Annotated in this window: 59 protein-coding genes (1 of these 59 cut by a window edge); 1 reads left to right on the top strand and 58 read right to left on the bottom strand. The window is 38.1% G+C overall.

All coding sequences use genetic code 11. The annotated features are described in order from the left end of the window. The 42 genes from fliJ to V7112_RS01795 all read right to left on the bottom strand — a co-directional run. Positions 1 to 302 carry the 5' portion of a flagellar export protein FliJ gene (gene fliJ, locus V7112_RS02000; RefSeq protein ID WP_335414620.1) on the bottom strand. The gene continues 142 nt to the left of window position 1, outside the view, so only the first 302 of its 444 coding nucleotides appear in the window; the start codon lies at positions 300 to 302; the stop codon falls past the left edge of the window. A 5-nt stretch (positions 303 to 307) separates the two neighbouring features. Beyond that, the gene (gene fliI / locus V7112_RS01995; RefSeq protein ID WP_335414615.1) at positions 308 to 1,624 is read right to left on the bottom strand and encodes a flagellar protein export ATPase FliI; all 1,317 of its coding nucleotides are present in this window, start codon (positions 1,622 to 1,624) and stop codon (positions 308 to 310) included. A 3-nt stretch (positions 1,625 to 1,627) separates the two neighbouring features. Beyond that, complete coding sequence (gene fliH, locus V7112_RS01990; protein WP_335414612.1) at positions 1,628 to 2,389, bottom strand: flagellar assembly protein FliH; 762 nt, start codon at positions 2,387 to 2,389, stop codon at positions 1,628 to 1,630. Continuing rightward, positions 2,382 to 3,401 carry a flagellar motor switch protein FliG gene (gene fliG / locus V7112_RS01985; protein WP_335414609.1) on the bottom strand — a complete coding sequence of 340 codons (1,020 nt, stop codon included), beginning with the start codon at positions 3,399 to 3,401 and terminating at the stop codon, positions 2,382 to 2,384. Before fliG ends, fliH begins: the two co-directional genes overlap by 8 nt. Positions 3,402 to 3,412: 11 nt before the next feature. Further along, a complete protein-coding gene (fliF, locus tag V7112_RS01980) occupies positions 3,413 to 5,008 on the bottom strand; it encodes a flagellar basal-body MS-ring/collar protein FliF (RefSeq protein WP_335414606.1) in 1,596 nt (531 codons plus the stop codon). Between the two features lie 33 nt (positions 5,009 to 5,041). Continuing rightward, the gene (gene fliE, locus V7112_RS01975; RefSeq protein ID WP_438823850.1) at positions 5,042 to 5,341 is read right to left on the bottom strand and encodes a flagellar hook-basal body complex protein FliE; all 300 of its coding nucleotides are present in this window, start codon (positions 5,339 to 5,341) and stop codon (positions 5,042 to 5,044) included. A gap of 10 nt (positions 5,342 to 5,351) precedes the next feature. Continuing rightward, entirely contained in the window at positions 5,352 to 5,801 is a 450-nt protein-coding gene (flgC, locus tag V7112_RS01970) for a flagellar basal body rod protein FlgC (protein WP_438823849.1), read from the bottom strand. 2 nt (positions 5,802 to 5,803) lie between these two features. After that, positions 5,804 to 6,202: a flagellar basal body rod protein FlgB gene (gene flgB, locus V7112_RS01965; protein ID WP_335414603.1), complete on the bottom strand. Its 399-nt coding sequence runs from the start codon at positions 6,200 to 6,202 to the stop codon at positions 5,804 to 5,806. A 347-nt stretch (positions 6,203 to 6,549) separates the two neighbouring features. Beyond that, positions 6,550 to 7,329, bottom strand: a complete 780-nt coding sequence (gene codY / locus V7112_RS01960; RefSeq protein WP_335414600.1) for a GTP-sensing pleiotropic transcriptional regulator CodY — start codon at positions 7,327 to 7,329, stop codon at positions 6,550 to 6,552. A gap of 20 nt (positions 7,330 to 7,349) precedes the next feature. After that, positions 7,350 to 8,747 carry an HslU--HslV peptidase ATPase subunit gene (gene hslU / locus V7112_RS01955; RefSeq protein ID WP_335414597.1) on the bottom strand — a complete coding sequence of 466 codons (1,398 nt, stop codon included), beginning with the start codon at positions 8,745 to 8,747 and terminating at the stop codon, positions 7,350 to 7,352. 13 nt (positions 8,748 to 8,760) lie between these two features. Further along, positions 8,761 to 9,303, bottom strand: coding sequence for an ATP-dependent protease subunit HslV (gene hslV, locus V7112_RS01950; RefSeq protein ID WP_335414594.1), 543 nt, complete (start codon positions 9,301 to 9,303; stop codon positions 8,761 to 8,763). A gap of 17 nt (positions 9,304 to 9,320) precedes the next feature. Beyond that, positions 9,321 to 10,223, bottom strand: coding sequence for a tyrosine recombinase XerC (gene xerC / locus V7112_RS01945; protein WP_335414593.1), 903 nt, complete (start codon positions 10,221 to 10,223; stop codon positions 9,321 to 9,323). 164 nt (positions 10,224 to 10,387) lie between these two features. Then, the gene (gene topA, locus V7112_RS01940) at positions 10,388 to 12,463 is read right to left on the bottom strand and encodes a type I DNA topoisomerase (RefSeq protein ID WP_335414590.1); all 2,076 of its coding nucleotides are present in this window, start codon (positions 12,461 to 12,463) and stop codon (positions 10,388 to 10,390) included. Between the two features lie 137 nt (positions 12,464 to 12,600). Next, positions 12,601 to 13,473, bottom strand: coding sequence for a DNA-processing protein DprA (gene dprA / locus V7112_RS01935; RefSeq protein WP_335414587.1), 873 nt, complete (start codon positions 13,471 to 13,473; stop codon positions 12,601 to 12,603). A 66-nt stretch (positions 13,474 to 13,539) separates the two neighbouring features. Beyond that, positions 13,540 to 14,442 carry a succinate--CoA ligase subunit alpha gene (gene sucD, locus V7112_RS01930; RefSeq protein WP_335414585.1) on the bottom strand — a complete coding sequence of 301 codons (903 nt, stop codon included), beginning with the start codon at positions 14,440 to 14,442 and terminating at the stop codon, positions 13,540 to 13,542. Between the two features lie 18 nt (positions 14,443 to 14,460). Further along, positions 14,461 to 15,621 (bottom strand): ADP-forming succinate--CoA ligase subunit beta, encoded by a 1,161-nt coding sequence (gene sucC / locus V7112_RS01925; RefSeq protein ID WP_335414582.1) that lies wholly within the window; start codon positions 15,619 to 15,621, stop codon positions 14,461 to 14,463. A 291-nt stretch (positions 15,622 to 15,912) separates the two neighbouring features. After that, entirely contained in the window at positions 15,913 to 16,203 is a 291-nt protein-coding gene (locus V7112_RS01920) for an EscU/YscU/HrcU family type III secretion system export apparatus switch protein (protein ID WP_335414579.1), read from the bottom strand. Beyond that, positions 16,200 to 16,796 carry a hypothetical protein gene (locus tag V7112_RS01915; RefSeq protein WP_335414574.1) on the bottom strand — a complete coding sequence of 199 codons (597 nt, stop codon included), beginning with the start codon at positions 16,794 to 16,796 and terminating at the stop codon, positions 16,200 to 16,202. Before V7112_RS01915 ends, V7112_RS01920 begins: the two co-directional genes overlap by 4 nt. After that, entirely contained in the window at positions 16,796 to 17,572 is a 777-nt protein-coding gene (locus tag V7112_RS01910) for a ribonuclease HII (RefSeq protein ID WP_335414570.1), read from the bottom strand. The genes V7112_RS01915 and V7112_RS01910 overlap by 1 nt, the downstream gene beginning before the upstream one ends. 72 nt (positions 17,573 to 17,644) lie before the next feature. Continuing rightward, positions 17,645 to 18,499, bottom strand: a complete 855-nt coding sequence (ylqF, locus tag V7112_RS01905) for a ribosome biogenesis GTPase YlqF (protein WP_335414567.1) — start codon at positions 18,497 to 18,499, stop codon at positions 17,645 to 17,647. A gap of 51 nt (positions 18,500 to 18,550) precedes the next feature. Continuing rightward, positions 18,551 to 19,084, bottom strand: coding sequence for a signal peptidase I (lepB, locus tag V7112_RS01900; RefSeq protein ID WP_335414563.1), 534 nt, complete (start codon positions 19,082 to 19,084; stop codon positions 18,551 to 18,553). 136 nt (positions 19,085 to 19,220) lie between these two features. Then, the gene (gene rplS / locus V7112_RS01895) at positions 19,221 to 19,565 is read right to left on the bottom strand and encodes a 50S ribosomal protein L19 (RefSeq protein WP_057996892.1); all 345 of its coding nucleotides are present in this window, start codon (positions 19,563 to 19,565) and stop codon (positions 19,221 to 19,223) included. Positions 19,566 to 19,700: 135 nt separating this feature from the next. Beyond that, entirely contained in the window at positions 19,701 to 20,438 is a 738-nt protein-coding gene (gene trmD / locus V7112_RS01890; protein ID WP_335414560.1) for a tRNA (guanosine(37)-N1)-methyltransferase TrmD, read from the bottom strand. Between the two features lies 1 nt (position 20,439). Next, a complete protein-coding gene (gene rimM, locus V7112_RS01885; RefSeq protein WP_335414557.1) occupies positions 20,440 to 20,952 on the bottom strand; it encodes a ribosome maturation factor RimM in 513 nt (170 codons plus the stop codon). An 11-nt stretch (positions 20,953 to 20,963) separates the two neighbouring features. Then, entirely contained in the window at positions 20,964 to 21,350 is a 387-nt protein-coding gene (locus V7112_RS01880; RefSeq protein ID WP_335414553.1) for a YlqD family protein, read from the bottom strand. A 283-nt stretch (positions 21,351 to 21,633) separates the two neighbouring features. Then, on the bottom strand, positions 21,634 to 21,864 hold the full coding sequence (locus tag V7112_RS01875) for a KH domain-containing protein (RefSeq protein WP_335414550.1): 231 nt from the start codon (positions 21,862 to 21,864) through the stop codon (positions 21,634 to 21,636). 14 nt (positions 21,865 to 21,878) lie between these two features. Next, on the bottom strand, positions 21,879 to 22,151 hold the full coding sequence (gene rpsP, locus V7112_RS01870; protein ID WP_335368983.1) for a 30S ribosomal protein S16: 273 nt from the start codon (positions 22,149 to 22,151) through the stop codon (positions 21,879 to 21,881). Positions 22,152 to 22,300: 149 nt separating this feature from the next. Then, positions 22,301 to 23,641, bottom strand: a complete 1,341-nt coding sequence (ffh, locus tag V7112_RS01865; protein ID WP_335414547.1) for a signal recognition particle protein — start codon at positions 23,639 to 23,641, stop codon at positions 22,301 to 22,303. Between the two features lie 12 nt (positions 23,642 to 23,653). Further along, positions 23,654 to 23,983, bottom strand: coding sequence for a putative DNA-binding protein (locus V7112_RS01860; RefSeq protein ID WP_335414544.1), 330 nt, complete (start codon positions 23,981 to 23,983; stop codon positions 23,654 to 23,656). A 156-nt stretch (positions 23,984 to 24,139) separates the two neighbouring features. Beyond that, on the bottom strand, positions 24,140 to 25,129 hold the full coding sequence (gene ftsY / locus V7112_RS01855; protein ID WP_335414540.1) for a signal recognition particle-docking protein FtsY: 990 nt from the start codon (positions 25,127 to 25,129) through the stop codon (positions 24,140 to 24,142). Between the two features lie 17 nt (positions 25,130 to 25,146). Continuing rightward, complete coding sequence (gene smc / locus V7112_RS01850) at positions 25,147 to 28,716, bottom strand: chromosome segregation protein SMC (protein WP_335414537.1); 3,570 nt, start codon at positions 28,714 to 28,716, stop codon at positions 25,147 to 25,149. 145 nt (positions 28,717 to 28,861) lie between these two features. After that, positions 28,862 to 29,587 carry a ribonuclease III gene (rnc, locus tag V7112_RS01845; RefSeq protein ID WP_335414534.1) on the bottom strand — a complete coding sequence of 242 codons (726 nt, stop codon included), beginning with the start codon at positions 29,585 to 29,587 and terminating at the stop codon, positions 28,862 to 28,864. A 251-nt stretch (positions 29,588 to 29,838) separates the two neighbouring features. Beyond that, complete coding sequence (locus V7112_RS01840) at positions 29,839 to 30,072, bottom strand: acyl carrier protein (RefSeq protein WP_335414531.1); 234 nt, start codon at positions 30,070 to 30,072, stop codon at positions 29,839 to 29,841. 191 nt (positions 30,073 to 30,263) lie between these two features. Further along, positions 30,264 to 31,004: a 3-oxoacyl-[acyl-carrier-protein] reductase gene (fabG, locus tag V7112_RS01835; RefSeq protein ID WP_335414528.1), complete on the bottom strand. Its 741-nt coding sequence runs from the start codon at positions 31,002 to 31,004 to the stop codon at positions 30,264 to 30,266. 1 nt (position 31,005) lies between these two features. Next, the gene (fabD, locus tag V7112_RS01830) at positions 31,006 to 31,950 is read right to left on the bottom strand and encodes an ACP S-malonyltransferase (RefSeq protein ID WP_335414525.1); all 945 of its coding nucleotides are present in this window, start codon (positions 31,948 to 31,950) and stop codon (positions 31,006 to 31,008) included. Between the two features lie 12 nt (positions 31,951 to 31,962). Next, entirely contained in the window at positions 31,963 to 32,964 is a 1,002-nt protein-coding gene (plsX, locus tag V7112_RS01825) for a phosphate acyltransferase PlsX (RefSeq protein WP_335414522.1), read from the bottom strand. 44 nt (positions 32,965 to 33,008) lie between these two features. Beyond that, positions 33,009 to 33,587: a transcription factor FapR gene (gene fapR, locus V7112_RS01820; RefSeq protein ID WP_335414520.1), complete on the bottom strand. Its 579-nt coding sequence runs from the start codon at positions 33,585 to 33,587 to the stop codon at positions 33,009 to 33,011. Positions 33,588 to 33,700: 113 nt separating this feature from the next. Next, on the bottom strand, positions 33,701 to 35,749 hold the full coding sequence (gene recG, locus V7112_RS01815) for an ATP-dependent DNA helicase RecG (protein ID WP_335414518.1): 2,049 nt from the start codon (positions 35,747 to 35,749) through the stop codon (positions 33,701 to 33,703). After that, a complete protein-coding gene (sdaAA, locus tag V7112_RS01810) occupies positions 35,742 to 36,629 on the bottom strand; it encodes an L-serine ammonia-lyase, iron-sulfur-dependent, subunit alpha (RefSeq protein ID WP_335414515.1) in 888 nt (295 codons plus the stop codon). The genes recG and sdaAA overlap by 8 nt, the downstream gene beginning before the upstream one ends. 171 nt (positions 36,630 to 36,800) lie before the next feature. Next, on the bottom strand, positions 36,801 to 37,463 hold the full coding sequence (sdaAB, locus tag V7112_RS01805; protein ID WP_335414512.1) for an L-serine ammonia-lyase, iron-sulfur-dependent subunit beta: 663 nt from the start codon (positions 37,461 to 37,463) through the stop codon (positions 36,801 to 36,803). A gap of 149 nt (positions 37,464 to 37,612) precedes the next feature. Next, positions 37,613 to 39,295, bottom strand: coding sequence for a DAK2 domain-containing protein (locus V7112_RS01800; protein WP_335414509.1), 1,683 nt, complete (start codon positions 39,293 to 39,295; stop codon positions 37,613 to 37,615). Between the two features lie 16 nt (positions 39,296 to 39,311). Next, entirely contained in the window at positions 39,312 to 39,674 is a 363-nt protein-coding gene (locus tag V7112_RS01795; protein ID WP_335370386.1) for an Asp23/Gls24 family envelope stress response protein, read from the bottom strand. Between the two features lie 272 nt (positions 39,675 to 39,946). Between V7112_RS01795 and rpmB the strand changes: the two genes are divergently transcribed. After that, entirely contained in the window at positions 39,947 to 40,135 is a 189-nt protein-coding gene (gene rpmB, locus V7112_RS01790) for a 50S ribosomal protein L28 (RefSeq protein WP_335414506.1), read from the top strand. A gap of 80 nt (positions 40,136 to 40,215) precedes the next feature. On the opposite strand, the gene spoVM is transcribed toward rpmB, so the two are convergent. The 16 genes from spoVM to V7112_RS01710 form a co-directional block, all read right to left on the bottom strand. After that, positions 40,216 to 40,296 (bottom strand): stage V sporulation protein SpoVM, encoded by an 81-nt coding sequence (spoVM, locus tag V7112_RS01785; RefSeq protein ID WP_057996873.1) that lies wholly within the window; start codon positions 40,294 to 40,296, stop codon positions 40,216 to 40,218. Positions 40,297 to 40,559: 263 nt separating this feature from the next. Continuing rightward, complete coding sequence (gene rpe / locus V7112_RS01780; RefSeq protein WP_335414503.1) at positions 40,560 to 41,207, bottom strand: ribulose-phosphate 3-epimerase; 648 nt, start codon at positions 41,205 to 41,207, stop codon at positions 40,560 to 40,562. A gap of 2 nt (positions 41,208 to 41,209) precedes the next feature. Further along, the gene (rsgA, locus tag V7112_RS01775) at positions 41,210 to 42,094 is read right to left on the bottom strand and encodes a ribosome small subunit-dependent GTPase A (RefSeq protein ID WP_335414500.1); all 885 of its coding nucleotides are present in this window, start codon (positions 42,092 to 42,094) and stop codon (positions 41,210 to 41,212) included. Positions 42,095 to 42,132: 38 nt separating this feature from the next. Then, on the bottom strand, positions 42,133 to 44,094 hold the full coding sequence (gene pknB, locus V7112_RS01770) for a Stk1 family PASTA domain-containing Ser/Thr kinase (RefSeq protein WP_335414497.1): 1,962 nt from the start codon (positions 44,092 to 44,094) through the stop codon (positions 42,133 to 42,135). 4 nt (positions 44,095 to 44,098) lie between these two features. Further along, on the bottom strand, positions 44,099 to 44,848 hold the full coding sequence (locus V7112_RS01765) for a Stp1/IreP family PP2C-type Ser/Thr phosphatase (protein ID WP_335414851.1): 750 nt from the start codon (positions 44,846 to 44,848) through the stop codon (positions 44,099 to 44,101). A gap of 5 nt (positions 44,849 to 44,853) precedes the next feature. Beyond that, the gene (gene rlmN, locus V7112_RS01760; protein WP_335414495.1) at positions 44,854 to 45,948 is read right to left on the bottom strand and encodes a 23S rRNA (adenine(2503)-C(2))-methyltransferase RlmN; all 1,095 of its coding nucleotides are present in this window, start codon (positions 45,946 to 45,948) and stop codon (positions 44,854 to 44,856) included. Between the two features lie 4 nt (positions 45,949 to 45,952). After that, positions 45,953 to 47,296 carry a 16S rRNA (cytosine(967)-C(5))-methyltransferase RsmB gene (gene rsmB, locus V7112_RS01755; RefSeq protein WP_335414493.1) on the bottom strand — a complete coding sequence of 448 codons (1,344 nt, stop codon included), beginning with the start codon at positions 47,294 to 47,296 and terminating at the stop codon, positions 45,953 to 45,955. Then, positions 47,283 to 48,236: a methionyl-tRNA formyltransferase gene (fmt, locus tag V7112_RS01750; protein ID WP_335414490.1), complete on the bottom strand. Its 954-nt coding sequence runs from the start codon at positions 48,234 to 48,236 to the stop codon at positions 47,283 to 47,285. Before fmt ends, rsmB begins: the two co-directional genes overlap by 14 nt. 8 nt (positions 48,237 to 48,244) lie before the next feature. Then, entirely contained in the window at positions 48,245 to 48,718 is a 474-nt protein-coding gene (gene def, locus V7112_RS01745; protein WP_335414487.1) for a peptide deformylase, read from the bottom strand. Between the two features lie 60 nt (positions 48,719 to 48,778). Next, positions 48,779 to 51,193, bottom strand: coding sequence for a primosomal protein N' (priA, locus tag V7112_RS01740; RefSeq protein WP_335414484.1), 2,415 nt, complete (start codon positions 51,191 to 51,193; stop codon positions 48,779 to 48,781). Then, positions 51,190 to 52,392 carry a bifunctional phosphopantothenoylcysteine decarboxylase/phosphopantothenate--cysteine ligase CoaBC gene (coaBC, locus tag V7112_RS01735; RefSeq protein ID WP_335414481.1) on the bottom strand — a complete coding sequence of 401 codons (1,203 nt, stop codon included), beginning with the start codon at positions 52,390 to 52,392 and terminating at the stop codon, positions 51,190 to 51,192. Before coaBC ends, priA begins: the two co-directional genes overlap by 4 nt. Before the next feature lie 255 nt (positions 52,393 to 52,647). Next, positions 52,648 to 52,881 carry a DNA-directed RNA polymerase subunit omega gene (gene rpoZ, locus V7112_RS01730; RefSeq protein ID WP_335414479.1) on the bottom strand — a complete coding sequence of 78 codons (234 nt, stop codon included), beginning with the start codon at positions 52,879 to 52,881 and terminating at the stop codon, positions 52,648 to 52,650. Continuing rightward, on the bottom strand, positions 52,881 to 53,498 hold the full coding sequence (gene gmk, locus V7112_RS01725; protein ID WP_335414476.1) for a guanylate kinase: 618 nt from the start codon (positions 53,496 to 53,498) through the stop codon (positions 52,881 to 52,883). The genes rpoZ and gmk overlap by 1 nt, the downstream gene beginning before the upstream one ends. 12 nt (positions 53,499 to 53,510) lie before the next feature. Continuing rightward, positions 53,511 to 53,774: an extracellular matrix/biofilm regulator RemA gene (gene remA, locus V7112_RS01720; protein WP_010282579.1), complete on the bottom strand. Its 264-nt coding sequence runs from the start codon at positions 53,772 to 53,774 to the stop codon at positions 53,511 to 53,513. 60 nt (positions 53,775 to 53,834) lie between these two features. Further along, the gene (locus V7112_RS01715) at positions 53,835 to 54,710 is read right to left on the bottom strand and encodes a YicC/YloC family endoribonuclease (RefSeq protein WP_335414474.1); all 876 of its coding nucleotides are present in this window, start codon (positions 54,708 to 54,710) and stop codon (positions 53,835 to 53,837) included. A 193-nt stretch (positions 54,711 to 54,903) separates the two neighbouring features. Next, complete coding sequence (locus V7112_RS01710; protein WP_335414471.1) at positions 54,904 to 57,594, bottom strand: calcium-translocating P-type ATPase, SERCA-type; 2,691 nt, start codon at positions 57,592 to 57,594, stop codon at positions 54,904 to 54,906. Positions 57,595 to 57,671: the final 77 nt, after the last annotated feature.

The raw sequence follows: 57,671 nt of genomic DNA, 5'->3' as shown, positions 1-57,671 counted from the left end.
AACAATGCTTGCAGCTGCTGCATTTTATTTCTTGCTTTTATAACAAGATGTTGGTAATACATAATCGTTTTTTCTAGGGCGGTTATGAAAGACTGCTGATGCCGAATATTTTGAATGGATAATCCACCTTGTAATTGTTGTCTTTGGTTTTCTTCTAGTGTTTCTTTCTTCTTTAAGGATTCATATAAAGCTTCTGCCGCTTCTTCAAATTCTTTTACTGATGTTTTATAATCTGCCAGAACCTGATTTTTCTCATTTTCTTTTATCGACATAACTTTTTGAAATTTGAACGTGTAGCTCATTTGTTTTATTCACCTTTTTCAGCCAATTGTGTCAATAATTGTAAACTTTCTTCAAAAGTAAATTTTTCATCAGTTTGCTGTTTTAAAAACGCAATAATCTTTGGATAATACCTGATCGCTTCATCAACTTCAATCGAGGCCCCCCTCTTATAGGCGCCAATATTAATCAAGTCCTCGGAATTAAGGTAGGTTGCCATAATCCCTCTAAGTTTTTCGGCATAGTTCTTATGTTCACTTGTAATAATTTGATTCATAACACGACTAATCGATTTTAATACATTAATGGCTGGATATTGGCCTTTATTGGCAAGACTTCGATCAAGCACGAAATGTCCATCAAGTATCCCTCGAACCGTATCGGCAATCGGCTCATTCATATCGTCACCGTCCACTAGGACCGTATAAAAAGCAGTTATCGAACCCAAATGATTCGTCCCAGTTCTCTCTAACAGTCTCGGAAGTGTTGTAAAAACACTTGGTGTGTATCCCTTTGTCGTAGGTGGTTCACCGATGGCTAGGCCAATTTCGCGGCTTGCCATTGCAACACGAGTGACCGAATCCATCATTAACATGACATTTAGACCCTTGTCTCTGAAATGCTCAGCAATCGCTGTCGCGGTCATTGCTGCTTTGATGCGAAGCAGTGCAGGCTGGTCAGAAGTTGCTACAACTATAATTGATCTTTTCAGACCTTCCTCACCTAAATCTTTTTCAATAAACTCCCGTACCTCACGTCCACGCTCCCCGACTAGGGCAATCACATTAATATCGGCTGTCGTATTACGGGCAATCATTCCTAAGAGAGTACTTTTACCAACACCACTACCTGCAAAAATACCGACACGTTGTCCTTTTCCAACGGTCAACAATGTATCTATCATTTTGACCCCAACCTCGATTGGCTGATCTATAGGGGGACGAGATAGTGGATTTGGAGGATCTTGTTCAGTAGGTGCCGATGATAATCCCCTGGGCAGCCCACTTCCATCAAGCGGATAGCCAAGTGGATCTAAAACCTTTCCTATCAATCCAGCACCAATCTTAATATCAAGTGGTTTGCCGGTGGCCTCCACAATACTTCCTGGTGAAATATCCTTGACATTCGAAAATGGCATAAGGATAACATGTTCTTCACGGAAACCGACAACTTCAGCTTGAATACATCTTTTATGGTTAATTCCAACATATATATGGCATAAGTCTCCAATCGAACATTCCGGTCCGCGCGATTCAATCATTAATCCAACGACTCTAGTTACCTTACCGTACCTTTTATAAGAATCTATTGAATGTATTTCATTAAGAAGCTCGATTGCCTTCACAGCTTATACCTCCAATAGCAAAGAAAGTAATTTTTCTTTAATCTCAGAAAGCTGAGTATCCACACTTGCATTAATCTTTCCAAAGGAAGATTCAATCACACAATCGGTTTCTCCTAGATCTTCATTCGGATAAACAAAAAGATCAGTTTCTCGGTTTAGAATAGCTGTTAGCTCTTCTTTTTGCTCAATCACAAATTGGTAAAATCGTGGATTTACTTGAATCGTAATATCAGAATGCTCTTTTACTTCTTTAAGCGCCTTTTTTACAATGTTAGTAAAGTCTTCAGGTTGCTCAGCTAAATGAATCCCGATAATTTTTTCCGCTACCGTCATTGCAAGCTTTAAAATGACTTCTTCAGAAGAATCAAGATATTGATCGTAATCATGCTTTGATGTATCAATAATTTGGCGAGCCTCAGAAAGTAAATCAGAATATTCTTGATATCCCTGTTCTCTACCTTTAATCAACCCGGCTTGAAAGCCTTCTTCTGAAGTTTTTTCGAAAAGCTCATGTTTCTCTTCTTCCCATTCACTTTTATCTACTAATGCTTGTTGCCTAATTGAATTGGAATATGAAATAGCGTCCTTGACAATTTTATCAGCCTGTCCTTTAGCCTCATCAAGCATTTTTTGAGAAACAGCCTGTAGATTTTGTTCCTCTGGCTCAACTTGATTGAATTCTTGTGTCTGTAACAATTTAAGCCCGATTACTCTTTTTGGAATATCCTTAGACTGATTAGAACTTGACTTAATAATGTTAGACAATAATATCATCTCCTCCGCCACGAGCGATGACGATTTCCCCAGCTTCCTCGAGTCTTCTAATAACAGCTACAATACGTGATTGAGCTTCCTCAACATCCCGTAAGCGAACTGGACCCATATATTCCATTTCCTCTTTAAAGGTTTCAACCATTCGTTTGGACATATTTTTAAAGACAATTTCTTTTACTTCTTCACTTGCAACACGAAGTGAGAGCATAAGGTCCTCATTTTCCACATCACGAATGACGCGCTGAATCGCACGATTATCAAGTGTAACAATGTCTTCAAATACAAACATTCTCTTTTTAATTTCTTCTGCAAGCTCAGGATCTTGAATCTCAAGCGCATCTAAAATCGTTCTTTCCGTAGAACGGTCGACTCCATTTAATACTTCTACAACGGCTTCTATTCCACCGGTTTGAGTATAATCATGTGTCACAGTAGCCGAAAGCTTACGTTCAAGAATTTGCTCAACCTCATTAATAATCTCTGGTGAAGTTCGATCCATAATAGCGATTCTTCTAGCGATATCAGCTTGAACCTCTTGTGGTAGCTCCGATAAGATTTGTGCTGCTTGTCTTGAATCTAAATAAGATAAAATTAAAGCAATTGTCTGTGGATGCTCATTTTGAATAAAGTTCAAAATTTGTCCAGGATCCGCCTTTCTTGCAAAATCAAACGGTTTAACCTGTAAAGAAGAAGTTAGTCGGTTAATGATAACTCCTGCTTGTTCTTCCCCAAGTGCTTTTTCAAGGACTGTCTTTGCATATCCAATTCCACCTTGGGTAATATAATCTTGGGCTATCGCAATTTGGTGGAACTCTTCCATGATTTGTTCCTTTGTATTTGCTTCCACTTTTCGAACGCCAGAAATTTCTAAAGTTAACTTTTCGATTTCTTCCTCTGAGAGATGCTTATACACTGAAGCCGAAACATCTGGACCTAGTGAAATGAGGAGAATGGCTGCTTTTTGTTTGCCGGTAAGACCATTATGAACATCTCGTTTTGCCATTTCTCCACCTCCTACTCATCTGCTAACCATGAACGTAATAATTTCGCAAAATCCTCTGGTTTATCTTTTGCGAGTTTTTCCAATTGTTTTCTTCTGACTGTTGCTTCTGATTCTTTTTCTTCATTAACATCTGGAATATGATCAAAGAACACAGGTTCCGATTGAGGTAGTTCCTCCTCGATTTCTGTATCTTTCTTTTTGCGTAAAAATAAGAATAATAGAATGATAAGCCCAAGTACTAAAAGGCCACTCACAATATATACCCATAGAGGGATATTTGTGATTGCTGGTGTTTCAGTAACTGTTGCTGTTTTTCCATTAAACTCTTGAACTGAAACGACAATTTTATCTTGTATTTCATCTTGTGTTAATTGATTGTTCACGTCTTGATTGATACTAGTACTTACAATCGTACTTAGTATTCTCTCAATATCATCCACACGTTCCTGTGGCATTGATGCAGGGTCTTTAGGATCTGGCGCTTCGACCATCACCTGAATCCCTAAATCTCTTATTTTATAAGGAGCTTCTACAATTTCCTTTGTGATACGATTCACATCTTTATTGACACGCTCTTCAATACGTTCATAATCCCCATTACCAGTTTGTCCATCTGCATTGTAGGTTGGGACATCCGTCTCACCAGTACCAACTACTCCACCTGCTGCTGCACCTTCCCCAGTAAAGGTCTCGGTAATTCTTTCGACACTAATTTCAATACCTTCCATGTTTTCAGGATCAACAGGTGTCACCAGGTTTTCTTGGCGATTTTCTTGTGTAAAATCAATATCAGTTGTAACCGACACAACAACCTTCTCTGGTCCCATCATTGTTCCAAGCATTTGCTGGACCTGTCTTTGAATATCCCTTTCAATTTCACGCTTCAATTCAAGCTGTGAAGCTACATTTCCGGAAACTGTTAAATTATCTTCATTTTCCAAGTCAAAATACTCAAAGTTTTGGTTAGTTATGACGATATTATCAGTAGGTAGGTTAGGAATACTTTTTGAAACCAAGTGATATAAGGATTTTATCTGTTGTTGTTCGAACCTATACCCTGGTTTCGTGTTTAGAACGATTGAAGCGGACGCCTCTGCCTGGCTGTCCTTAACAAAAATTCCCTCGTTCGGCATGCTAATCATAACCTTCGCATCGTTTATTCCATCGATGCCCTTGATTAGGTTTGCTAATTCAGTTTGAGTGGATTCGAGTTTAAGCATATTAAATTCATTATCGGTCATCCCAAAACCCGCATTTTGACCAAAAAACGAATAATCGATATTACCACTGTCTGGTATTCCTTCTGCCGCAAGTTCAACCATTAAGGTTTCTACCACTTCCTCTGGTACCTTAATGGTTGATCCATTATCCGCTATTTCTGATTGAATTCCCCTAGAATCTAAAGTTGCTTTAATTTGCCCTGTTTCCTGTGGTGTAAGATTGCTATACAAAGGAACAAGCGTTGATTTTGTTGTGAAAAACACAGTAAGCGAGATAATCAAAATCAAAAGCAATGGCAATCCAATTATCGTGGTCTTTTGAAAACCGGATTGTTTCTTCCAATATTCACTTATGTTCGTTTTATATAAAAGAAATTTCTCTTTCATTTACATACCCCTATCAAGATGTTTTGTTTCGGATTAAACCTGCATCCTCATGATTTCTTGGTATGCTTCTATTACTTTATTTCGAATTTGAAGTGTTGCTTGCAATGAAACACTCGCTTTCTGAGAAGCAATCATTACTTGGTGCAAATCAACGTTTTCGCCTTTTACCAGCTTTTCGGTCATGATATCCGAAGTCTTTTGTGATTCATTCACATTATTGATGGCATTTTTTAAAAGATGGCTAAACTCTTTTTGGACAGAACTTGCTGTCTTTAGCTGTTCTCCATGCTTTGAGAAAATCTGCGGTGTTTCAATATTTATCCTATCAATCACGATTCTTCACCTATTTTCCTATTTCTAAAGCTTTCATTAGCATTCCTTTTGAGGCGTTAAGGACCGTCACATTCGCCTCGTACGATCTTGTGGCACTAATTAAATCGACCATTTCCTTTAGAGGGTCTACATTTGGAAGTTCAACATAGCCTTCTTCATTCGCATCGGGATGTTCTGGATTATATACCAACTGAAAAGGAGTGCTATCCTCAACGATTCCTGTCACCTTGACTCCGTTCCCTATTTTTGATTGATTCATTGCTTTTGATAGATGGGAGGAAAAACTATTACCTTGCGGCTGCTGAACAACCATTTTCCTTCTATATGGCTGCCACTGTCCATCAACAAGTTTTCCCCTTGTTGTATCCACATTTGCCATATTTGAAGAAATGACGTCCATTCTAAGTCGTCCAGCCGTTAATGCAGAAGTACTTGTATTGAGGCTATGAAAAATCGACACTCTTAGTTCCCACCTTTAATCACTGTATTTAATGTATTAAATTTTCCACTTATTCTTTCTGTTAAGGCATTATAATAAATTTGGTTTTCCGCTAATAGAGCCATTTCTTTATCGATATCCACGTTATTACCGTTATGGTTATATGCTGTATCATTCTTTGCTGTAACAAACGGACCGTTTACGCGTTTGTTAGTAGTAAATTCGAAATGTTTTTCATTCGTACGATTTGCTTTTAACTGACTATTCATTTCATTTGAAAGAAGGTTCTTAAAGCTAGCATCCTGTGCTTTATAATTTGGTGTGTCTACATTAGCAATATTATTTGAAATAACCTTCTGTCGTAGAGTTGAATAATCCAATGCTTTTTCTAGCGAATGTATGGTATTAGAAAAAAGTTTCATCTTATCCCCCCACAAAAAATATAAATTCTTCGAATAAATATAACGTATAGTGTTAACTCTTTCTTATTGTAATGAAATTAAATCTATCTGTCTACGAACCTTATGATAAAAAGTGATGTTTTTCGACAATATAGGACTTTTTCCCTATGAGTTCTGCTCTTTATTATAGGATTTAAGTTATGAAGTTTCACGTATTTTTTACAAAAAAGGACAAGTACATATTTCCACTACAAAAATCGACAATTTATGATAACCTATTTACTTCCAGTTGATTGATGAAACAATTTCAGCATTCAATAACTAGATAAAAAAAAAACGAAGATGGCAAAGCCATCTTCGTTTTCTGCTTAATGTGATTTTAGTTTTTCTAATTCAAGTAAGAATTTATCGTTCAGTACTTTAATGTAAGTTCCTTTCATTCCTAAAGAACGAGATTCAATTACACCAGCACTTTCAAGCTTTCTTAATGCGTTAACGATAACTGATCTTGTGATTCCAACGCGGTCTGCAATTTTACTTGCAACTAGTAACCCTTCGTTGCCATTTAATTCTTCGAAAATATGTTCAATTGCTTCAAATTCACTATATGATAGTGAACTGATTGCCATTTGAACAACCGCTTTGCTTCTAGCTTCCTCTTCAATTTCTTCTGCTTTTTCACGTAGGATTTCCATACCAACAACTGTTGCACCATACTCAGCTAAGATTAAATCATCATCTTCAAAGTTTTGATCAAGTCTTGAAAGAATGAGTGTACCTAATCGTTCACCGCCACCAATGATTGGTACGATTGTTGTAAGTCCGTTTTTAAACAAGTCTTTGTTTTCAATTGGGAATGCAGTATAAGCACTTTCAATATCAAGGTTCGATGATGTTTCCTGAATACTGAATAGGCTTTGTGTGTATTCTTCAGGGAAATGACGATCTTCAATCATTTTCTTCATTCTTTCGTTTTCAATTTGTTGATTGATAGCAAATCCAAGAAGTTTTCCACGGCGACTTAATAAGAAAATATTTGCTCCAATGACATCGCGTAGTGTTTCTGACATTTCCTTGAAGTTAACTGGTTTACCTGCTGCATTTTGTAGCATAGCATTAATTTTTCGTGTTCTTTCTAATAATGGCATTTTTGTTCCTCCTGATAATCTTACAAAATAAACTGACTTAAATCTTTGTTTTTTACGATTGTGCTTAATTTCTCATCCACATATTGTGGAGTAATCATGATTTTTTCCATTGTAATATCCGGCGCTTCAAATGATAAGTCCTCTAAAAGTCTTTCCAAAATTGTATGTAGGCGACGAGCACCGATATTATCCGTGTCTTGATTCACTTGGAAGGCAACTTCAGCTATCTTACGAATAGCATCGTCAGAAAATTCAAGTTGTATACCTTCTGTTTCTAATAATGCTGAATATTGTTTCAATAGGGCATTATCCGGCTCAACTAAGATACGATAAAAATCATCAACAGTAAGTTTAGTAAGCTCTACACGAATCGGAAAACGACCTTGTAACTCAGGGATTAAATCCGATGGTTTTGACATATGGAAGGCACCTGCTGCAATAAATAGCATATGGTCTGTTTTAACAGATCCATATTTCGTTACAACGGTTGAACCTTCAACAATCGGTAAAATATCTCGTTGAACTCCCTCTCTTGAGACATCTGCCGAAGAAGAATTATGACTTTTTCCTGCTACTTTGTCAATCTCATCAATAAAAATAATACCTGATTGTTCCGCACGGTTTACTGCTTCTTGTGTAACCTCATCCATATCAATAAGTTTCGCTGCTTCTTCATTTGTTAGGACCTTGCGAGCATCTTTAACCGTTAATTTACGCTTTTTGCGCTTTTTCGGCATTAAGTTACTTAACGCATCCTGCATATTCATTCCCATATTTTCCATACCGGAACCTTGAAAAAGATCAAACATGGATGGCTGCTGTTCTTCCACTTCAACTGTAACATAATAATCTTCGAGTTCTCCAAGTGCGAGCTTATGAGCCATTCGCTTTCTTCTATCACTCAAGCTGTCTTCATCCGAAGATTTTTCTACCTCTGGTTCATTAGTATTCCCACCAAACAGCATTTCAAGTGGATTTTTATAAGTTGTTTGCTTTTTTGAACCTGGGACAAGCAGCTCAACAATGCGTTTATTGGCATTTTCCTGAGCTCGTTCAGAGACTTCCGCCATTTTCTCCTCTTTCACGAGGCGAACTGCAGTCTCAATTAAATCGCGAACCATTGATTCTACATCTCGGCCAACATAACCAACTTCAGTAAATTTAGTAGCCTCAACCTTAATAAATGGAGCTCCTACAAGCTTTGCAAGTCGTCTAGCAATTTCGGTCTTTCCAACACCAGTTGGTCCAATCATTAAGATATTCTTTGGAACGATTTCATCTTTAAGCTTTTCGTTAAGCAGACTGCGGCGGTATCGATTTCTTAAAGCGACTGATACAGCTCTTTTTGCGTCGTTCTGACCAATTATGTATTGATCTAACTTTTCTACAATCTGTCTTGGGGTTAAATTCGTTTTCAAAGAAATCCCCTCCTTATAGTTCTTCAACTATAATATTTTCATTTGTGTACACACAAATCTCACTTGCAATTTCTAACGAAGCTTTTGCGATTTCTCTTGCCGTTAAATGATCACCTGAATATTTTTTTAATGCACGTCCAGCTGAAAGAGCGTAATTTCCACCAGAGCCAATTGCAAGAATTCCATCATCTGGTTCAATCACTTCACCAGTTCCCGAAATTAGAAGCAAATCCTTCTCATCCATTACAATCAGCATAGCCTCTAATTTGCGAAGAACTTTGTCACTTCGCCATTCTTTTGCAAGCTCAACCGCTGCCCTTTGTAAATTTCCATTAAATTCCTCCAGGCGTCCTTCAAACATTTCAAAAAGAGTAAATGCATCTGCAACGGAACCGGCAAAACCTGCAATAACTCTGCCCTGAAACAGTTTGCGCACCTTTCTTGCGGTATGCTTCATAACAACTGCATTACCAAAGGTTACTTGACCATCTCCTGCCATCGCTGAATTACCTTTGTGCTTTACTGCAAATATTGTCGTTGCATGAAAATTTGACATTTTTTAGAACAACCTCCTTATGCACGTGGATGTGAGGATAGATAAATATTCCGCAAATGATCCTTTGTAACATGAGTATAAACTTGTGTTGACGACAGATTTTCGTGCCCTAGCAGTTCTTGGACAGACCTCATATCAGCGCCCTCGTTTAAAAGGTGTGTAGCAAATGTATGTCTTAATACGTGTGGACTAATATGTATCGTAGATGAAGTCTTTTCAATCATCTTATTTAAGATTAATCGGACTCCCCTAGTTGTTAATGGTCCACCCCGAAAATTAAGGAATAGATTGTCTGTATGTACTGATGCCTTTTCGAGCAATTCTTTGCGACCACTTGATATATAGTTTGTAAGAGCTTGTTCGGCATAACTTCCAAAAGGAACATAACGTTGCTTATTTCCTTTACCATGAACAAACACAGTTCCTAATGATAAATCCAAATCCTGAAGTGTAAGTTTACAGCATTCACTTACACGGATTCCAGTAGCATAAAGCAATTCAAGCAAAGCTTGATCCCGCTGCCCCATACTGGTAGAAACATCTGATACTCCGAATAGCTTTTCTAATTCTTCATCATATAAAAAATGTGGGAGCTTTTGTTCCCTTTTTGGTAATGAAACCAAAGTAAATGGATTATGAGAAATCAGCTTTTCCCTTAGAAGAAAATTAAAAAAACTGCGCAATGTTGAGATCTTTTTTGCAACAGTACTTCTTGCATATTGTTTCTTATAAAGCTCCGTAAGATACAATCGCACATCTGAATATGTCACTTCAGATAAATTTGAGATGGATTCTCGTTTCAGAAATAAGAAAAAATGTTCAATCGATTGTTCATAATGGACAATTGTATATTCTGAATAATTTTTCTCGATTTGTAAATATTCTTTGAATAACTGTAACGATTTGTTCACATTTTCCATTATTTTCACCTCACAAGGGCTACTAAATATTATCATAATTTAGTAGCCCATGCAAATAAAAACTCTGATTTTTTTACAAAATTCTGAATTGTACAAGAAATTGTTTCCGAATCCTTTTTTAAAACATAGAAAGTGGTGAGCTAGAGTAAAGCTCACCACACAAGTTATTTTTGAGGTTCTTCTTTGTAATCACACTCAATACATTGCACTTGAATTCCTTTTTTGAGCTTTTTCTCAACTAATAAGTTTTCACACTTTGGACACTTTCTTGGAAGTGGTTTATCCCAAGATAGAAAATCACATTCAGGGTATTGATCGCAGCCATAAAAAATTCTTTTCTTCTTGCTTTTTCTTTCAACAATGTTTCCTTTATCACATTTCGGACAAGGAACCCCGATTTCTTTAACAATCGGTTTAGTGTTGCGACAATCAGGGAAATTGGAGCAAGCCATGAATTTTCCATAACGCCCCATTTTATAAACCATCGGATGACCGCAATTTTCACAATCCACACCTGCGGGTTCATCCTTTATTTCAACTTCCTTCATTTCTGCTTCTGCAATTTCTAATCTTTTTTCAAAATCCTTGTAAAAATCATCAATAATGTTAATCCATTCTGTTTTTCCTTCTTCAACTTCATCAAGGTTTTGCTCCATTTTTGCTGTAAACTCTACATCTAAAATTTTCGGAAAGAACTCGAGCATTAACTCATCGACGATTTCTCCAAGCTCCGTTGGTATGAATCGCTTGTTATCTAATGCCACATACCCTCTCTTTTGAATGGTATCAAGAGTTGGTGCATAAGTAGAAGGTCTTCCTATACCCAATTCTTCAAGAGTCTTAACAAGTCTCGCTTCTGTATACCTTGGTGGTGGCTGGGTAAAATGTTGCTTTGGATCAATATCTTTCGAAAATACTTGGTCTCCCTCTTTTAATTCAGGAAGCATATTTTCTTTTTCCTCAACATTATCATCATTACCCTCAACATAAACCTTCATAAAACCAGGGAATTTAACTTTTGAGCCCGTTGCACGAAAAACAACATCCCCATTTTTTAAGTCAACGCTCATTGTATCCATAATTGCAGAAGCCATTTGACTTGCAACAAAACGTTCCCAAATAAGCTTATACAATCTTAATTGGTCCCTACCTAAATATTGTTTAACACTATTTGGCTCTCTAAAGACAGAAGTTGGTCGAATCCCTTCGTGAGCATCCTGGGTATTCGCTCCTTTTTTCTCTTTTCTTTTTGAATCCGTTAAGAATTGTTTGCCAAAAGTCTGTTCAATATATTGTGAGCCTTCCGCAATTGCTGTATCTGAAATTCGTGTTGAATCCGTACGCATGTAGGTGATTAGACCAACTGTTCCTTCCTTGCCTAGGTCAATACCTTCATATAATTGTTGTGCTAGCATCATTGTTTTCTTGGCACGGAAATTCAACTTTCGAGCTGCTTCTTGTTGTAAAGAAGATGTGATAAATGGTGGTGCTGGATTTCTTTTTCGTTCCTTTTTAGTGACAGAAGTAATAGTAAATGAGTTTCCTTCAACTGTTGAAAGAATATCTTTTACTTCTGATTCATTTGTTAATTCTACTTTTTTACCATTCACACCATAAAATTGGCCTTCAAATTGGTCAGTTCCTTTTAAAAAGTCAGCTTTAATTGACCAGTATTCTTCCGGCTCAAAATTTTGAATTTCTTTTTCGCGATCAATGATTAGTCTGACAGCAACGGATTGGACTCGCCCTGCACTTAACCCTTTTTTTACTTTCTTCCAAAGGATTGGACTAATATTATAGCCTACTAATCTGTCAAGAACACGTCTAGCTTGTTGCGCATCAACTAAATCCTGATTAATCGGCCTTGGATGCTTAAATGACTCTTTAATGGCATCTTTCGTAATTTCGTTGAAAACAACTCTACAGTCTGAATTAATATCTACATTCAATGAGTGAGCAAGATGCCATGCAATTGCTTCACCTTCACGGTCAGGGTCAGCCGCTAGATAGACTTTTTTCGCTTTTTTCGCGGCGGTTTTTAATTCCTTCAATACTGGGCCCTTACCTCGAATTGTTATATATTTTACTTCAAAATGATTTTTTGCATCGACGCCCATTTGACTTCTTGGAAGGTCTCTGACATGACCCATCGAAGCCTTTACCTTATACTTTTTTCCCAAATATCTTTCAATTGTTTTTGCTTTTGCTGGTGATTCAACTATGACTAAATAGTCCGACATGTATCGCTTCCTCCTTAGAGGTTAAATTAATATCTTATTTTTTATAATAAATCCTCCATATTATTAAATATTCACGACCAGTTTGTCAAACTGTTATGATTATTTTTATACGCTTTTTATTCAATTTTTTAAGTATTTTAACAGATTTCCGATAAAACATCCTCGCTGTTAAGCACCATTTTTGCTCCTGACTGAATTAATTTATTCGTTCCAACACATGAAAGTTCTAATATGGACCCAGGAATCGCAAAAACCTCTCTGCCCTGATTCAGTGCTTGATCAGCTGTGATTAACGAACCGCTTCTTTCCTTGGCTTCAACAACTAATGTACCTTGTGTCAAACCACTTATTATTCGATTCCGCATCGGGAACTGCCATTTTTCTGGCTTTGTAAACGGGGGATATTCAGAAATTAGTATATGATTTTGAGTGATAGTAGTTGCCAACTCTTTGTTTTCAAGAGGATAAATATGTTGAAGGCCGCCAGCGATGACCGCAATGGTTTTCCCGTTATGATCGATTGCTAACCTATGAGCCATTGTATCTATTCCACGCGCCAAACCACTAACCAATACCCAATTTTGCTTAATTAAAGGCACCAACACCTTTGTCATACTTTGCTTGCTTATTGCAGTTGGTGTACGAGAGCCTACTACACTTAATAATTTCTCACTGTTTAATAAAGACTTGTCTCCGGCAAAATATAATACCCATGGTGGGTCATAAATTTGTTTCAGAAGCCGAGGATACTCTTGATCAAATATGGTAATAATCCCCACATTATTATTGCTATATTGTTTTAGCATACTTTGGATTGATAAAGAATGCAAATCTTTTAAAAAAATACTCACCTGATTTTTTGTTAATGGAAGGATTTTTTCATAAAAAGCTTGGGGATAATGATAAATGGAAGAAAGTGTGGGGTCATGCTGTAGGATTCGAAAAATAGATTTCCAGCCTATTCCCCGACAATGGTGGAGATGTATTAAATTTTCACGAATTTTTTCCATAGAATCTCCTTTTTTCATCAGAAAGAGACAGTTCTTCAAACAGAACTGCCCCATTTCATCTATTTATTAGTGCGTTTTACACTTTTCGTATAAACCTTTTTCTTTAAGAACCGAAATTAATGTTTCTCCCATTACTGATGGTGTTTCAGCAACCTTAATTCCACATTCATTCATTGTCTTGATCTTTTCAGCAGCTGTACCTTTACCACCAGAAATAATCGCACCAGCATGGCCCATACGCTTTCCTGGAGGTGCAGTTTGTCCACCGATAAACCCTACAACTGGTTTAGTCATGTTTGCTTTTACCCACTCAGCAGCTTCTTCTTCAGCTGTTCCACCAATTTCACCAATCATGATAACCGCATATGTTTCATCATCTTCATTAAACGCTTTTAAGACGTCGATGAAGTTCGTTCCGTTAACAGGGTCCCCACCAATACCTACAGCTGTTGTTTGACCAATGCCAGCTTGTGTTAATTGATGTACAGCCTCATATGTTAACGTACCAGAACGCGATACAACTCCTACATGGCCTTTTTTATGAATATATCCAGGCATAATACCAATTTTACATTCGTCAGCTGTGATAACACCAGGGCAGTTAGGACCGACTAAACGAGTCTTTTTACCTTCCATATAGCGTTTCACTTTCACCATGTCTAATACTGGAATATGCTCTGTAATACAGATTGCTAGATCTAGTCCTGCATCAACTGCTTCCATGATTGCATCTGCAGCAAACGGAGCAGGAACATAAATGACAGAAGCTGTTGCGCCTGTTTGATCTACTGCTTCTTTTACAGTATTGAATACAGGAACACCTTCTACCTCAGTTCCACCCTTACCAGGTGAAGTACCACCCACAATTTTAGTGCCATATTCAAGCATTTGTTTTGTATGGAAAAGGGCCGTAGCACCTGTTATCCCTTGAACAATTACTTTTGTATCTTTATTAACAAAAACACTCATGTTTGTCCCCTGCCTTTCTTACCCTACTAGTGATACGATTTTTTGTGCACCATCTGCCATTGATTCAGCAGCAGTAATGTTAAGACCAGATTCGTTTAAAATCTTTTTACCTAAATCAACGTTTGTCCCTTCAAGACGTACTACTAGAGGAATTTCTAAGCCTACTTCTTTCGTTGCAGCTACAACACCTTCTGCAATCACATCACACTTCATAATTCCACCAAAGATATTTACAAAAATACCTTTAACGTTTTCATCTGATAGAATGATTTTAAATGCTTCTGTTACTTTCTTAGCTGTCGCGCCGCCCCCAACATCAAGGAAGTTCGCAGGGTCCCCGCCGTAATGTTTAATGATGTCCATTGTTGACATCGCAAGACCTGCACCGTTTACCATACAGCCGATGTTTCCATCAAGAGAAATATAGCTTAAGTCATATTTAGATGCTTCAATTTCCTTCGCATCCTCTTCGTCTAAGTCACGATATTCTAATACGTCCTTTTGACGGTATAATGCGTTTGCATCAAAGTTTAATTTTGCGTCAAGAGCCATAACCTTACCATCACCAGTTACAACTAACGGGTTAATTTCAGCAATCGAGCAATCCTTTTCAACGAATGCAGTGTATAAAGCTGTCATAAATTTAACGGCTTGATTCACTAATTCTTTTGGAATGTTAATATTAAATGCGATTCGACGAGCTTGGAATGGTAATAATCCAACAATAGGATCAATTACTTCTTTGAAAATCTTTTCAGGTGTTTTTTCAGCAACCTCTTCGATTTCTGTTCCACCTTCTTCAGATGCCATTAAAACAACGCGAGAAGTTGCACGATCAAGTACTAGTCCAATATAGTACTCTTTTTTAATATCGCAGCCTTCTTCAATTAGAAGACGTTTTACTTCTTTACCTTCTGGACCTGTTTGGTGTGTAACAAGTGTTTTACCTAGGATTTCATTAGCATATGTACGAACCTCATCTAGGTTTTTCGCTACTTTAACCCCACCAGCTTTACCACGACCCCCTGCGTGAATTTGTGCTTTAACTACACAAACTTGGGATCCAAGTTCTTTTGCAGCTTCAACAGCCTCATCAACCGTGAATGCAACCTTACCATTTGGAACAGCTACCCCATATTGTCTGAGGATCTCTTTTCCTTGATACTCATGGATATTCATTTCCCATCCTCCATTCTCATGTAAAAAGCAAAGAATTTTTTGTCAGTCAAAATGTTATTATACATTTTCTTTTATTAACTTTCTATGACAATTACAATTTTTCAGAAAAATACTATTTGCATAGAAAAATTACATCATTTAATGTCAGGGCTATCTCCCGATTCTTAATGATGCAAAACAGACAAAAATTAGACTGCGCTTTCATTTTATAACCGAAAAGACTGCTTGTCTACCATTTCGCATAAATTTGTTCTTTTTTCTGTGAATTTCAAAAAATACTATATCAAAAAACTATCTATCTGAATTCTCAAAGCTTTTATCCATTTTATAAATAAAAGCAAAGATTTCTGCAATAACCTGGTACAGTTCCTCGGGAATCCCCTCATTTAATTTTAGCTCCCCTAATAGCTCTACTAATGCGGTATCCTCCTGAATTGGAATATCATGGACCTCGGCCATCTTGATTATATTTTGAGCAATCTCACCCTTACCCTTTGCAACAATCTTTGGCTCAGAATCAATCTTTTTATCATATGACAAAGCTACTGCCTTCATTTTATTCGTATCCGATAATTTTTTCATATTTTCACATCAACTCTTTCATTAAACCCTTCAAACCTTGTTTTCGTTACTTGGTTACCTTCTGAAGTTGGCTTACTAATTTTAATCGATGAAATCTGATAGCCATTTTTCTCTAAATTGGTTTGGAGAGTCGGTTTTAGTTCCTCAACTAACGCTCCGATTCCTTCTGTGTCATTAAAGATAGTAATGGATAGAATACGGTATTGAACTTTTACATCAATAACTACATCTTTTAAATATTCGAGTTCTAACGAAAAAAGAAGATGGCAAAAATCTGGATCGATTTTACCTTGTTTCTTCTTTCCATCCATTCGAATTGAAAAATTAGGATAAGCTGGATTATGAAAGGTAATTTGTTGCTGGAAAAATTGAGTCGAGTCATTCGATGTTAGTTCTACAGTGTCCGTTTGAAGCAAACGGCTTTGATGGACCACATTTTCTGTTATTTCTCCCTTTAATGTTGGTAAAAAACTAGATAGATTATTGGTAGGATTTTGTGTCTTTAGTTCACTTTGATTTGTATTTGAAAGAGAGTGAAGCTTTTGAAAGGCTTCACTCTTCATTAACGCTTGAAATAAGTGGATTGGTATCATCATTTTACCTCTATTAACTCTCGTATTGGAGCATATGAACGACGATGCTCACACGTAACACCATATTTTTTAAGAGCATCAAGATGATATGCCGTCCCATATCCCATGTGATTTTCAAATCCGTATTGTGGATAATCGTGACTTAAACGTACCATGAGACGGTCTCTAGTTACTTTTGCAATGATGGAGCCTGCAGCAATGGACACACTGCTCGCATCCCCTTTTATGATAGAGGTTTGCGCGATACCAACTGGTATTTCCATGGCGTCAACTAAAAGATGGTCCGGCCTTACAGATAAACTTAATATGGCCTTTTTCATTGCCTGTTTTGTAGCTTGATAAATATTAACATCGTCAATAACATTAGCCGGTATGATCCCAATCCCGACGGAGATGGCACATTCATGTATTTGTTGAAATAGCTCTTCTCTTTTTTGTTCAGACAGTTTCTTAGAATCATTTAAGCCTGGTAAATAGGCATCTTGGGGCAAAATGACTGCTGCAGCCACAACTGGCCCAGCCAATGGTCCTCGACCTACTTCATCAACACCTGCTATATATGTAATGCCTTTATTATAAAGTGCTTGTTCATATTGGGTCATTTCTTTATATTGTCGCTCTAAAGCTTTTTGTACAACCTTTTTCTTTTTCCAGCGTTGCAACAGTACCTGAACCCCTTTTCGAGTATCATGTTCACACTCTTTTAGGAACGTATCATCTTCGGCACGTATCGTGGATAGTCTTTTTTCGATTTCTTTGATTGTTAATTGTGACATTTCTTCACCTTCATTTTCGTTTGCTCTATGTATTTTATATCGACATTTGCCAAAAAAAATGAAGGTTCGCTATCATGCGAACCTTTCCGGTTTTTCAAATGTAAGCCTGCCTAGTTTTTCAGATCGAATTTCTCGAATTATTAATTCAGCTGTTTTGTCGTAGTCAGTTACACCACCAGACATCCTAGTGCCACGACGTTTAGCAATTTCGTCAAAAAGCAGTACAATATCTTCCGGTATGCCTTCAAGGTCAAAACGTTCCTTTAAATTTTCCGGATAGTTTTCCTCTAAAAATCGAAGAGCATAGACTGCAATATCTTGTAGGTTTAAGATGGTATCTTTAATTGCACCAGTTGTTGCAAGTTTCAAACCAACCTCTTGATCTTCGAATTTTGGCCACAAAATACCTGGTGTATCAAGTAGTTCAAGTTCTTTTCCAACCTTGATCCATTGCTGTGCCTTCGTTATACCAGGGCGATTACCCGTTTGAGCGATGTTCTTCTTAGCTAAACGGTTTATTAGAGTCGATTTTCCTACATTTGGGATTCCAACGATTAACGCACGAATGGCACGTGGTCGAACCCCTTTAGCCGCCATTTTGTCAAATTTCTCTTGTAAAATTACCCTTGCTTCACTCACAATTTGTTTCATTCCATTACCTTCTTGTGAATTGATAGCGAGGGCAGGCACACCAATTTCTTTATAATACTCGATCCATTCCTTTGTTACTTTTGGATCGGCCATATCGGCTTTGTTTAAAAGGAGCAGTCTTGGCTTATTTTTGATGATTTCATCGATCATTGGGTTTCTAGATGATGCAGGAATTCTAGCATCAACAAGCTCGAATACAATATCGATGAGTGAGAGTTTTTCTGTAACTTGTCTCCTTGCTTTTGCCATATGGCCAGGAAACCATTGAATTGTCAAGATTCTTCACCAACTTATATGGTTAAATTTATGAATGTTTCTGCTTTTAGATTATTTTACAATACCAAAATCAGATAGCGGCCAGTAGATTAAGCTTGTTTCTCCTAATACTTCGCTAATTAGGACTGGGCCAATATGGCGTGAGTCTTTACTATAGCGGCGATTGTCCCCCATAACAAACAGATGCCCTTCTGGAACTTCTTCTAAGACAAATGGGTCTGTAAGCGGCCCGTCGATTAGATTTTTCTTGTAATCGTCAAGATATGGTTCATCATACGGTTCACCATTGATATAGAGGATATCGTTTTTGTATTCAATTCGATCACCGGGTAATCCAATGATACGCTTGATATAATCTTTTTCTACTGTTGCATGAAAGACAACAATATCAAAGCGATCCGGTTTACCGACCTTATAGCCAATTTTGTTAACAATCATACGGTCTTGGTGATGAAGAGTTGGCATCATTGATAGCCCGTCTACTACAATCGGCGCAAAGAAAAAATAACGTATAACAGCTGCTAAGATAACAGCTATCGCTAACGCTTTTATCCATTCCCAAAGTTCATTTTTTTGTTTGGCCATCATTGCTCCTCCACCTGTTCTTCTTTTCTCATCTACCTAAGCTAAGATTTAATATGTATTATTCTCTTATTATAATTATTACTTATGCAAATGTAAAAGGAGCTTGGTATTTTCATACAAGCTCCTTTCTTTTTTATTATCGAATTTCTTTAATACGTGCTTTTTTACCACGAAGTTCGCGTAAGTAGTATAATTTCGCACGGCGTACTTTACCACGGCGTACTACTTCAAGCTTCGCAATTTTTGGTGTATGCACTGGGAATGTACGTTCAACACCTACTCCGTAAGATACCTTACGAACAGTGAATGTTTCGCTAACTCCTCCACCACGACGCTTAATCACAACACCTTCGTATACCTGAATACGCTCACGAGTACCCTCGATAACTTTCACGTGTACACGTACAGTATCTCCAGGACGGAATACAGGAAGGTCAGTTCTTAATTGTTCTTTTGTGATTTCTTCAATAATGTTTTGCATCGTCTTCTTCAACTCCTTCCAACAGATGCTCTTACCAATATCCATTCATTGCAGCGGAACATCTTAATAAGACTTGAGACAAATTGCCCAAGTCACAAAGAGTATATTACCATAATCCTGTTGCTGTTGCAATAGCTACTCTTCATCTAATTTAAATTCTTCTACCCATTTTTTTTGCTTAGGGGATAGCTCGTAGTTTTCAAGTAAATCTGGTCTCCTTTGATAGGTTCGACGAAGTGATTCTTTTTCCCGCCAATCTTCAATATGCATATGATTTCCTGATAATAACACATCGGGTACAGCCATTCCTCTAAAATTTGCGGGTCTTGTATAATGAGGGTGCTCTAATAACCCCGTACTATGGGAGTCAAGTACAGGCGATTCTTCATTTCCCAAAACACCTGGTAACAGTCGAACAACACTATCAGAGATTACCATTGCAGCAAGCTCTCCACCAGTTAAGACAAAATCGCCAATCGAAATTTCTTCTGTGCTCAAGTGGTCACGTATTCTTTCATCATAGCCCTCATAATGACCACAGATAAAAATAAGGTGTTCTTCTTGTGCCAAGCTTTCCGCTTTTTGTTGGGTAAATCTTTCACCCTGGGGGCATAGAAGAATCACCTTCGGCTTAGATTGTGTTTGTTTCGTTAAGTCCTCCACTGCGTCAAAGATTGGCTGTGGCATTAATACCATTCCAGCTCCGCCACCATATGGGTAATCGTCTACTTTTTGATGTTTGTTATCCGCGTATTCACGAAAATTCACAACTCGAAACGAAACCTTCTCTTTTTCTTGAGCCTTTTTTAAAATGGATTCACCTAGTACACCATTAAACATGTTAGGGAACAGGGTTAAGATATCAATTTTCATGTTAAATTAATCCTTCCATGAGGTGAATGGTAATTCTTTGTTCTTCAATATCAATTTCCTTCACGATATCATCAATAAATGGAATTAATATTTCTTTACCTTTTGCACCCTTTACAACCCAAACATCGTTAGCACCTGGTGTTAAAATCTCTTTAATTGCCCCTAACTCCTCGCCTTCCTCAGTTATAACCGTACAACCGATAATTTCATGGAAGTAATATTCTCCATCTTCTAGTTCCCCGAGTTGGCTTTCGTGGACTTTGATTAGTGCTCCTTTAAACGGCTCTACATCATTAACGTTTTCAAAGCCATCAAAGGTAACTAAATCAAAATTTTTATGAGTTCGGTATGATTGAACTTTAACTTCTATTGGTTCTTTATTTTCCAAAAAAATATATAACGTATTTCCTATCTTGTATCGTTCTTCAGGAAAATCCGTTCTTGAAATAATCCGAACCTCACCTTTGATTCCATGTGTGTTGACAATTTTTCCGACGTTATACCATTTGTCCATTTCTTTCACCCCTAACGAATTTCTTCAACTATACCTTCTTTAATAACGATTGTTCGTGCAGTTGTTGCTTCATCCCAGTTGTCGCCTTCATTTAAATCAATAATGGATTGGACTTCTTTTTCTTTTATTTCACTACCTAGTGGTAGCATATGTATTTGATCGATTTGAAACTCGAATTGTTTAACTTTTTCCTGTCTGATATCAATTTCATTTGTAAAATATCGTTTCATTTTAACAGGATCGAATTTTTTTAATTTTTCCATCTTTTTAAGTTCAAATTTAAGCTGATCGCACTCTTTGAGAAGCTGGGCTTTGTTCGTTTGTAAAGAATCAATGAGCTTTGCTTTACTATTTTCCGTTAAAATTTGTTTCACTTCAACTGTTTGGATGATTTTCACACAAAACACAACCCTTACAATTTAATCCATAAGATTTTTCATCAAGTGCTGATCATCTATACAGAAAAAAGGGGGAGGTTGCCCTCTCCCTTTTTCCTTTTTGGTGTCTAGTTGCAGCGGCTAGAAACTCGAGAATCTTCAACTCCTCCAGCAGAAGCAAAAAGCGCTTCTTCGTCGGAGTCTCCGACGCACAGGACGTGCTAGTGCCGACATCGCCACAGGACGTGGCGCTTTTAGTCGGCCAGATTTCTAGTTTCTGAGCAAGCCGCCTTTACTTTTCTTTTCATTCGTTAATTTCTAGATGAATTCGTTTATTATGACCTGTTCCTGCTGCATAGACAACAGTTCTAATCGCCTTAATAACACGGCCTTGCTTCCCGATAACCTTACCCATATCGTCTTTACTTACACTTAGTAAATACGTGATATTACGGTTGTCGGTAGTTTCAGTCACTTCGACTTCCTCAGGATGATCAACAAGCGGCTGTACGATTGTTTTAATTAACTCTTTCATCTGTAGGTTACCCATTACTTACCGTTTTTTGCGTTATGGAATTTCTCCATAATTCCTTGTTTTGAGAACAAGTTACGAACAGTATCAGATGGTTTTGCACCAGTTTGTAACCATTTTAATGCTAACTCTTCATCAATTTTAACCTCTGCTGGTTGAACAACTGGATTATAAGTTCCAAGTGTTTCAATTTGACGTCCATCACGTGGTGAACGAGAATCAGCTACTACGATACGATAGAAAGGAGATTTTTTTGCTCCCATGCGTTTTAAACGAATTTTTACTGCCATTTTATATAGCACCTCCGAAAATATTTCAACAAGATATAATATTAACTGTTCCACATCTGTTTGTAAAGTGTTTTTTCTTTACATCTATGAAATGGTTATTATTACTACATTTCTTCAAGGAAAAGCAAGGCTTTTACTTGTTTTTTTACTTACATAAAAGGAAACTTTAATCCTTTTTTCTTACCTTTAGTCATGTTTGTCATTTGCTTCATCATTTTCTTCATGTCTTCAAATTGCTTTAATAAACGGTTTACCTCTTGGACAGTACGACCGCTACCTTTTGCAATTCGCTTTTTACGACTTGAATTAATGATTTCAGGTTGTTCTCTTTCGGCTTTTGTCATGGAGCGAATGATCGCTTCAACATGTCCAATTTGTTTATCATCAACCTGAACATTCTTCAAACCCTTCATTTTGTTAGCGCCCGGTAGCATACCAAGGATTTCATCAAGAGGACCCATTTTACGCACCTGTGCTAACTGTTCTAGGAAATCATCGAATGTGAAAGACATTGATTTAAATTTCTTTTCTAGCTCTTTTGCTTTATCCTCATCAACAGACGCTTGGGCTTTTTCGATGAGTGAAAGAACATCCCCCATCCCTAAAATACGTGAAGCCATACGTTCTGGATGGAATGGTTCTAGCGCATCTAGCTTTTCACCAAGACCCACAAATTTAATAGGTGTATTTGTAACAGCCTTTACGGATAATGCTGCACCACCACGGGTATCTCCATCAAGCTTTGTTAAAACAACACCTGTTAAACCTAATAAATCATTAAAGCTTTGTGCCACATTGACTGCATCTTGTCCTGTCATTGCATCCACAACAAGGAAAATCTCATCAGGCTGTGCAACTTCTTTGACTTGCTTCAGTTCGTCCATCAGCTCTTCATCGATGTGCAAACGACCGGCTGTATCGATTATTACATAGTCATTATGCTCTTCCTTCGCCTTTTCGATTGCCTGCTTTGCAATTTCAACCGGACTAATTTTATCTCCAAGTGAAAAGACCGGCATATTTAGTTGTTTTCCTAAAGTTTGCAATTGGTCAATCGCAGCTGGACGATAGATGTCAGCAGCTACAAGAAGTGGTTTACGATTATGTTTTTTACGTAATAGATTTGCAAGCTTACCAGTAGTAGTCGTTTTACCTGCACCTTGTAAACCAACCATCATAATAACAGTTGGTGGTCTTTTGGCAACTGCAAGTTTACTTTGCTCGCCACCCATTAATGCGGTAAGCTCCTCCTGAACGACTTTAATAACTTGCTGTCCTGGAGTTAAGCTTTTCATGACTTCTTGTCCAACAGCTCTTTCACTAACACGCTTTACAAAATCCTTGACAACTTTGAAGTTTACGTCTGCTTCAAGTAAGGCAAGACGAACCTCGCGCATCATTTCCTTTACATCGGATTCTGATACTTTTCCTTTACCACGAATTTTCTGAAGTGTTCCTTGCAGTCGGTCGGCTAATCCTTCAAATGCCATTCTTGCCGCCCCCTATTCTAATTTCTCAAGCAACTGTATCACATTTTCAAGCTCGAGGCTATCATCATATTTTTGTGAAAGTCGTTTAAGTTCAGTAAATAGTTTCCTGCGCTCTTGAAATTTCTGAAATAGTAACAGTTTTTCCTCATACTCTTCAAGCATTGTCTCTGTGCGCTTGATATTGTCATAGACCGCTTGACGACTAATCTCATATTCCTCTGCTATTTCACCAAGGGAAAAGTCATCTAAATAATATAAAGACATATAGTTTCGTTGCTTTGGTGTTAACAACGATTGATAGAAATCAAAGAGATAATTCATTCTCATTGTTTTTTCAATCATAGTATCTCCCCCTTGTTAAGTGAAATACCTTTACAAGTTACTAGTTTACCTACTTTCCAATCGGTTGTCAAGTTAATTTACTTTACTTGATAAAATCCATATGACTTTGAGCTAATTATAGAAAAAAGCCTGAGAATCAGGCTTTTTTGGTTTGTTTTATTCTTCTGTTGTTTCAACTAAGTCTGCGAATAGGCCGTATACATAATTTTGAGCATCGAATTCTTGAAGGTCATCGACTTTTTCGCCAAGCCCCACAAGTTTTACAGGAATGTTTAGTTCATTTCGTATCGCAAGGACAATTCCACCCTTTGCAGTTCCATCTAATTTTGTTAGCACAATTCCTGTTACATCAGTAGCCGCAGAGAATGTTTTTGCTTGCGTTAAAGCGTTTTGTCCTGTTGTCGCATCTAGAACAAGTAACACTTCATGCGGAGCACCTGGTAACTCACGTTCGATGACACGTTTTACTTTTTCAAGCTCTTTCATTAGATTAACTTTGTTTTGAAGACGCCCTGCTGTATCACATATTAGCACATCAACATTACGAGATTTTGCCGCTTGAACTGCATCATACATAACTGCAGCTGGATCTGATCCTTCAGATTGTTTGATAACATCAACCCCAACACGGTCGCCCCAAACTTCAAGCTGCTGAATCGCACCAGCACGGAAAGTATCTCCCGCCGCTAATAGGACCGATTTACCTTCATTTTTTAGGCGATTTGCAATTTTTCCAATGGAAGTTGTTTTACCAACACCATTAACACCGACTACTAAAACGACAGTGAGTCCTTCATCCTGAATATTTAGCTTTGGTGATAGTTCCTCACCGCCTTGGTAAATCTCAACGAGTTTTTCTGAAATAACACCTTGAACCTCTTTGGTGTCCTGAATGTTTCTTTTCTTAACTTCCATCTTTAACTCATCAATTAATTCCATAACCGTGGAGACGCCAACGTCAGCTGCAATTAAAATTTCTTCAAGCTCTTCAAAAAAATCCTCATCAACCTTTCGATAACGAGCGACTAAATCATTCACTCGCTCAGAAAAGGAATTACGAGTTTTTGATAAACCATCTTTAAATTTTTCAGTAACTGCATCAGCCTGATTTGTAATTTTTTCTTTTAATTTCTTTAAAAAACTCATGTCAATCCCCTTTCAATCTAGTTCTGCGTAACCATTTCCTTAGTTTCTTCAAGTCGAACTGAAACAAGTTTGGAAACACCTGATTCTTGCATGGTCACACCATATAAAACATCTGCTTCTTCCATTGTCCCTTTACGGTGAGTGATTACAATAAATTGAGTTTCTTTGCTATATTTTTTTAAATATTGCGCAAAGCGGAATACATTTGCTTCATCAAGTGCTGCTTCAACCTCATCCAGTACACAGAATGGAACAGGACGTACTTTAAGGATTGAAAATAGCAACGCAATTGCGGTCAATGCCCTTTCTCCACCGGATAAAAGACTTAAATTTTGCAGTTTTTTCCCAGGAGGCTGAGCAACAATTTCAACACCTGTATTTAAAAGATCATTTGGATCTGTTAGTCGAAGGTCTGCTCGTCCACCACCGAACAGGGCTTGAAAGACTGTTTCAAAATGGGAGCGAATATTAGTAAAAGTAGATTCAAATCTCTTTTTCATTTCATCATCCATTTCGTCAATCACCTGGAACAATGTATCCTTTGCTTCCTGTAAGTCATTTTGTTGTTCGGTTAAGAACTTATATCGTTCAGAAACCCTGTCATATTCATCGATTGCACCAAGATTCACCGTACCTAGTTCTTCAATTGCAAGCTTTATTAGTTTTACCTTCTTTCTTGCTTCGGAAACTTCAATTTCAAGTGGAAACTGTTCTTTTGCAGCTTCATAGGTTAATAAATATTCCTCACGAAGATGTGTTAAACAATTTTCCAATTCAACATCCAAGCGATTCACCTTAACTTCTTCATCCTGTAAAATATCAACAAGCTGCTTATGTTGACGTCTTGATTCCTTTAATTCACGCTCAAGATCTTCAAGTGTCGTTTGTAGTTTCAGGCGATGCTCTCTTTTATTGCTGATCATTTGAATTGTTTCATTTTTATCATTAGATTTTTGTTTTGCTGCTTCTTCAAGTTCCATTTCTCCAGAGTTACTTGAGGTCATTTCATTATCAAGTAGCGCTAAATCCTCTTTCAACTCAGTTAGTTTAGCAAGCCCCTCATTCACTTCTTCTTCTAAGCGATTCATTTTTTCTTGTTGATGTTCAAGCGCCTGTTTTTTTCTTGCTAAAATAACCTTTTGATCCGTAATTTCTGTTTGCACCGTTTCCCGTGAGGTCTGTTGGTCAGATTTTTGCGAATTAAGCTGGCTGATTGTTTCATCTAATGAGTGAAGCTCCTCTTCAAGAATAGTTAATTCAGACTTTAGTTCATCTAAACGGCCGTTCAATCTTTCCTTATCTACTTGGTATTGTTGCTTCTCATCATCATACAATGCCAAATGCTCATTCACGTTCTGCTCTTTTAAAGAAACTTCACGGTACTCACCCTTAATAGTTTGCTCTTTTAAGCGCAATGTTTCACCGACTTGACGCAACCTTTCAAGCATGGATTCTTGTTCTGCGATTTGCTTTTTCTTATCCTTGACTGTTTTTTCGAGATCAGCAGTTTTTGTTTCCATATCAGTGAGCTTTTCCGTAATGGCTTCAAGCTCCCGACCACGGCTTAGTAACGAATTTGATTTCTGTTTAACAGCTCCCCCGGTCATCGATCCACCCGGATTGACAACATCTCCTTCAAGGGTCACAACACGATACCTATGTCCTACAAGGGAAGCAAGCTCATTTGCACCTTTTAAATCTGTCGTAATTAATATCGTTCCCAACAGATTTGCAATAATGGAGCGATATCTTCCTTCAAAGGTAACTAATTCAGAAGCTACTCCAATAAAAGCAGGATGCCCTTTGATCGCTACTAACTGCGTCGAAGGTATCGAACGCTCCTTGATTACGTTCATAGGTAAAAATGTCGCCCGACCAAAGGAATTTTTCTTTAAAAACTGGATTGCAGTTCTTGCATTTTTTTCGTTGTCCACGACAATATGTTGTGTTGCTGCACCTAATGCAATTTCAATGGCCGTTTCATAATCTTTTGGAACATGAATTAACTCGGCAATGGCACCTTCAATTCCTTCAAGCTGGTCGTTTCTTGCTTTTAAAACTTCCTTAACACCCTGAAAGAAACCAGAATAATCATCCTGCATTTCTTCAAGCATTTCTTTTCTTGATTTCGTTTGTTGTAAATATTGATATGCCTGGTAAAGCATACTTTCTTGCTTCTGATAGTTTTTCTTGCTATTTTCTAGCTTGGCTTGTACGTCTCTAAAAGAAACAATTTGATGATTAATTTCTTGCTCTATAACAGAAAGCTTTGTTTGGAGTCGAACTTTTTCATCAAGTATTTCCTGGCGCTCTGTTAGGTATTTTTGATTTGAATCATCTAGACGGGCTACTTTTGCTTCCTGTTGTGAAAGCTGTTCCTTAATATAACCCGCTTCATTTCGATAAGAGGCTTGTTTATTAAGCAACTCAAAATAATCGCTCTTTAGGTTTTCAATTTTTTCTTCGATGTTTTGTTCATACGAAGCAAGTAAAATTTGTTTTTCTTTTAGCTGTTGCTCAAGTTCCTTTACTTCTTCACTCAGCTCTGAAAGCTGTTGTTGTTCAATTTGTTTTCTTTCGGTAACGCTATCCAGTTTTTGTGATAAATCAAGAATCGAATTTTCAAGCTGATCTTTATTTTGCGTGGCATTTTTTTTACGTTCTTTTAAAACTTCTTTTCGGCCTTCTAATTTTTCAAGTTCTTCACTAGTACGTAATAGAAGTTGCTGAAGTTCATGTATAGATGAATCTGTCGCCCCTATTCCCGTTCGTAGTTCCTCAATTTTCGCTTCCTTGCTTTGGAGTTTTGTGTTTAAAGCGAGTTCCTGCTCTTTATGCTCTTCAACAAGCTTTGAGAGCTTCTCCCATTTCCCGTGAAGATCTTCAATTTCAAAAACGGTTAAGCCAACCTCAATTGTTTCCAGTTCTTCTTTTTTCTCAAGATAATCCTTCGCAATTGAAGATTGGATTTGCAGTGGTTCAATTTGCGATTCAAGCTCATGAATAATGTCATTAACTCGATTTAAATTTTCCTGCGTTTCAGCAAGCTTATATTCTGCTTTCTTTTTACGTGTTTTATACTTTAAAACCCCGGCAGCCTCTTCAAAGATGCTTCTTCGTTCTTCAGCTTTACTGCTTAAAATTTCTTCTACTTTCCCCTGACTGATGATTGAAAAAGCTTCACGGCCAAGCCCGGAATCCATAAATAAATCAACAATATCCTTTAAGCGACATGTTTGTTTATTTATTAAAAATTCACTTTCACCTGATCGATAGACACGGCGTGTAACGCTCACTTCATGATAATCGATTGGTAAAAAATGATCCTCATTATCCAATGTTAATGTCACTTCAGCCACATTCAATGCTTTACGGCTGTCACTTCCTGCGAAAATGATATCCTCCATTTTCGAGCCACGCAATGATTTTGCTGACTGTTCTCCAAGAACCCAACGGATTCCATCTGTGATATTACTTTTCCCACTACCATTTGGTCCAACGACAGCCGTTACACCTGGTACAAAATCTACTGCAATTCTTTCAGCAAACGATTTAAATCCTACTATATCTAAACGTTTGAGGAACATAAACTTCCCCCTCAATTGATAATAAAGTCCTACATATTTTAACATAAACTAGTATTTTATTGGATGACTTTTTACAACAATGTATATTTGGCAAAAATATAACCCCACGAAATCGTGGGGCAGCTTCTTATTCGTTGACTTTTTGTTATTTTTTCTTCAACTTATTTAAAGCAATTTCTGCTGCATGCTGTTCAGCTTCTTTTTTTGATCGACCTGTACCTGTCCCGAGTTCTTCACCATTTAGGGATACCCTTGAAACGAATTCCCGACTATGAGCTGGTCCTTTTTCCTGCAGTACCTTGTACTCGATATTTCCAGTCCCATCTCGTTGAACAAGCTCTTGTAGCTGACTCTTATAATCCATCACATGAGAAAAAGCACCCGCATTAATTTTAGGAATCACTGTTTGATCTAAAAACTGGTTCACAACCTCTAAACCTTTATCAAGGTATAACGCCCCAATAAAAGCTTCAAACACGTCAGCAAGTAATGCTGGACGCTCTCTTCCACCAGTCATTTCCTCACCTTTCCCTAGTAAAACAAGTTCCCCAAATTTAAGATCATTTGCAAATGTAACTAAAGATGGCTCACAAACAATGGCTGCACGCATCTTCGTTAACTCACCCTCGCTCATGATAGGAAACTTTTTAAAAAGAAACTGGGAAATGGTAAGCTCTAAAACAGCATCTCCTAAAAATTCAAGCCGTTCATTGTCCTCATGCGGCTTTTTTCGATGCTCATTCACATAAGATGAATGTGTAAATGCTTGAATAAGTAGACTCTCATTATCAAAATGAATGCCTAATCTCTCCTGAAAAGCTTTAAATTTTGGAGTGAACTTATTACCTTTGTCTTTATTTATACGTTTCACCTTATTGACCTCCAATTAGAAAAGTGCAGGCGCCTTGGGAGTGGAACGTCTACTAAATACTGCCACTTCCTGTGGCAAACGTAGACGTCAGCACATCCTGTGCAAGTCCGAGAAGCTAATGTTCTGTGTCAAAAAAAGTCGCTCTTTGACTTTCTTGACACGCGTTTTAGACCTCGAGGGGCTAGGCGCTTGCACTAGACATTGAGAAAGCCCCGTTTAATTAACGGGACTTTTTTACAATCTTATAAATATTATAGCTGGCTTTTTATGTAATTAACAGCGTCACCAACTGTAGAAATTTTTTCAGCCTCATCGTCTGAAATTTCCATGTCAAACTCGTCCTCAAGTTCCATAACTAGTTCAACAACGTCTAGTGAATCCGCTCCAAGATCATCTTTAAAAGAAGCCTCTAAAGTTACTGCTGATTCTTCTACACCTAAACGGTCAACTACGATTTTCGTAATTCTTTCAACAACATCTGCCATTTCCATTCACCTCCCCTCAAAGTATTATATTTGGTTTTACTAGAAAAGCGCAAGCGCCTTTGAGCACTTTATGTTATTTTCGTTGTCTAGCTCTCGGGTCTAAGCCAATCGCTTCGGAAGATAAAGAGCACCTTCTGTCAGCACTCGTCTTATGCTTGTCGCCGATAGACGGGTGCCTTGTGCTTTTCTTATTACATAACCATTCCGCCGTCAATATGAAGGGTTTGACCAGTCATATAATTACTTTGATCTGATGCAAGGAATAACACAACTCCAGAAATATCTGTTGTTTCACCAAATCTAGCAAGAGGAATTAATTTTAGCATTTCATTTTTCACATCTTCAGGAAGTTTTTCAGTCATGTCTGTCGTAATAAAACCTGGCGCAACTGCGTTAACGGTAATATTACGGCTCGCTAATTCTTTTGCAGCTGTTTTTGTTAAGCCGATTACGCCCGCTTTTGCTGCAACATAGTTAGCTTGTCCAGGATTTCCACTAACTCCTACGATAGAGGCGATGTTGATAATTTTACCAGAACGCTGCTTCATCATTTGTCTTGTTACAGCTTTCGTTGTGAGGAACACACCTTTTAGGTTGATATTAATAACGTCATCCCATTCTTCCTCTTTCATTCTCATTAACAAATTATCGCGTGTAATTCCTGCGTTATTAACAAGAATATCAAGACTACCAAACGTTGAGATAACCTCTTTTACCATAGTTGAAACTGAATCTGCATCTGAAACATTAGCTTGAATTGCAAAAGCTTCTTGTCCTAATGCTTTGATTTCATCGACAACTTCATTCGCTTTTTGCTCACTACCGGAATAGTTGACCGCAACCTTCGCACCTGCTTTTGCAAGTTCAATTGCAATCGTACGGCCGATTCCACGTGAAGCACCGGTAACCAATGCTACTTTGCCATTTAACATCTTAATTTCTCTCCTTTAACGAGCGAATTGTTGCATCAAGTGTTTCTATATCGCTGATTGCATAGGTTGCAACTCTACGATTTACTTTCTTTATTAATCCGGAAAGCACCTTTCCAGGTCCAATTTCGATAAAGGTGTCTACACCTTGGTCGAGCATGTATTGAACTGAATTCTCCCATAGTACAGGTGAATACAATTGCTTTACTAGATTTTCTTTAATTTGCTCAGCCGAGGCCATTTTCTGCGCATTCACATTTGCTACAACTGGAACAGAAGCATCATTAATTTCAATTTGATCAAGTACTGACCGTAATTTTTCAGCTGCTGGTTCCATCAATGATGAATGAAACGGTCCGCTAACCTCTAGTGGAATTGCACGTTTTGCACCTTTTTCCTTTGCTAATTCACAAGCCTGCTTAACACCTTCAGCAGCCCCAGAAATAACAATTTGCCCTGGGCAGTTGATATTTGCAAGTTGAACTGGATGACCTGCATCAGAAATTTCATCTGTTACCGCTTGTAAGTCCTCACTGCTCATTCCTAGGATTGCTGCCATCGTTCCTTGGCCCGCTGGAACAGCTTCCTCCATAAATTCCCCGCGTTTACGAACTGTACGTACCGCATCTTCAAAGCTAAGTGCACCAGAAGCTACTAATGCCGTGTATTCGCCAAGACTATGTCCAGCAACGTAATGAGGCGCTATATTTGCTTCCTTGAACTTTTCAAGAATGGCAATACTTGTTGTTAAAAGTGACGGCTGTGCGTTCACCGTTAATGTGAGCGTGTCCTGTGGTCCGTTAAATATAAGAGAAGATAGCTCCTCATCTAAAGCTTTGTCAGCTCTATTAAAAATATCTTGTACCACTTCGGAAGAGTCTGCTAATTCCTTCCCCATTCCTACAATTTGAGAACCTTGTCCTGGAAAAACGAATGCAATTTTACTCATTCTACATTCCCCCTATTCATCTACTTTGGATTTCATATCCTCTAATGTTTCGCGAATTGTTCCTGCAACATCCTTTTCAACCATATCGTATGTTTGTCGTATTGCACTAAACAAACCATTTGCATCTGAAGAACCATGTGCTTTAATAACAGGTGCCTTTAACCCAAATAGTCCTGCTCCACCATATTCTGAGTAATCCAGTGTCTTTTTTAATCCCTTTAATTCTGGCAATAAAAGACCTGCTGCGATTTTACTCTTTAGATTGCTTGTAAAAGCTGTTTTGAGCATTTTAAACATGGAAAGGGCAGTACCTTCGATTGTTTTTAAGGCTACGTTTCCTGTAAATCCATCTGTAACAACAACATCAGCAACTCCGTCTAATAGGTCTCTTGCCTCAATGTTTCCAACGAAATTGAGATTTGTTGCTTTTATTAAATCAAAAACATGCTTCGTAAGTTCATTCCCTTTTTTATCTTCAGTTCCGACATTTAATAAGCCAACCCTGGGTTTTTCAACTCCTCGCACCTTTTCCGAGTAGATGGAGCCCATTATGGCATATTGAAGCAAATGCTCTGGCTTTGCATCCACATTTGCTCCCACATCTAACATGAGGAAGCCCTTTTTATCTAATGTAGGAAGTGTAGGTGCTAATGCCGGACGATCAATTCCATCAATTCTACCCACGATAAACAGTCCTGCCGTCATTAGTGCCCCTGTATTTCCAGCTGAAATACAGGCATCAGCTCGTCCCTCACTAACCTCTTTCGCCATTAAGACCATGGATGCGTCCTTTTTTCTTCGAACAGCCCTGACAGGTTCATCTGTACCTTCAATAATTTCTGTTGTATGTATGATTGTTATTCTTTCTTCTTCAGTTATGTATTGACGAATTTTCGCTTCATCACCAATTAGGGTAACTTCAAGGTCTTTATAATGCTTTAATGCAGTCATTGTTCCCTTTACAATTGCCTCTGGTGCATTATCTCCACCCATTGCATCTATCGCAATTTTCATCTTGTATCATTCCTTTTGTTTCTTATAGGTAGTATCGTTCTCTATTATGAATCATTTTTTATATGTTTATTAGAGCGATACATTATAAATTCGCCAGAAAATACGAGTTCATTTCCAACATAGCTATTTACGTCTACGATCGTCCGACCTTTTTCCTGTGAACCCATTACTTTCGCTTTAGCGACTACCCTTTCCCCTACTGTTACCTGTCTTGTAAAACGAATATTTGCTTTAGCGGTTAGGGCAAGCTCATCATTAATTACAGCAACTGCTAGTGAGTTTGCTTGGGCAAAAAGATGATGTCCACGAGCAATTTGGTTTCGTTTAAACACATGTTCATTCGTTACATCAAAGATTGAAATTGCACTTTGGTCTAACTCAATATCTATAATTTCACCAATAACTTCATCAATTGGCAAAGCTTTTACTTCATCATCTAGTTTTTTCTCGGCAACATTCTTGATTCTCTCACGAAGCTCAGGGATTGATAATTCTAATCGGTCTAAACGAATCGTTTGAACACTCACCATAAATTTTTCAGCTAAGTCTTCATCTGTAATAAATGGATTTATTTTTATCGTTTCCTGAAGTAATTGCTGCCGTTCTTTTTTATTCCTTCTCATTCAACATACACCGTCCGCGCTCTTAAGACTAGGTACTAATAGTAAGTATATAATTAAAAAAAGCAGATTGCAAGAAGAAAAACTCCCTACAATCCGCAATGAAAAAGTATCATTTAATCCAGTTTTTCGCCATCTAAAACACCGGTTTGTAATAAATTTTCCCGTAGGTGTTTGTAGGATTGATCCTCCCAAAACGCCTTAGAATGGATTAGTTTTGCAGCATCATTACGTGCCACTTCTAATGTCCGATAATCATGGACCATATCTGCTACTTTAAATTCGGGAACACCACTTTGTTTCCGACCGAAGAAGTCTCCAGGTCCACGAAGCTCCAGGTCTTTTTCCGAAAGAACAAAACCGTCATTTGTTTCTGTCATAATCCGCATTCGTTCTTTTCCAACCTCAGACTTTGGATCAGCTAAAAGAATACAGTATGACTGTTCGCTACCTCTACCGACACGTCCTCGAAGTTGGTGAAGCTGTGATAGACCGAAACGTTCCGCGTCATAAATCACCATCAATGTCGCATTTGGAACGTTTACACCTACCTCAACAACGGTAGTTGAGACGAGAATTTGAACGTCATTTTCGCTAAATTGTCTCATCACATCTTCTTTTTCATCTGCACTTAATCGCCCATGCATTAGGCCTACTTTCGCTTTGTTTTGAAAATGAAAGCTGAGCATTGTATGAACATCAATCGCATTTTGAACATCCAGCTTATCAGATTCTTCAATCAGCGGACAAATGACATAGGCTTGTCTACCTTTAGCGAGCTCCTTTTCAATAAATACCAAAATCCGCTCTAACATCTCGTGCTTTACCCAATAGGTTTCGATTTTCTTCCGTCCTGCGGGCATTTCGTCAATAACCGAAACATCCATTTCGCCAAATACAGTAATCGCGAGCGTTCTGGGAATTGGTGTAGCAGTCATAAAAAGAACATCGGGATTTTCACCTTTTTCTCGTAAAACTCTGCGTTGTTCTACACCAAATCGATGCTGTTCATCTGTTATAACGAGGCCGAGCTTATGAAAATTGACTTCGTCTTGGATAAGAGCATGGGTACCTACTAATATATGGATTTCTCCCGATTTAAGCTGTTCCAGAATTTCTCTTCTTCGTTTACCTTTTACAGAGCTCGATAACAGTTGAATATTTAATCCATAATCCGAAAATAGCTCGGCAAGTGAATGGGCATGCTGCTCAGCTAAAATTTCTGTTGGCACCATTAATGCACCCTGATATCCTGAAAGGATGGCTACATATAAGGAGATGGCTGCAACAACGGTTTTCCCTGAACCAACATCACCTTGAAGTAATCGATTCATTCGATAAGGGGAACGAAGGTCATTGATAATTTCTGTAACAACCCTATTTTGAGCATTTGTTAATGGAAATGGTAATCCATTCATGAAACCTTCTAGTTCTCCCATTTGAAATTCCATTGAAGAACCTGCTGTTTGCTCTCGCTCAAACTTCCTTAATGCCTGCATTTTTAGTTGAAAAAGCAGAAACTCTTCATACACAAAACGTCTTCGTGCTTGTTTTAAATCCTGATGGCTTAATGGATGATGCATAATTTTAATAGCATCCTTCTTTGGTAAAAGCCGATAGGTTGTTAATAATTGCTCAGGGAGATTGTCCTCAATTTGTTCGCCAAACTGCTTGAGGGCAAGCGCGATAAAACGCTTCATTCCTTTTACAGTGATTTTCCCTTTTATAGAATATACAGGTTCTATACGGTTATCTTTTATCATCGGACCGAAAACTACCTCACTGACAGTAATCGTTTGCCGATGCTGATCCCATTTCCCTGTAATTGTAACAGTATCGTTTAACGAAATCTGATTTTTATAATACGGCCGATTAAAACAGGTCGCTGTTATTAAATAGCGACCAACTAGGACCCTGAAGGTTAAGCGTGATCGTTTACGATTGTAATAGGTTAACAGTGGCTCACTGTGTACCTTTCCCTCAATCGTGATTCTCTCCTCATGCTTGACCTCAGCAAGGTCTCGTAAACTGTAATCTTCAAATCGATACGGAAAGTACATAAGTAGGTCATGAATGGTGAAAATATGCATCTCATTAAGCTGTATTCCTGTCTCTTCACCGATTCCTTTAATTTCCGTGACAGGCTGCTGTAGATGACTATTCACCTTTGTTTAGCGAAATCCCAAAGATCTTTGCCTCAAGTGCACGACCTGTCGGGGTTGCCGCTAGCCCTCCTCGAGCAGTTTCTTTTAACGCCGTTGGCATTGTTTGACCTATTCTATACATTGCATCGATTACTTCATCACATGGAATTCGACTTGTAACACCAGCTAATGCCATATCTGCGGCAACCATTGCATTTGCTGCCCCCATTGCATTACGCTTTACACATGGTACCTCGACAAGCCCAGCGACTGGATCACAGACAAGCCCAAGCATGTTTTTTAACGTAATTGCCATTGCTTCAGCAGATTGCTGCGGAGTACCTCCTGCCATTTCGACAATTGCCGCTGCAGCCATTCCAGCAGCTGAACCAACTTCTGCTTGGCAGCCACCTGCAGCACCTGAAATCGATGCGTTGTTGGCAACAACAAATCCAAATGCACCAGCTGTAAATAAAAACTGAACCATTTCATCTTTTGTGGGATTCAATTTTTCCTTCACAGCGAACAATGTTCCTGGAACAACACCAGCGGAACCAGCAGTAGGTGTTGCACAAATTGTTCCCATCGCTGCATTAACTTCATTTGTTGCTACCGCCTTACTGACAGCATCTAAAACTGTTTTACCAGTTAAGAAGTTTCCCTTTTTTATATAATTCTGTAACAGAACGGCATCTCCGCCTGTTAAACCAGAATGAGATGAAACGCCAGCTAGTCCTCTTTCGACGGCTTTCTCCATGACTTCTAGATTTCGTTCCATTTGAGCGATGATTTCTTCACGGCTTTTTCCCGTTACTTCACTTTCCTGTTCAATCATCACATCTGCTATTTTCATATTTTTAGTAGTAGCAAGTTCTACTAACTCAGCAACATTACGAAACATAAAAACCCTCCTGTAAGAAAAGCGTAAGGCGCCCGCCTATCGGTGACAAGCATAAGACAAGCGCTGACAGAAGGTTCATTTTACCTTCCGAAGCGATTGGCTAAGACCCGAGAGCCGATGGCGCCTGGAGCTAGACATGATTAAAAGTAGAAAACGTTTTAAAAATGATACTTAGTCGACAATTTTAGCTACCTTTAAGATATTGGGTAAGGTAGATAGTTCATCTAAAACCTGCTCGTCGATATTTTGATCCACTTCAATTGTCATGAGAGCTTGCATCCCTTTTTCTTTCCGCGCAACTTCCATATGTCCGATATTGATGGCGTATTTCGCAAGCACATTCGCAACACCTGCAATCGCACCATAGCGGTCATTGTGGACAACAAGAATGGCAGGATGATTTCCAGACAGACGAAGCTGAAACCCATTTAATTCGGTAATTTCAATTTTTCCGCCACCTATAGAAATACCAACAAGCTCTAATTCCCCCTCATCATCACCAATCGAAACTCGAGCTGTATTAGGGTGCTCTGGAATAGCTTCCTCTTCAATGAACTTTATCTGCATACCTGCTTCTTTGGCGATTTCCAATGAAGTTTTAATTCTTTCATCAAATGTATCAAAATCAAGCAATCCACCTATGATTGCAACATCTGTTCCGTGGCCCTTATATGTCTCGGCAAATGACCCATAGAAGGAGATATTTGCCCATTTTGGTTCGCGACCAAACAAGCTTCGCGCAACCCTTCCAATACGAGCTGCCCCCGCTGTATGTGAGCTTGAAGGACCAATCATAACTGGACCAATAATATCAAAAACACTTCTAAACTTCATATATTCTCCCCCCTACTTACTATAGAATTATGGAGTAAGTTCAAACTGTGTTCCTACATATTACTCTATTTGTCTATAACTTTTTTATCTACAGGAAATTGTCCCCAAACATTGAAATAGAAGGGATAAATCCCTTCTATTTCAAAGCCTTATTCAACTGAGAAAATAAATGAGTAAAGTGGCTGCTCACCATTATGTGCTTCAACCTCAAAATCTTCATACTCTTCTTCAAGATATTGCACAATGGCATTAACCTCAACTTCTGAAGTATCCTGACCATAAATAATAGTCACGATTTCATCGTCATCATCGGAAATTATCTTAGCTAAAAGGTCTTTTGCGGCTTTTAGCTTATCCTTATCTGTTACGACAATTTTTCCATCTGCAATTCCCATGAAGTCATCCTTAGCAATGTCGATTCCATCAATATTGGTATCACGTACCGCAAATGTGATTTGACCTGTTTTTACATTACTTAGTGCGCCTGTCATGGTAGTCTGATTTACTTCCAATTCTCCAGAAGGATTAAATGCAAGTAATGCAGACATCCCTTGAGGTACAGTCCGTGAAGGAACCACTATTACATTTCCATCAACGACAGAAGCTGCCTGTTCAGCTGCCATAATAATATTTTTGTTATTAGGGAGAATGATAAAGTTTTCAGCATGTACTGATTCAATTGCTTTAACAAAATCCTCAGTACTTGGATTCATCGTTTGTCCACCCTCAATAACAACATGAGCCCCGATACTCTTAAATAAATCCGTAATTCCTGAACCCATCGCAACAGTGATGATCGCATATTTCTCTTTTTCTTTGTTACGTTTCTCTTGTACTGGAGCATGTGCTTCCTCTTCATTTAAAATGGCCGTATGTTGCTCACGCATATTCTCAATCTTCATCTGGACTAAGCTACCATATCGTTGGCCATATGATAAAACCTCACCAGGCTGCTCAGAATGGATATGTACTTTCACAATATCATCGTCAGAAATAACTAATAATGAATCACCGTAATGACTTAAATCATTTCGGAACTGTTCTTCAGAAAATGGATGCTTGCTTGTTTTTTCTTGTTCAAACTTAACCATGAATTCTGTACAGTAACCGAATACGATATCCTCTGTACTCATATGACTTTGAACACTTTTGTGATGTTCAGCATTCACAAGTTCATTCATCGATGGTTCTGCAATTGACATATTTTCGATTGTTTCACCTTTTAATTCTGCTAGGAATCCTTCGTAAACAAGCAATAATCCTTGACCGCCACTATCTACAACCCCAACTTCCTTTAATACAGGTAGTAGATCAGGTGTACGATTTAATGAGGCTTTAGCTTCTTTTACAAGCTCTTCCATCACAACGATGATGTTTGTCTCATTGTTCGCAACAGCAACCGCTCGCTTTGCAGCATCTTTTGCAACTGTTAATATTGTTCCTTCAACTGGTTTCATTACAGCTTTATATGCTGTCTCCACACCCAATTCAAAAGCGTGGGCAAATTCACCAGCACTCAACGTTTCCTTTTGTTCGATCGCCTTTGAAAAGCCTCTGAAAAGCTGAGATAGGATAACACCAGAGTTACCGCGTGCACCCATCAATAGTCCTCGCGCTAAGGATGATCCGACCTTTCCAATATGTGGGCTAACATTATTTTTTACTTCCTTTGCACCAGATGTCATGGAAAGATTCATATTCGTTCCTGTATCACCATCTGGAACAGGGAAAACGTTAAGGGCATCAACCATTTTTGCGTTATTAGATAAATGAGTAGCACCTAATAACACCATTTTTGCAAAACGTTTTCCATCTAATGTAGTAATTGACACTCAATTTTCCTCCTCTTTATGGGTTCGTTACACGAACTCCTTGCACGTAAATATTAACCGAGCTAGCAGCAAGTCCTACTGTTTGGTCTAATGTATATTTCACCTTAGATTGAACATTGTGGGCAACCTCAGAAATTTTTGTGCCATAACTTACAATTATGTACATGTCGATATGCACTTCATCGTTTTCCTGACGAACAACAATACCACGAGCAAAATTTTCTTTACGTAAAAGTTCAGAAATACCATCTTTAATTTGCTTTCTAGAAGCCATTCCGACGATCCCGTAACAATCAATCGCGGCTCCTCCAGCAACCGTTGCAATTACATCGTTCGATATATCAATTTGTCCGTACTTCGTTTTTAATTCGATGGACATGAAAGTCTCCCCCTTTTATTTGTTCACCTTGGCTACAGTCATTTTACTATAATGTCGCATATTTTAAAAGTAATTATCAGGTTTGCCGTGTGGATTCATTACCTTTTATTATATAGCTTTTTAAAATTTCTATGTCTTGACAAGTATTTTTCCTTTAAAGCACAGCTTTGAAGTATTGCAATATCGCATTAGTTATGATAAATTATATAAGTATTTCTATGAAGAAAGCGATTATGTTTGATTGTTGCTGTGCATGTAAGGAGGGAAATAGAATGGCACGTAAATGTGTAATAACAGGTAGAAAAACTACTACTGGTAACGCTCGTTCCCACGCAATGAACGCTAATAAGCGTACATGGGGAGCTAACCTACAAAAAGTTCGTATCTTAGTTGACGGTAAACCAAAACGCGTATACGTTTCTGCAAGAGCATTAAAATCTGGTAAAGTAGAACGCGTGTAATAAAGAAAAACGCTTAGCTCTTACACTATGTAAGAGCTAAAAATTTGCACAAAAAAAAGCACCTAAGGTCGGTGCTTTTTTTATCCTTTTTTAAATGACCCTAGCATCGCACGGACGATACCACCTAAGAACCTTGGTAACTTAATTGTATAAAATTTCATACTTTCCCTCCTCAATGCAATATCCACGTACTTTCATTGAAATCGTACAGTCTACCTTATTAATAATATTCAAATGTAAAAAAATAGTACCATAGTACATATTAATAAAAGCAAAATCATGTAAACCTACTTAAAATATTCTTATGCCTAATTGATTAAAAAAAGTACAATTCAAATGAAGTTCATTACTAATTCATAGTACGCACTAAGAAAAAATATGCAATAAAACCATAGAAAAAAAGAGCAGAGATTTCTGCTCTTTTTTACAAATTACGGATTTTTTCAATAGCTGATTTACGATCTTCTTGATTATAAACGGCTGACCCGGCAACTAGGACATTTGCACCAGCATCGACGCAAAGTTTTGCTGTTTCTTCATTGACTCCACCGTCAACTTCAATTTCAACCTTCAAGTTCTTATCTTTCACCATTTGCGCAACTTCTTGGATTTTAGGAAGAACAGAATGGATGAACTTTTGCCCGCCAAATCCAGGATTTACAGTCATTAACAGCACTAAATCAATATCCTCAATTACATGCTTAATCGTATCAACAGGAGTTGCCGGGTTTAATACAACACCAGCTTTAACACCATGAGATTTAATTAACTGAATGGTACGATGAAGATGCGGACATGCCTCAACATGTACCGTTAAAAAATCTGCCCCAGCTTTTGCAAAGGTCGGAATATATTGGTCAGGATTTTCAATCATTAAATGAACATCTAATGGTAATTTAGTAATCGGTCGAATCGCTTCTACGATAAGTGGACCGATTGTAATATTTGGAACAAAGTGACCATCCATGACATCTACATGAATATAGTCTGCTCCCCCATTTTCAACATCCTTGATCTCTTCTCCAAGCTTTGCAAAATCTGCTGAAAGAATGGATGGTGCAATTTTAATCATGGTTAATACCTCGGCTTTCTTTCCTTTATTTCTTCATAAAAACTTACATAGTGATCATAACGAAATTGTTCAATACTACCGTCTTCAACTCCATGTCTGACAGCACACTTCGGCTCAGAAATATGTGTGCAGCCACGAAATTTGCAATTGGCTCCCGCTTTATAGATTTCCGGGAAACAATATGAAAGTTCGTCTGCTTCAATTGTAAGAAATTCCAATGAACTAAATCCCGGAGTATCCGCAACAAGTCCATTACCAACCTCAATTAATTCAACATGCCTCGTTGTGTGCTTTCCTCGACCTAACGACGTTGAAATTTCATCCGTTTTCAACTCTAAATCTGGTCGAATTGTATTTAACAACGAAGACTTCCCAACTCCGGATTGACCAGCGAATACCGAAATTTGATTATCCAATAACGGTAGCAACTGGTCAAGACCTTCCCTTTCCTTTGTAGACGTTAGCAGGACATGGTAGCCGATTTCCTGATAGTTTCTTGCATACCTCTCTATTTCTTGAACCGCATCATCCGAAATTAAATCTGTTTTGCTAATACAAATGATAGGCTCGATATCGTTCGATTCAACTAAAACAAGAAAGCGATCTAACAACAATGGACTAAAATCAGGTTTAATCGCTGAAAAAACCAAAATAGCTTGATCAACATTGGCAATTGGCGGACGAACCAATTCATTTTTTCGTTCCAATACTTCTAAAACATACCCATCGGTTTCATTTTCTGCCTGATAAACAATATTATCGCCTACCAAGGGGGTGACTTTATTTTTTCGAAATACCCCTCTACCACGACATTGAATCAGTTCCCCATTTTCGTCTTTTACATAATAAAAACCGCTTAACGCTTTTATGATTTTGCCTTCTGGCATAGTTTCACTCCTTGTTTTAGTTCATTCGTAACGACAACCTATTCTTCAGGATACGGAATTTCCTCACTCTGAGAAGGTTCATTATCAATCGACACCATGTATGAGGCAGTTTCACCAGGATTAATGACAAACGTAATCTCGATTGAGGTTTTTTCTTTAATTTCAAACTGTTTATATAGTTGAGTGATTTTATGCTCAGCATCCTGAATATAAATTTTCACTAGTTGTGGATTACCTTCCTCATCAGGCGTGTAATCAATCGGAATGGTACGCTTAACGTTTTTCGGCTCTTTTGGTTCAGGTCCTTTTGACATGATTACTTTGACCTTACCACCCTTTGTTAATTCCGCCCCCTTTTCAGGTGTTTGCGAAATAGCTTGGCCTGCTGGAATCACATCTGAATATTGTTCCTCTTTATAATCGATATTCAAACCAGTTGAATTAGCATATTCATCAAGTGCATTTGCTGGATATTTTGATAAATCAGCAAGTTTAATAGTTTCAAGTCCCTTACTTATTGTAAAAGTTACTTCTGTTTCTTCTGGAACTACCTCTTCGCCTTCTTCGATTGATTGCTTAAGGATTGTTCCTTGCGCACTGTCGCTATATTCTTCTTCAGGATACACATATAAATAATTTTCTTTATCTAATTTGGCTTTAACTTCCTCGAAATCTTTACCGACATAATCCTTAAATGCCACTTTCTTTTTACCGGTACTTTCATATAAATCAATCGTGGCACCTTCTTTTACTGAGGCTCCAGCTTCAGGATTAGTTCGGACTATATAGCCTTCTTGTATTTCTTGGTCACTGATTTCAATTGTGTCACCAATTTTAAAACCAGCTTCCTTTAATTTGTTAACAGCTCGATCATAGTCCATGTTTGAAACATTCGGAACATCGACATCCTTTGGTAAGAATAACGCCGGAAAAACCGTAACTGCGGCTACACCAGCAGCAATGATAAAGAAAAAGATAATTGCAAGCGTTACTAAAAGCTTATTTTTCTTCTTCTTTTTCTTTGGTTTTAGGTCGTCCTGCTCAGACTGATTTGTGTTCTTCTGCGAGTCTCTTACCACTGTTTCATGAGAGAATGGAATATTATCCTTGATAATCGGAATGGCCTTTGTCACTTCATCGTCCATATCTGGTATTACAAATTTTTCTTCGTTTAACCGATTTGGAAATAAAGCTGTCTGCAAATCCTCTTCCATTTCTTCAACCGAATCAAAGCGATGGAAAGGATCTTTTGCAGTTGCTTTTAAAATAATATTTTCAACACTTTGTGGTATTGTAGCATTCCATCTTTTTGGCGATGGTGTATCGGATTGTAAATGCTTTAAAGCAATGGATACTGCTGATTCACCTTCAAAAGGAACACGACCTGTCAAAAGTTCAAACATAACAATACCAAGTGAATAGATATCAGACTTTCGTGTTGACATACCACCTCGGGCTTGTTCTGGCGATAAATAATGAACCGAACCTAGCACAGAGTTTGTTTGAGTAATGGTTGTTGAGCTTAGTGCAACTGCTATTCCAAAATCAGTTACCTTAACTGTTCCATCATGATCAATTAAGATATTTTGAGGCTTGATGTCACGGTGTACAATCTGATTTTGGTGTGCATGTGTGATCGCAGATGTTAGCTGCAACATAATGTTAATCGCTTCTTTTGGATGAAGCGGTGCATTTCGCTGTATGTATTGTTTTAAGGTTTGGCCAGGCACATATTCCATTACGATATAATAAATATCCTCTTCTTCCCCAACATCATATATGCTTACAACATTTGGGTGTGCCAAACTTGTTGCCGCATGGGCTTCGCGTCTAAAGCGCTTGATAAATTCTTCGTCATTTGAAAAATCTAAACGGAGAACCTTAATAGCTACATCTCTTTCAAGGATGATGTCACGAGCAAGATATACATTAGCCATCCCGCCTCCACCAATGACCTCGAGAATTTTATAGCGTCCACTTAATCGTCTTCCAATAAGCATAGAATTATTCGCCCTCACTTTCAGGCGTGTAATCCACGATTACGAGTGTGATATTATCTTCTCCACCATTATCATTTGCCAATTGAACGAGTTCTTCGCACTTTTTTTCGATTGAATTGTTGCTTACTAAAATGCTTTTTAATTCAGCCTCCGAGACTTTATTAGACAAGCCATCAGAGCATATTAAAAGCATATCGCCTTCATCTAAAATTAATGTTTTTAAGTCCATTTGAACAAGTGTTTCCGTACCTAAGGCCCGTAAAACGACATTTTTGCGTGGATGATGCTCTGCATCTTCCTTAGAAATATGCCCAGAACGAACTAGTTCATTAACAAGTGAATGATCTTCGGTAATTTGTTGAAACCCATGACTATTTAAACAATAGCAGCGACTATCACCAATATGGGCCACCGTTGTGTATAGGTCCGTACATATTGCGGCAACAACAGTCGTTCCCATACCCTTGCATTCATCATTTTCTTGCGAATGGGTGTAAAGATTTGTATTAATTTTTGAAATATGTTCCTTTAGCCACGCTTCTGCCGATTCGGAAGTGGTGATTTTTTCACTTGCTTCCCAGAAGGACTGAAGCTGTGATGTTGTCATATGACTTGCAACATCACCAGCTAAATGTCCCCCCATTCCATCGGCCACGACAGCTAATACTTGTCCATCCTTGTTATAGTAAACACCACAGCTATCCTCATTGATTTGCCTTACTTTTCCCCGGTTTGTCAAAAAGAACGACTTCATAAGTTTCACCTCGTCTCCTCTTTACGCTCCTTTGCTCGTAATTGACCACAGGCAGCATCGATATCATGACCTTGTTCACGTCGAATTGTAACATTCACACCATGCTTCTTTAATGTCTTTTCAAATTCAAAGATCTGTTCTCGTGGTGTTCTTACATAATCGCGCTCAGGAACATAATTGACTGGAATTAAGTTAACATGACATTTAATTCCCTTTAATAGCTCTGCTAGTTCTTCAGCATGTTCAACTTGATCGTTGACTCCACCAAATAACCCATATTCAAAGCTAATTCTTCTACCTGTTTTTTCAATATAATAGCGTACAGCTTCCATTAAGTCTGGCAGTTTATAGGCGCGATTAATCGGCATTAACCTGCTTCTTATTTCTGTATTAGGTGCATGTAAAGAGATTGCAAAATTTATTTGTAATTTTTCATCTGCAAACTTATAGATTTTTGGAATAATCCCACTTGTTGAAACGGTAATATGACGGGCTCCTATATTTAAGCCTTTGTCATGATTAATAATTTTTAGGAATGAAAGCATTTGATCATAATTATCAAACGGTTCACCAATTCCCATGATAACCAGATGACTTACTCGCTCACCAAGTTCATCTAATGCTTTTTGAACCTTGACAACTTGGGCAACAATTTCGCCAGCCTCCAGATTACGTTTAAGTCCTCCCAATGTTGAAGCACAGAAGGTACAGCCGATTCGGCAACCAACCTGAGTTGTCACACAGATCGAGTTTCCATAGCCATGTCTCATTAAAACCGTTTCAATTGAATATCCATCATGGAGTTCAAATAAAAACTTCATTGTTCCATCAGCAGATGTTTGCTGAATAATTGTATTAAGCGTCGTGATCGTAAAATGCTCAGCAAGCTTTTGTTGTAATGCATTTGATAAGTTTGTCATCTCATTAAATGTTGTAACCCGCTTCGTGTAGAGCCATTCAAAAATCTGATTCCCTCGAAATTTCTTCTCTCTATTTTCGATGAGCCAATTTTCAAGTTCTTCTAATTGAAGTGAATAAATGGATGGTTTAGAATTTGGTAAGTTTTGTTTTTTTCTTCTAGTTGTTTGTACTTCTTCCAATACATTACACCTGCTTTCTTAATCTTGCAATATAAAATCCATCCGTACCAAAATAATGTGGATAAAGCTGTAGCTGTCCATTTTTAATATATGGTTTCACTATTTCAGGCAGGTAATTTTCGATTGTTTCGTCCAGTATAAAATCTTTATGTTGTTCAAGGAAGGTTTTGATGACACCCTCATTTTCTTCGTAATCTATTGTACACGTGCTATACACGAGTATACCATCTTTTTTTAATAAAGATGATACTGCAGTTAAAATGTCTAATTGTATTTTTGCAAGGTTTTCGTTATCTGATTCTAATTTTGAATATTTAATGTCTGGCTTTCTTCTAATAACACCAAAGCCCGAACAAGGGGCATCGACAAGAATTCGATCAAAGCTCCCGGCTTCGAAAAATTCCCTTGCTTTTCGACTATCAAGTGCTTTTGTTTCAACGTTTTCTAAACCCAATCGGTTTACAGCTTCATTGATTAATTTTATTTTATGTTCGTGAAGGTCGATTGAAAAAACCTTTCCTGTGTTATTCAGTAATTCAGCAATATGTGTTGTTTTACCACCAGGTGCTGCGCAACTATCAAGAATTTGATCGTCTTTTTCGACACCAAGCGCACGGGCTACAAGCATGGAGCTCTCATCCTGAATGGTAAAATACCCTTCTTTAAAAGCTTTTGCATGGGCTAGATTTCCACGAACCGCTTTAATGGCATCTACAGAAACGCTTCCCTTTTCTGCTTCAATTCCATCCACGTCTAGCATGTGAATAAGCTCTTCTTTTGTTGTTTTCATTAAATTGGCCCGAGCTGTTTGTTCTGGAGGCAAACAATTGACTTCACACATTTTTCGAGTTTCTTCAAGCCCCATTTGACGGACCCAACGCTTCACAAGCCAAATCGGATGACTTGTTTCAATTGCGATTCTTTCCACTTCATCTGTTAGTTGATCTAATGACGGTACGCCCTCACGTTGAATCGAACGCAGCACACCATTTACAAGTGAAGCTGTACCTTTATGCCCTCTTTTTTTAGCAATTTCGACTGCCTCAAAAAAGATAGCTCGCTCTGGTACTCGGTCTAAAAAGAGCATTTGGTAAAGGGAAAGTCTTAATAAAATTCTCACCCATTGATCCAGCTTTTTGCTCTTTTTTAAAAAAGGAGCTAAATAAAAATCCAGTGTATCACGGCGTTGGATTGTTCCATAGACAATTTCTGTGAGGAGACCTACATCTTTTCCACTAACCTCATGCTTTTTAATCATTTGATTCAATAGAAGATTACTATAGGCTTGATTTTTTTCAATTTGCAATAAAATTTCAAGTGCTACATTTCGAACATTAGTCTTCGTCATTATTGTCTCCTAACTGAGTTCCTACCTGTATACTTGCCCCCATCAAGAATTGCTCTGCACTCATCTTTTTCTTTCCTGCAGGCTGTAATTGGGTGATTTTGATAAAAGTAGTATTCCCAGTCGAAACAATAAACCCATCTTTTTCAATTGAAACAACAGTGCCGCTCTTTTTAGGGGTAGATGAAGGTACCTTCTCACCCCACCAGATTTTCATTACATCCTCATTTAATGTGGTATATGCGACAGGCCATGGGTGTAGCCCACGAATATGGTTATAAATATCTTCCCCATCTTTTGTCCAGTCTATCTTTTCCTGTTCGCGTTTTATGTTTGAGGCAAATGTCGCTTTGGAATCATCCTGTTTAATCGGTGTTATTTTATCATCTAAAAGTAATGGAATTGTTTCTGATAAAAGCTTTAAACCAGCCACGCTTAGTTTGTCATGTAATGAACCAACATGGTCTGTTTCTAATATTGGAATTTCTACTTGTGTTAAAATATCCCCTGCATCTAGCTTTTCGACCATATACATGATGGTAACACCTGTTTTTTTCTTTCCTTGAAGGATTGAATAATGAATTGGTGCTCCACCTCTAAGCTCAGGAAGTAATGATGCATGGACATTTATACATCCATACTTAGGAGCTTCTAATAATTCTTTTGGCAGGATTTGTCCAAATGCAGCGGTTATGATTAAATCAGGCTTATAGCTTAGTACTTGTTCAATTTCTTGTCTTTCTCTTATTTTATTTGGTTGCAGGACTGGGATATTGTGTTTTAACGCCTCAACTTTAACGGGTGGAGGAGTTAAAACTCTTTTTCTTCCAACTGGTCTGTCTGGTTGTGTCACAACAGCTACAACCTCGTAGCCATCTTCTATTATTTGACGTAAAACAGGTACTGAAAAGTCTGGAGTACCCATAAATACAATACGTTCCATGTCATTACCTACCCTTCAATTTCTCCTTCTTCATAAAAACGATTTACCTTGGAGGTAAATAAAATGCCGTGAAGGTGATCAATTTCATGCTGAATCGCACGAGCTAAGAATTCATTTGCCTCGATTATGTAAGTTTTCCCTCGTCGATTTTGGGCTCTCACCTTTACGTAATTATTGCGTGTTACTTCACCAAAAAGGTCCGGAAAACTGAGACAGCCTTCTGGACCTACCTGTTCACCTTTTCGCTCAAGGATCACAGGATTAATTAATTCAATAAGTCCGCTCTCGTCCCCAATTTCAACGATGGCGATTTGTTTTGCAATTCCAACCTGAGGGGCGGCCAAGCCTACGCCGTCCGCCTCAAGCATTGTATCATACATATCTTTTATTAGTTTCGATAGCTTTCGGTCAAAGGTGGTCACCTTTTCACATTCAACCTCAAGTATTTCATTTGGATATTTAACAATTGGTAATAAAGCCAAGCGAAGTTCCTCCAACATTCTACTTTTTTACTAGTCTATACTTTTCACCATAACTTTAAACTACATCATGATATATGGGTTTAAGTCAATTGATAATGTGAGTGAGTTTTGTGCAATTTCTCTTTGGTAACGATCCAGTATTCCTTTTAAAAGCTTATTAAGATTTGGCTCATTTTTGTATTTTATCATGCATTGGTATCGATATCTATTATTAATGCGAGCAATCGGTGATGTCACCGGTCCTAAAATAATGGATTGATTTGATAAAGCTTTGCGTAAATAGATTGCAATTTTTTCAGCAACATCCACCGTTTTTGTTAGCTCAGGGTGTGTTACAGTTACTAAAGCCAGATAATAATAAGGTGGATAGGCATGAGCCTTTCTAATACGCATTTCATTTTGGTAGAATCCATCAAAATTATGATGGCTTGCAAGTTCAATGCTATAATGCTCCGGTGTATAGCTTTGAATCACAACCTCACCTGGCAGCTCATGACGTCCTGCTCTTCCGCTAACCTGGGTAAGGAGCTGAAATGTTTTTTCTGACGAACGAAAATCTGGAAGATTTAGCATCGTATCTGCAGTTAGAACACCAACCAATGTGACATTTGGAAAATCTAATCCTTTTGCAATCATTTGTGTTCCTAATAATATATCTGCTCTCCCGTCACCGAATTCCTTCAGTAATTTCTCATGGGCACCTTTTCGGCTTGTTGTATCAACATCCATTCGAATGACCCTAGCTTCTGGTAAAACCTTCGCAAGTTCTTCTTCTACCTTCTGCGTACCCGTTCCAAAGAATCGGATATGCTCACTACCACATTCATTACATGTATTAGGCATGAATGTTTCATAGCCACAATAATGGCATTTTAGGCGGTGATGTAATCTGTGATAGGTAAGCGAAATATCACAATGCGGGCAATTTGCGACATACCCACAATCTCTGCACATAACAAAAGAGGAATGGCCACGTTTATTTAAAAATAAAACCGACTGTTCGTTCCGTTCAAGTCTTGCTGTAAGCTTTTCAAATAAAGAGCTTGAGAACATCGAACGATTCCCGTTACGTAATTCTTCGCGCATATCGACTATTTCAACAGTCGGTAATGGCCTGTTGTTGACTCTTTCCTTTAATGTAATAAGTTCATAAACATTCTTTGATGCACGTGCAAAGGATTCAAGAGTCGGTGTTGCACTTCCTAAAATAACAGGAGCATTATGTAGCTGACCACGGAAAATCGCGACATCTCGCGCATGGTATCGCGGATTATCTTCCTGTTTATAGCTTGATTCATGTTCTTCATCAATAATAATAATCCCAATATTTTCAAACGGAGCAAATATGGCGGACCTCGCTCCAACTACAACACTTACTTCCTTACGATAAATTTTTCGCCACTCATCATATTTCTCGCCAATCCCAAGTCCACTATGCATCACAGCCACTCGGGAGCCAAAGCGCCCTTTAAATCGACTTACCATCTGTGGGGTAAGTGAAATTTCAGGGACAAGTACAATCGCTTCTTTGCCTTGTTTTAATACAGCATCAATCGCTTGCATATATACCTCGGTTTTTCCACTTCCGGTAACACCATACATTAAAAACACTTTATGAAGTACATCTTCGATTGAGGCAAGTATTGGAGATATCGCGTTTTGCTGTTCAATTGTAAGTGGCATTGGTGCCGTTTGCTCAAAATGCCTGTCCGCATATGGATCCCGGTAAACCTCAACATTTTGTTCGGTGATAAAACCTTTCTTCACCATTGTTCGAATCGTACTATCAGTAACCCCAACCTCCTGCAAAAGCTCCTTTAAAAAGATAGGTTTATTCTTTTTGAGAAAGAACTCGAGTACTTGTTTCTGTTTTTTCGCAGTCGCTGATAGCTCTTGAACCAATCTTTCAGCTTCCTCTATCGAAAGTGATAGCTTCACTTGTTTCATCGTTTTCTTATTGCTACGATTTTTCACATTGTAGACAACCTCAAGAAGGCCTTTTTTAATATCCTTTTGGTAAATATGCAATAAATCGTCTTTTTCAGCATCTTCCCAATGAACCTCATCATGCTGTTCAAAAGAAGCTTGAATCGCCGGTTCCAATTCATTTCTTTTTGACGGGTCAAGAAGTCTTATTTCTTTCTCATATTTCGCCCGCATTGCAGATGGTAGCATCGCTTGTAAGGCAGATATCGTAAAGCAAAGTGTCTTTTCCGTTAGCCATTTGCCAATATGGAGAAGCTCTTCGTTCAAAGCAGGTGTGAGATCAAGCAAGGAGTGAAGTTCCTTCAGCTTATCTACTTCGCTCCTTTTTGATAGACTCATTACAAAGCCCTGGACTTTACGGGGACCAAATGGGACAACTACCCTCATTCCCGGTACAATTACGTCACTCCATTTATCAGGAACGATATAATCATATGGTTTATCTGTTTGCATTGCAGGAACATCAACAATTATACTGGCAATTTTCATTTCTTTTCGCCATCCATCATCTGTTTCACTTCACGTAATAAAGCTTTTGCAACATCAAGCTTTGTCATCATTGGTAATTCTTTATGAGTTCCATCCTTTTTGTAGAAAGTTACAAGATTTGTGTCTGTCCCAAATCCCGCTCCCTCTGTCGTCACATTATTGGCAACGATCATATCAAGATTTTTCGAGGTTAGTTTCCCTTTTGCATATTCTTCAATATTGTCTGTCTCAGCTGCAAAACCAACTAAAAGTTGGTGTTCCTTTTTCTCACCTAAAGTTTTTAAAATATCTGTTGTTCTCTCAAGTTCTAGAACAAGATCCCCGGTCTTCTTTTTCATTTTTCCATCATACACCTGCTTTGGACGATAATCGGCAACAGCTGCTGATTTAATGACAATATCACTTTGTTTATAAAAGGACATGACTTGTGTATACATTTCTTCAGCGGATTCAACAGGAATCACTTTCACATTAGGAGGGGCTGAAATAGTAGTTGGTCCAGAAATTAAGGTAACTTCTGCACCCATTTTAGTTGCTGCCTCAGCTATCGCATAGCCCATTTTTCCTGTTGATCGATTTGTAAAGAATCGAACTGGATCGATCTTTTCACGTGTTGGTCCTGCTGTAATTAAGATCTTTTTACCTTGAAGTAATGGTGACACTGAAAAATGGGAAGTAATGAGTTCGACGATTTTTTCTGGCTCTTCCAGACGCCCTTTACCAACATAGCCACACGCTAAATACCCTTCAGATGGTTCAATAAACTGATACCCATCCTTTACTAAAATATCAATATTGCGTATTACCGCAGGATGGTCGTACATATGGACGTTCATCGCCGGAGCAATCCAAACAGGAGCTGTAGTTGCTAGCAATGTTGTGGTAATCATATTATCCGCAATTCCAGTTGCAAGCTTACCGATTGTATTCGCCGTTGCAGGTGCAACGACAACCAGGTCAGCCCAATCAGCAAGATCAATATGTGCGATAACAGCAGGATTTTTTTCATCGAAAGTATCAAAATACACATCATTTCTTGAGAGTGCTTGGAATGTTAACGGAGTAACAAATTTCATTGCAGATTCACTCATCATCACTTTTACTTTGGCACCAGCTTGGGTTAGCTTACTTGTTAAAGCTGCAGCCTTATATACCGCAATCCCACCACTTACGCAAAGCAGTATTTTTTTACCCAGCATTTTAATCCCCCTTATTAGAAAAGCTAAAAATAATTTAGATGAACGTCTACTAAAAGCCGCCACGTCCTGTGGCAAACGTAGACGTCAGCACATCATGTGCAAGTCCGACAAGCATAATTCGAATCACGCAGGAAATCCCTGATTTCTGGAGTGATTTGAATGATGAACTCGAGGGGCTAAGCGTTTTAGCTAGACATCAAAATACATTACCTATTGAAAAAAATAACAACCTACATGAGAGGTTGTTATTTTTGGTTATTCATTAGTTGTTGGTGTTGTATCAACAGCGTTTTTATTATCAGTTGAATAATAAAGGAGACCAGCATCAATTTCTTCTAGTGCTTTACCAACTGATTTAAAGGAAACAGGCTTTTGTACCATTCCATCATTTTTTTCTTGCATATCTCTTGCCCTTTTAGCAGCAACAGTCACAAGTGTATATTTGGAATTTAATTTATTTAATAGTGAATCTATAGACGGATTTAACATTAAAAATCTACCTCCAGCATTTGTTTATAGCGTCTTGCCACACGGTCACGGCGACAATGTTCAGCTGTTACGATCGCATTAATCCGATTGCAGGCAAGCTCAACCTGATCATTTTCAACAACATAATCATATGCGTCCATCATTTCAATTTCCTCTTTTGCCACCTTCATTCTGTTAAGAATTAAATCATCAGTTTCAGTACCCCTCGTAACGATTCTGTTCTTTAATTCTTTTAGACTTGGTGGCGCTAAGAAAATGAATAGACCTTCTGGGAATGATTTCCTTACTTGAAGTGCACCTTGTACTTCAATTTCTAGAAAAACATCTTTCCCTTCTTGTAAGGTTGATTCGACGTAGTCAATTGGGGTTCCATAATAGTTCCCAACATACTCTGCCCATTCAAGCAGCTTGTTGTTCTCAATTAAAGCTTCAAATTCTTCCTTAGATTTGAAGAAGTAATCGACACCGTCCACCTCTCCTTCACGAGGCTTTCTTGTCGTCATAGAAATGGAGTATTGAAATTTTGTATCAGGCTGTGAAAAAATCGCTTTTCTGACAGTTCCTTTTCCCACACCAGATGGACCCGATAAAACAATTAGTAAACCTCTTTCTTTCATTCGTCCTTAACCCTACCCTTCGTCTGTTAGCTCATCTTCTTTAGATAGTCTTTGTGCAACTGTCTCTGGCTGGACTGCAGATAGTATAATATGGTCACTATCCATAATCATAACAGCACGCGTCCTTCTGCCATACGTAGCATCAATGAGCATTCCTCGATCCCTTGCATCTTGAATAATACGTTTAATTGGAGCAGATTCGGGACTCACGATTGAAATAATTCTGTTGGCCGAGACAATATTTCCGAATCCAATATTTATTAATTTGATTTGCACTTAATCTCCCCCAGTATATACCCCTCTATTTTTGCCGCGAAAATGGCTTTATAATCAAGCTTATTCAATATTTTGAACTTGCTCTTTTATTTTCTCTAGTAAGCTTTTCATTTCCACTACATGTTTTGCAATTAAAGGGTCGTTTGCCTTTGAACCGATAGTATTCGTTTCCCTGTTCATTTCTTGAACGATAAAATCGAGTTTTCTACCAATTGGTTCATTTGTTTTTACAGTTTCTCTAAATTGACTAATGTGACTTTCTAGTCGTGTTAGTTCTTCACTGATATCAGCTTTTTCCGCAAATAATGCAACCTCTGTGAGAATTCGATTTTCATCAAATTCATTTCCCACATATTCCTTGATTCTTTTTTCGATGCGGTCGCGATAATGGGTAACTACTTTTGGTGCATATTCTTTGATTATATGTACATTCTCTTCAATTTGTCCAAGAAATAAAAAAATATCTTCGATTAATTTCTTACCTTCAACTTCCCTCATTTGTCTCAATTGCAGTGCTGCACTTTCAATGACCTCAAGGACAGTCGATTCTAGTTCATGATTCTCCATTTCTTTTTCTTCGATGGAAAGAATATTTTCATTTGAAAGCAGTTGCCCAGTTGTGATTTGATCTGTTAGCTGGTATTTTTCTTGGATTTTTCTAGTTGATGTAACTAGGGTATCTAATAAATCCCAATCAATGGAGATTGTTTTCGAAACAAGTCCTCCGCCTTCAATTGTAAGAAATACTTCGACTCGACCTCTTTTTACATGCTCGACTATTACTTTTTTTATTTTATCCTCAAGAAACAGTAGTTGTCTAGGTAATCTTATATTGATTTCACAGAATCGGTGGTTTACAGATTTCAGCTCTGCATGAACGAAAAATGCGTTTGTTTCTTTTCTGGCACGTCCAAAACCTGTCATACTTGCAATCATCATATCACTTCCAATCTAACATAACAGGTGATTCGCTATATGTATACATTCGTAATAAACTATACTTATTTTACCATTGTTTTCTAAAATCGAATAGTTCGTAGGCAAATGAAAAAAGGTAATAGAGTATAAACTCCACTACCTCATGAATTATAACATAGTTTTATATTTAAATTCCAAGTCTAAATCAATTTTATGCACGGGCAGTTGAACGCTTGCTTGTTAATAACGATCCTGCTAGTAGGAAAGTTGGGATCGCTGACATTCCAATCACTAGGAGCCAATCTCTTGGTGCAATAGCATATGTCTTGAAGACTGGTTGTAATGGCGGATAATAAATAACAATTAGCATCAATAGAACAGATGAAATTACCGCCCAAACTAAGTACATATTTTGGAATGGATTTCGATGGAAAATAGATCGTTCGCTTCGGCAATCAAATACATGGATTAACTGAGCCATAACAAGTGTTGCAAACGCGATTGTTTGCGCATAGCCTAAATTATTTGGGTCCCTATGATACACGACCAAAAAGGCAGCTAGGGTCGCAATACCGATTAAGAATCCACGGCTAATAATTTTCCAGCCCAATCCTCTTGCAAACACCCCTTCCTTTGGATGTCGTGGCCCATGTTTCATTAAATTTCCTTCTGGTTGGTCAAGTCCTAAAGCCATTGCAGGCAATCCATCTGTTACGAGGTTAACCCAAAGAATTTGAATTGGAACGAGTGGCAATGGAAGGCCCATTAACATTGCAAATAGCATAACAAGTATTTCACCGACATTGGAAGCTAATAAATAACGGATAAACTTTCTAATATTTTCATAGATATTTCGTCCTTCTTTAATTGCAGCTTTAATTGTCGCAAAATTATCATCGAGTAAAATGAGTGAGGAAGCTTCCTTTGCAACATCTGTTCCAGTAATTCCCATAGCAATCCCGATATCAGATGCTTTAATTGCTGGAGCGTCGTTTACACCATCACCAGTCATCGCAACGATATGTCCCCTACTTTGTAGGGCTTTTACGATTTTTAGCTTATGTTCAGGCGATACCCTTGCATATACATAAACATCATCGACAATATCCTCAAGCTCCTCTACATCCATTTTTGAAAGAGCATATCCATCAAGGACTTTACCACCAGTTGGTAGAATACCTAGCTGAGTAGCAATTGCTTTAGCTGTAATGAGATGGTCACCTGTGATCATTATTGTCTTAATTCCTGCATCCTTACATTCTTTAACAGCTGCTTTTACCTCTGGACGTGGCGGATCAATCATCCCTTGGATTCCAATAAAAGTTAAATCGCTTTCTGCTTCACGTTCCGATACTAATTTTTGGTTCGGTCTTAATGATTTAAAGCCAACCGCTATCGTACGGAGGGCATCTGAAGCAAGTTCTTCAATCGCATATTTAATTTTATTCTCGTAATCTACTGTTAAAGCTTGTTGTTTATGATCCCAAAGGACCGATTTGCTTACACCAAGTAAAACGTCTGGTGCACCCTTTGTAACAACAAACTGGTTACCAGCTTTGTCTTTGACGATGACACTCATCATTTTTCTGGCAGAATCAAATGGGAACTCTTCAACAATATCAAATTGCCCAGCTAAAAATTCATTCGTAAGGCCAGCTTTAATACCTGCTACAAGAAGTGCACCTTCAGTCGGATCACCGTCAATGACGATTGTCTCCTCTTTTTTCTTTAATGATGCGTTATTACATAAAACGCCAAAGGTTAATAATTGTTGAAGGGTTTTATGATCGGAGGGTTTGATTTCTTTTTCTCCTGCAAAAAATTTCCCATTTACATCATAGCCTGTACCTGAAACAGACCAGGTCTTGCCCCCAGACCAAAGATGTGTAACCGTCATTTTATTTTGAGTCATTGTGCCTGTCTTATCTGAGCATATCACCGATGCACAGCCTAATGTTTCAACAGCCGGCAAGCGACGGACAATCGCATTTTTCTTAATCATTCGTTGAACACCTAAGGAAAGTGCAACCGTAACAATAGCTGGTAGCCCTTCTGGTATTGCAGCAACAGCCAACGAAACTCCCGCAAGGAACATCTCATAGAGTTCATGTCCATTAATAACTCCTACAATGACGACTAAAAGAGTTAAAATCAATGCAACTGTTATTAAGATTTTTCCTAACTGCTCTAATCTTCTTTGTAATGGTGTGATCATCGCTTGTGCTGACTGAAGAAGCTCTGCAATTTGACCCATAGCCGTATTCATACCAGTTCCAACTACGATCCCAATACCACTACCACGTGTCACCATCGTTCCCATAAAGGCCATATTTTCTTGGTCACCAAGTGAAACGTCACCTTCGCGTATCGCTTCAACATGCTTTGTAACCGGAACGGATTCCCCTGTAAGTGCCGATTCTTCAATTTCTAAGCTCTTCACATCAACTAAACGTATATCGGCTCCAATCCGGTCACCACTAGTGAATTTAATAATATCCCCGATCACGAGTTCCTTCGAAAGAATTCGAACCCATTCATTATTTCGGAAAACATTCACTTGAGGTGCAGAAAGCTCCTTTAAGGCTTGTAGTGATTTTTCAGCCTTACGTTCCTGGAAAAAACCTAAGAATCCGTTGATTAGAACAATTGCCATAATTGCGATAGCATCAATGTATTCTCCCAACAACCCCGAAACAAGAGTTGCCGCAAGTAATACAAGTACCATGAAATCCTTAAACTGAGCTAAAAAAAGCAAAAGTGCTGAAGGGCGTTCTGCTTCCTTCAATTCATTATATCCAAATTGCTTTTGTCGCTGTTTTACCTCTTGGTCGGTAAGACCCTTGGAAAGGCTTGTATTAACTTTTTTTTCGACCTCTTCTGACCTAAGCTCATACCACTTCATCCGTCTTTTACACACCCCTCACAATAAATCATAAATCAAATGCGCCTTGCGTATTTGCCGCCCGATTTTTAGGCCCA

The sequence above is a fragment of the Bacillus sp. JJ1566 genome (assembly GCF_036962685.1).
Lineage (GTDB): Bacteria > Bacillota > Bacilli > Bacillales > Bacillaceae_L > Ferdinandcohnia.
The sequence above is the reverse complement of the archived record's forward strand: the minus strand, read 5'-3'. Positions and strand labels throughout refer to the sequence as shown.

What these genes read in the sequence shown, in the direction of transcription:
- fliG (WP_335414609.1), bottom strand. Translation starts at nt 3,401, where the DNA reads ATGGCAAAACGAGATGTTCATAATGGTCTTACCGGCAAACAAAAAGCA.
- fliF (WP_335414606.1), bottom strand. Translation starts at nt 5,008, where the DNA reads ATGAAAGAGAAATTTCTTTTATATAAAACGAACATAAGTGAATATTGG.
- flgB (WP_335414603.1), bottom strand. Translation starts at nt 6,202, where the DNA reads ATGAAACTTTTTTCTAATACCATACATTCGCTAGAAAAAGCATTGGAT.
- codY (WP_335414600.1), bottom strand. Translation starts at nt 7,329, where the DNA reads ATGCCATTATTAGAAAGAACACGAAAAATTAATGCTATGCTACAAAAT.
- hslV (WP_335414594.1), bottom strand. Translation starts at nt 9,303, where the DNA reads ATGTCAAATTTTCATGCAACGACAATATTTGCAGTAAAGCACAAAGGT.
- xerC (WP_335414593.1), bottom strand. Translation starts at nt 10,223, where the DNA reads ATGGAAAATGTGAACAAATCGTTACAGTTATTCAAAGAATATTTACAA.
- topA (WP_335414590.1), bottom strand. Translation starts at nt 12,463, where the DNA reads ATGTCGGACTATTTAGTCATAGTTGAATCACCAGCAAAAGCAAAAACA.
- dprA (WP_335414587.1), bottom strand. Translation starts at nt 13,473, where the DNA reads ATGGAAAAAATTCGTGAAAATTTAATACATCTCCACCATTGTCGGGGA.
- sucD (WP_335414585.1), bottom strand. Translation starts at nt 14,442, where the DNA reads ATGAGTGTTTTTGTTAATAAAGATACAAAAGTAATTGTTCAAGGGATA.
- sucC (WP_335414582.1), bottom strand. Translation starts at nt 15,621, where the DNA reads ATGAATATCCATGAGTATCAAGGAAAAGAGATCCTCAGACAATATGGG.
- V7112_RS01920 (WP_335414579.1), bottom strand. Translation starts at nt 16,203, where the DNA reads ATGAAAAAATTATCGGATACGAATAAAATGAAGGCAGTAGCTTTGTCA.
- V7112_RS01915 (WP_335414574.1), bottom strand. Translation starts at nt 16,796, where the DNA reads ATGATACCAATCCACTTATTTCAAGCGTTAATGAAGAGTGAAGCCTTT.
- V7112_RS01910 (WP_335414570.1), bottom strand. Translation starts at nt 17,572, where the DNA reads ATGTCACAATTAACAATCAAAGAAATCGAAAAAAGACTATCCACGATA.
- lepB (WP_335414563.1), bottom strand. Translation starts at nt 19,084, where the DNA reads ATGGCCAAACAAAAAAATGAACTTTGGGAATGGATAAAAGCGTTAGCG.
- rplS (WP_057996892.1), bottom strand. Translation starts at nt 19,565, where the DNA reads ATGCAAAACATTATTGAAGAAATCACAAAAGAACAATTAAGAACTGAC.
- trmD (WP_335414560.1), bottom strand. Translation starts at nt 20,438, where the DNA reads ATGAAAATTGATATCTTAACCCTGTTCCCTAACATGTTTAATGGTGTA.
- rimM (WP_335414557.1), bottom strand. Translation starts at nt 20,952, where the DNA reads ATGGACAAATGGTATAACGTCGGAAAAATTGTCAACACACATGGAATC.
- V7112_RS01875 (WP_335414550.1), bottom strand. Translation starts at nt 21,864, where the DNA reads ATGAAAGAGTTAATTAAAACAATCGTACAGCCGCTTGTTGATCATCCT.
- rpsP (WP_335368983.1), bottom strand. Translation starts at nt 22,151, where the DNA reads ATGGCAGTAAAAATTCGTTTAAAACGCATGGGAGCAAAAAAATCTCCT.
- ffh (WP_335414547.1), bottom strand. Translation starts at nt 23,641, where the DNA reads ATGGCATTTGAAGGATTAGCCGACCGACTGCAAGGAACACTTCAGAAA.
- V7112_RS01860 (WP_335414544.1), bottom strand. Translation starts at nt 23,983, where the DNA reads ATGATTGAAAAAACAATGAGAATGAATTATCTCTTTGATTTCTATCAA.
- ftsY (WP_335414540.1), bottom strand. Translation starts at nt 25,129, where the DNA reads ATGAGTTTTTTAAAGAAATTAAAAGAAAAAATTACAAATCAGGCTGAT.
- smc (WP_335414537.1), bottom strand. Translation starts at nt 28,716, where the DNA reads ATGTTCCTCAAACGTTTAGATATAGTAGGATTTAAATCGTTTGCTGAA.
- V7112_RS01840 (WP_335414531.1), bottom strand. Translation starts at nt 30,072, where the DNA reads ATGGCAGATGTTGTTGAAAGAATTACGAAAATCGTAGTTGACCGTTTA.
- fabG (WP_335414528.1), bottom strand. Translation starts at nt 31,004, where the DNA reads ATGTTAAATGGCAAAGTAGCATTGGTTACCGGTGCTTCACGTGGAATC.
- fabD (WP_335414525.1), bottom strand. Translation starts at nt 31,950, where the DNA reads ATGAGTAAAATTGCATTCGTTTTTCCAGGACAAGGTTCTCAAATTGTA.
- plsX (WP_335414522.1), bottom strand. Translation starts at nt 32,964, where the DNA reads ATGAAAATTGCGATAGATGCAATGGGTGGAGATAATGCACCAGAGGCA.
- fapR (WP_335414520.1), bottom strand. Translation starts at nt 33,587, where the DNA reads ATGAGAAGGAATAAAAAAGAACGGCAGCAATTACTTCAGGAAACGATA.
- sdaAA (WP_335414515.1), bottom strand. Translation starts at nt 36,629, where the DNA reads ATGTTTCGTAATGTTGCTGAGTTAGTAGAACTTGCTACTACTAAAAAT.
- sdaAB (WP_335414512.1), bottom strand. Translation starts at nt 37,463, where the DNA reads ATGAAGTTTAGAAGTGTTTTTGATATTATTGGTCCAGTTATGATTGGT.
- V7112_RS01795 (WP_335370386.1), bottom strand. Translation starts at nt 39,674, where the DNA reads ATGTCCATCGAATTAAAAACGAAGTACGGACAAATTGATATATCGAAC.
- rpmB (WP_335414506.1), top strand. Translation starts at nt 39,947, where the DNA reads ATGGCACGTAAATGTGTAATAACAGGTAGAAAAACTACTACTGGTAAC.
- spoVM (WP_057996873.1), bottom strand. Translation starts at nt 40,296, where the DNA reads ATGAAATTTTATACAATTAAGTTACCAAGGTTCTTAGGTGGTATCGTC.
- rpe (WP_335414503.1), bottom strand. Translation starts at nt 41,207, where the DNA reads ATGATTAAAATTGCACCATCCATTCTTTCAGCAGATTTTGCAAAGCTT.
- rsgA (WP_335414500.1), bottom strand. Translation starts at nt 42,094, where the DNA reads ATGCCAGAAGGCAAAATCATAAAAGCGTTAAGCGGTTTTTATTATGTA.
- pknB (WP_335414497.1), bottom strand. Translation starts at nt 44,094, where the DNA reads ATGCTTATTGGAAGACGATTAAGTGGACGCTATAAAATTCTCGAGGTC.
- V7112_RS01765 (WP_335414851.1), bottom strand. Translation starts at nt 44,848, where the DNA reads ATGAAGTCGTTCTTTTTGACAAACCGGGGAAAAGTAAGGCAAATCAAT.
- rsmB (WP_335414493.1), bottom strand. Translation starts at nt 47,296, where the DNA reads ATGACGAAGACTAATGTTCGAAATGTAGCACTTGAAATTTTATTGCAA.
- fmt (WP_335414490.1), bottom strand. Translation starts at nt 48,236, where the DNA reads ATGGAACGTATTGTATTTATGGGTACTCCAGACTTTTCAGTACCTGTT.
- priA (WP_335414484.1), bottom strand. Translation starts at nt 51,193, where the DNA reads ATGAAAATTGCCAGTATAATTGTTGATGTTCCTGCAATGCAAACAGAT.
- coaBC (WP_335414481.1), bottom strand. Translation starts at nt 52,392, where the DNA reads ATGCTGGGTAAAAAAATACTGCTTTGCGTAAGTGGTGGGATTGCGGTA.
- rpoZ (WP_335414479.1), bottom strand. Translation starts at nt 52,881, where the DNA reads ATGTTAAATCCGTCTATAGATTCACTATTAAATAAATTAAATTCCAAA.
- gmk (WP_335414476.1), bottom strand. Translation starts at nt 53,498, where the DNA reads ATGAAAGAAAGAGGTTTACTAATTGTTTTATCGGGTCCATCTGGTGTG.
- V7112_RS01715 (WP_335414474.1), bottom strand. Translation starts at nt 54,710, where the DNA reads ATGATTGCAAGTATGACAGGTTTTGGACGTGCCAGAAAAGAAACAAAC.
- V7112_RS01710 (WP_335414471.1), bottom strand. Translation starts at nt 57,594, where the DNA reads ATGAAGTGGTATGAGCTTAGGTCAGAAGAGGTCGAAAAAAAAGTTAAT.